This window comes from Streptococcus sp. W151, assembly GCF_053010205.1.
Map to the genome: position 1 here is coordinate 62193 of NZ_JBRKNT010000003.1, position 57671 is coordinate 119863.

Annotated in this window: 51 protein-coding genes and 1 riboswitch (2 of these 52 cut by a window edge); of the genes, 32 read left to right on the forward strand and 19 right to left on the reverse strand. The window is 43.0% G+C overall.

Going from position 1 to position 57671, the window contains the following annotated elements:
• Both gla and ACVC7Q_RS06500 read right to left on the reverse strand, forming a co-directional pair.
• Nucleotides 1–796: the 5' portion of an aquaglyceroporin Gla gene (gla, locus tag ACVC7Q_RS06495; protein WP_195227772.1), read on the reverse strand. Its footprint begins 77 nt before the window's first position; only the first 796 of its 873 coding nucleotides appear in the window; the start codon lies at nucleotides 794–796; its stop codon lies off the left edge, out of view.
• A gap of 121 nt (nucleotides 797–917) precedes the next feature.
• The gene (locus tag ACVC7Q_RS06500) at nucleotides 918–2090 is read right to left on the reverse strand and encodes an NAD(P)/FAD-dependent oxidoreductase (RefSeq protein ID WP_447265261.1); all 1173 of its coding nucleotides are present in this window, start codon (nucleotides 2088–2090) and stop codon (nucleotides 918–920) included.
• Nucleotides 2091–2328: 238 nt separating this feature from the next.
• On the opposite strand from ACVC7Q_RS06500, the gene ACVC7Q_RS06505 reads away from it, so the two are divergent.
• From ACVC7Q_RS06505 to ACVC7Q_RS06520, 4 genes are all read left to right on the forward strand, one after another.
• Entirely contained in the window at nucleotides 2329–2709 is a 381-nt protein-coding gene (locus ACVC7Q_RS06505) for a CidA/LrgA family protein (RefSeq protein ID WP_254727537.1), read from the forward strand.
• On the forward strand, nucleotides 2702–3397 hold the full coding sequence (locus tag ACVC7Q_RS06510; protein ID WP_447265262.1) for an LrgB family protein: 696 nt from the start codon (nucleotides 2702–2704) through the stop codon (nucleotides 3395–3397). The genes ACVC7Q_RS06505 and ACVC7Q_RS06510 overlap by 8 nt, the downstream gene beginning before the upstream one ends.
• A gap of 504 nt (nucleotides 3398–3901) precedes the next feature.
• Nucleotides 3902–4843 (forward strand): cell wall-binding protein, encoded by a 942-nt coding sequence (locus ACVC7Q_RS06515; RefSeq protein ID WP_447265263.1) that lies wholly within the window; start codon nucleotides 3902–3904, stop codon nucleotides 4841–4843.
• A gap of 398 nt (nucleotides 4844–5241) precedes the next feature.
• The gene (locus ACVC7Q_RS06520; protein WP_447265264.1) at nucleotides 5242–6186 is read left to right on the forward strand and encodes a cell wall-binding protein; all 945 of its coding nucleotides are present in this window, start codon (nucleotides 5242–5244) and stop codon (nucleotides 6184–6186) included.
• Between the two features lie 255 nt (nucleotides 6187–6441).
• Here the strand turns inward: ACVC7Q_RS06520 and ACVC7Q_RS06525 are convergent, their stop codons facing one another.
• A complete protein-coding gene (locus ACVC7Q_RS06525) occupies nucleotides 6442–7191 on the reverse strand; it encodes an FxLYD domain-containing protein (protein WP_447265265.1) in 750 nt (249 codons plus the stop codon).
• 216 nt (nucleotides 7192–7407) lie between these two features.
• On the opposite strand from ACVC7Q_RS06525, the gene ACVC7Q_RS06530 reads away from it, so the two are divergent.
• On the forward strand, nucleotides 7408–7707 hold the full coding sequence (locus tag ACVC7Q_RS06530; protein ID WP_447265266.1) for a YbaB/EbfC family nucleoid-associated protein: 300 nt from the start codon (nucleotides 7408–7410) through the stop codon (nucleotides 7705–7707).
• A 99-nt stretch (nucleotides 7708–7806) separates the two neighbouring features.
• Here ACVC7Q_RS06530 and ACVC7Q_RS06535 read toward each other — a convergent pair whose 3' ends face one another.
• The 4 genes from ACVC7Q_RS06535 to ACVC7Q_RS06550 form a co-directional block, all read right to left on the reverse strand.
• Complete coding sequence (locus ACVC7Q_RS06535; RefSeq protein WP_447265267.1) at nucleotides 7807–9381, reverse strand: ATP-binding cassette domain-containing protein; 1575 nt, start codon at nucleotides 9379–9381, stop codon at nucleotides 7807–7809.
• Between the two features lie 322 nt (nucleotides 9382–9703).
• Entirely contained in the window at nucleotides 9704–10297 is a 594-nt protein-coding gene (locus ACVC7Q_RS06540; protein WP_447265268.1) for a 3'-5' exonuclease, read from the reverse strand.
• Nucleotides 10298–10350: 53 nt separating this feature from the next.
• Complete coding sequence (locus ACVC7Q_RS06545; RefSeq protein ID WP_003008835.1) at nucleotides 10351–10845, reverse strand: DUF536 domain-containing protein; 495 nt, start codon at nucleotides 10843–10845, stop codon at nucleotides 10351–10353.
• A 104-nt stretch (nucleotides 10846–10949) separates the two neighbouring features.
• Complete coding sequence (locus tag ACVC7Q_RS06550) at nucleotides 10950–13238, reverse strand: Xaa-Pro dipeptidyl-peptidase (RefSeq protein WP_447265269.1); 2289 nt, start codon at nucleotides 13236–13238, stop codon at nucleotides 10950–10952.
• Between the two features lie 211 nt (nucleotides 13239–13449).
• On the opposite strand from ACVC7Q_RS06550, the gene ACVC7Q_RS06555 reads away from it, so the two are divergent.
• The 8 genes from ACVC7Q_RS06555 (at nucleotide 13450) to ACVC7Q_RS06590 (ending at nucleotide 22117) form a co-directional block, all read left to right on the forward strand.
• The gene (locus ACVC7Q_RS06555) at nucleotides 13450–14217 is read left to right on the forward strand and encodes a CppA N-terminal domain-containing protein (protein ID WP_447265270.1); all 768 of its coding nucleotides are present in this window, start codon (nucleotides 13450–13452) and stop codon (nucleotides 14215–14217) included.
• Nucleotides 14218–14227: 10 nt separating this feature from the next.
• Nucleotides 14228–15169: a serine hydrolase domain-containing protein gene (locus ACVC7Q_RS06560; RefSeq protein ID WP_447265271.1), complete on the forward strand. Its 942-nt coding sequence runs from the start codon at nucleotides 14228–14230 to the stop codon at nucleotides 15167–15169.
• Between the two features lie 172 nt (nucleotides 15170–15341).
• On the forward strand, nucleotides 15342–16220 hold the full coding sequence (gene mvk, locus ACVC7Q_RS06565) for a mevalonate kinase (RefSeq protein WP_447265356.1): 879 nt from the start codon (nucleotides 15342–15344) through the stop codon (nucleotides 16218–16220).
• Nucleotides 16202–17152: a diphosphomevalonate decarboxylase gene (gene mvaD / locus ACVC7Q_RS06570; RefSeq protein ID WP_447265272.1), complete on the forward strand. Its 951-nt coding sequence runs from the start codon at nucleotides 16202–16204 to the stop codon at nucleotides 17150–17152. The genes mvk and mvaD overlap by 19 nt, the downstream gene beginning before the upstream one ends.
• Nucleotides 17142–18149 (forward strand): phosphomevalonate kinase, encoded by a 1008-nt coding sequence (locus ACVC7Q_RS06575; protein WP_447265273.1) that lies wholly within the window; start codon nucleotides 17142–17144, stop codon nucleotides 18147–18149. Before mvaD ends, ACVC7Q_RS06575 begins: the two co-directional genes overlap by 11 nt.
• Nucleotides 18146–19150 (forward strand): type 2 isopentenyl-diphosphate Delta-isomerase, encoded by a 1005-nt coding sequence (gene fni, locus ACVC7Q_RS06580; RefSeq protein WP_447265274.1) that lies wholly within the window; start codon nucleotides 18146–18148, stop codon nucleotides 19148–19150. The genes ACVC7Q_RS06575 and fni overlap by 4 nt, the downstream gene beginning before the upstream one ends.
• 485 nt (nucleotides 19151–19635) lie before the next feature.
• Nucleotides 19636–21297: a C69 family dipeptidase gene (locus ACVC7Q_RS06585; protein WP_447265275.1), complete on the forward strand. Its 1662-nt coding sequence runs from the start codon at nucleotides 19636–19638 to the stop codon at nucleotides 21295–21297.
• The gene (locus ACVC7Q_RS06590) at nucleotides 21290–22117 is read left to right on the forward strand and encodes a PrsW family glutamic-type intramembrane protease (RefSeq protein WP_447265276.1); all 828 of its coding nucleotides are present in this window, start codon (nucleotides 21290–21292) and stop codon (nucleotides 22115–22117) included. The genes ACVC7Q_RS06585 and ACVC7Q_RS06590 overlap by 8 nt, the downstream gene beginning before the upstream one ends.
• 334 nt (nucleotides 22118–22451) lie before the next feature.
• On the opposite strand, the gene ACVC7Q_RS06595 is transcribed toward ACVC7Q_RS06590, so the two are convergent.
• The 6 genes from ACVC7Q_RS06595 to pflB form a co-directional block, all read right to left on the reverse strand.
• A complete protein-coding gene (locus tag ACVC7Q_RS06595) occupies nucleotides 22452–23714 on the reverse strand; it encodes a hydroxymethylglutaryl-CoA reductase, degradative (protein ID WP_447265277.1) in 1263 nt (420 codons plus the stop codon).
• Nucleotides 23714–24886: a hydroxymethylglutaryl-CoA synthase gene (locus tag ACVC7Q_RS06600; RefSeq protein WP_447265278.1), complete on the reverse strand. Its 1173-nt coding sequence runs from the start codon at nucleotides 24884–24886 to the stop codon at nucleotides 23714–23716. Before ACVC7Q_RS06600 ends, ACVC7Q_RS06595 begins: the two co-directional genes overlap by 1 nt.
• 180 nt (nucleotides 24887–25066) lie before the next feature.
• Nucleotides 25067–25303, reverse strand: a complete 237-nt coding sequence (locus tag ACVC7Q_RS06605) for a hypothetical protein (RefSeq protein ID WP_447265279.1) — start codon at nucleotides 25301–25303, stop codon at nucleotides 25067–25069.
• Nucleotides 25304–25630: 327 nt separating this feature from the next.
• Complete coding sequence (locus tag ACVC7Q_RS06610) at nucleotides 25631–26098, reverse strand: threonine/serine exporter family protein (RefSeq protein WP_447265280.1); 468 nt, start codon at nucleotides 26096–26098, stop codon at nucleotides 25631–25633.
• A gap of 4 nt (nucleotides 26099–26102) precedes the next feature.
• Nucleotides 26103–26861 carry a threonine/serine exporter family protein gene (locus ACVC7Q_RS06615; protein WP_023919150.1) on the reverse strand — a complete coding sequence of 253 codons (759 nt, stop codon included), beginning with the start codon at nucleotides 26859–26861 and terminating at the stop codon, nucleotides 26103–26105.
• 416 nt (nucleotides 26862–27277) lie between these two features.
• Nucleotides 27278–29593 carry a formate C-acetyltransferase gene (gene pflB / locus ACVC7Q_RS06620; RefSeq protein WP_447265281.1) on the reverse strand — a complete coding sequence of 772 codons (2316 nt, stop codon included), beginning with the start codon at nucleotides 29591–29593 and terminating at the stop codon, nucleotides 27278–27280.
• A 260-nt stretch (nucleotides 29594–29853) separates the two neighbouring features.
• On the opposite strand from pflB, the gene dinB reads away from it, so the two are divergent.
• Nucleotides 29854–30960 (forward strand): DNA polymerase IV, encoded by a 1107-nt coding sequence (gene dinB, locus ACVC7Q_RS06625; RefSeq protein WP_447265282.1) that lies wholly within the window; start codon nucleotides 29854–29856, stop codon nucleotides 30958–30960.
• An 8-nt stretch (nucleotides 30961–30968) separates the two neighbouring features.
• Here the strand turns inward: dinB and recD2 are convergent, their stop codons facing one another.
• The 3 genes from recD2 to rnhC all read right to left on the reverse strand — a co-directional run bounded on the left by recD2 (nucleotide 30969) and on the right by rnhC (nucleotide 35019).
• Nucleotides 30969–33401, reverse strand: a complete 2433-nt coding sequence (gene recD2 / locus ACVC7Q_RS06630) for an SF1B family DNA helicase RecD2 (protein ID WP_447265283.1) — start codon at nucleotides 33399–33401, stop codon at nucleotides 30969–30971.
• A 67-nt stretch (nucleotides 33402–33468) separates the two neighbouring features.
• Nucleotides 33469–34119, reverse strand: coding sequence for a signal peptidase I (lepB, locus tag ACVC7Q_RS06635; protein ID WP_447265284.1), 651 nt, complete (start codon nucleotides 34117–34119; stop codon nucleotides 33469–33471).
• Between the two features lie 3 nt (nucleotides 34120–34122).
• Entirely contained in the window at nucleotides 34123–35019 is an 897-nt protein-coding gene (rnhC, locus tag ACVC7Q_RS06640; protein ID WP_447265285.1) for a ribonuclease HIII, read from the reverse strand.
• A gap of 136 nt (nucleotides 35020–35155) precedes the next feature.
• Between rnhC and ACVC7Q_RS06645 the strand changes: the two genes are divergently transcribed.
• The 5 genes from ACVC7Q_RS06645 to ACVC7Q_RS06665 all read left to right on the forward strand — a co-directional run bounded on the left by ACVC7Q_RS06645 (nucleotide 35156) and on the right by ACVC7Q_RS06665 (nucleotide 42097).
• A complete protein-coding gene (locus ACVC7Q_RS06645; RefSeq protein ID WP_003005477.1) occupies nucleotides 35156–35446 on the forward strand; it encodes a hypothetical protein in 291 nt (96 codons plus the stop codon).
• A gap of 10 nt (nucleotides 35447–35456) precedes the next feature.
• Nucleotides 35457–36011 (forward strand): CvpA family protein, encoded by a 555-nt coding sequence (locus ACVC7Q_RS06650; protein WP_447265286.1) that lies wholly within the window; start codon nucleotides 35457–35459, stop codon nucleotides 36009–36011.
• 73 nt (nucleotides 36012–36084) lie between these two features.
• On the forward strand, nucleotides 36085–38424 hold the full coding sequence (locus ACVC7Q_RS06655) for an endonuclease MutS2 (RefSeq protein WP_447265287.1): 2340 nt from the start codon (nucleotides 36085–36087) through the stop codon (nucleotides 38422–38424).
• 597 nt (nucleotides 38425–39021) lie between these two features.
• Nucleotides 39022–40440 (forward strand): C69 family dipeptidase, encoded by a 1419-nt coding sequence (locus ACVC7Q_RS06660; protein WP_447265288.1) that lies wholly within the window; start codon nucleotides 39022–39024, stop codon nucleotides 40438–40440.
• Between the two features lie 129 nt (nucleotides 40441–40569).
• A riboswitch (glycine riboswitch) is annotated at nucleotides 40570–40664 on the forward strand.
• 101 nt (nucleotides 40665–40765) lie between these two features.
• On the forward strand, nucleotides 40766–42097 hold the full coding sequence (locus ACVC7Q_RS06665; RefSeq protein WP_447265289.1) for an alanine/glycine:cation symporter family protein: 1332 nt from the start codon (nucleotides 40766–40768) through the stop codon (nucleotides 42095–42097).
• A 53-nt stretch (nucleotides 42098–42150) separates the two neighbouring features.
• Here the strand turns inward: ACVC7Q_RS06665 and sstT are convergent, their stop codons facing one another.
• Complete coding sequence (gene sstT, locus ACVC7Q_RS06670) at nucleotides 42151–43368, reverse strand: serine/threonine transporter SstT (protein ID WP_447265290.1); 1218 nt, start codon at nucleotides 43366–43368, stop codon at nucleotides 42151–42153.
• A gap of 137 nt (nucleotides 43369–43505) precedes the next feature.
• Between sstT and ACVC7Q_RS06675 the strand changes: the two genes are divergently transcribed.
• Nucleotides 43506–44354 (forward strand): mechanosensitive ion channel family protein, encoded by an 849-nt coding sequence (locus ACVC7Q_RS06675; protein WP_447265291.1) that lies wholly within the window; start codon nucleotides 43506–43508, stop codon nucleotides 44352–44354.
• Between the two features lie 192 nt (nucleotides 44355–44546).
• Here the strand turns inward: ACVC7Q_RS06675 and ACVC7Q_RS06680 are convergent, their stop codons facing one another.
• Nucleotides 44547–44867, reverse strand: a complete 321-nt coding sequence (locus ACVC7Q_RS06680; protein WP_024056290.1) for a hypothetical protein — start codon at nucleotides 44865–44867, stop codon at nucleotides 44547–44549.
• A 281-nt stretch (nucleotides 44868–45148) separates the two neighbouring features.
• Entirely contained in the window at nucleotides 45149–46495 is a 1347-nt protein-coding gene (gene gdhA, locus ACVC7Q_RS06685) for an NADP-specific glutamate dehydrogenase (RefSeq protein WP_447265292.1), read from the reverse strand.
• Between the two features lie 299 nt (nucleotides 46496–46794).
• Here gdhA and ACVC7Q_RS06690 point away from each other — a divergent pair, with 299 nt between their 5' ends.
• The 12 genes from ACVC7Q_RS06690 to ACVC7Q_RS06745 all read left to right on the forward strand — a co-directional run.
• Entirely contained in the window at nucleotides 46795–47730 is a 936-nt protein-coding gene (locus ACVC7Q_RS06690; protein WP_447265293.1) for a dihydroorotate oxidase, read from the forward strand.
• Nucleotides 47731–48008: 278 nt separating this feature from the next.
• Nucleotides 48009–48365, forward strand: a complete 357-nt coding sequence (locus ACVC7Q_RS06695; RefSeq protein ID WP_447265294.1) for a helicase BlpT — start codon at nucleotides 48009–48011, stop codon at nucleotides 48363–48365.
• 275 nt (nucleotides 48366–48640) lie between these two features.
• A complete protein-coding gene (gene msrB, locus ACVC7Q_RS06700) occupies nucleotides 48641–49576 on the forward strand; it encodes a peptide-methionine (R)-S-oxide reductase MsrB (RefSeq protein WP_447265295.1) in 936 nt (311 codons plus the stop codon).
• Between the two features lie 34 nt (nucleotides 49577–49610).
• Nucleotides 49611–49814 (forward strand): hypothetical protein, encoded by a 204-nt coding sequence (locus tag ACVC7Q_RS06705; RefSeq protein WP_080982772.1) that lies wholly within the window; start codon nucleotides 49611–49613, stop codon nucleotides 49812–49814.
• A gap of 193 nt (nucleotides 49815–50007) precedes the next feature.
• Nucleotides 50008–51351, forward strand: a complete 1344-nt coding sequence (locus tag ACVC7Q_RS06710; protein ID WP_447265296.1) for a CapA family protein — start codon at nucleotides 50008–50010, stop codon at nucleotides 51349–51351.
• Nucleotides 51352–51354: 3 nt separating this feature from the next.
• Nucleotides 51355–53019 carry a MutS-related protein gene (locus ACVC7Q_RS06715; protein ID WP_447265297.1) on the forward strand — a complete coding sequence of 555 codons (1665 nt, stop codon included), beginning with the start codon at nucleotides 51355–51357 and terminating at the stop codon, nucleotides 53017–53019.
• Between the two features lie 23 nt (nucleotides 53020–53042).
• Nucleotides 53043–53765: a DUF554 domain-containing protein gene (locus tag ACVC7Q_RS06720; protein ID WP_447265298.1), complete on the forward strand. Its 723-nt coding sequence runs from the start codon at nucleotides 53043–53045 to the stop codon at nucleotides 53763–53765.
• Nucleotides 53766–53912: 147 nt separating this feature from the next.
• Nucleotides 53913–54755: an AraC family transcriptional regulator gene (locus ACVC7Q_RS06725; protein ID WP_447265299.1), complete on the forward strand. Its 843-nt coding sequence runs from the start codon at nucleotides 53913–53915 to the stop codon at nucleotides 54753–54755.
• A 40-nt stretch (nucleotides 54756–54795) separates the two neighbouring features.
• Nucleotides 54796–55338 carry a ClbS/DfsB family four-helix bundle protein gene (locus tag ACVC7Q_RS06730; protein ID WP_049502685.1) on the forward strand — a complete coding sequence of 181 codons (543 nt, stop codon included), beginning with the start codon at nucleotides 54796–54798 and terminating at the stop codon, nucleotides 55336–55338.
• Nucleotides 55339–55563: 225 nt separating this feature from the next.
• The gene (locus ACVC7Q_RS06735; RefSeq protein WP_447265357.1) at nucleotides 55564–56142 is read left to right on the forward strand and encodes an HD domain-containing protein; all 579 of its coding nucleotides are present in this window, start codon (nucleotides 55564–55566) and stop codon (nucleotides 56140–56142) included.
• A 136-nt stretch (nucleotides 56143–56278) separates the two neighbouring features.
• Nucleotides 56279–57127 (forward strand): Cof-type HAD-IIB family hydrolase, encoded by an 849-nt coding sequence (locus tag ACVC7Q_RS06740; protein ID WP_447265300.1) that lies wholly within the window; start codon nucleotides 56279–56281, stop codon nucleotides 57125–57127.
• A protein-coding gene (locus tag ACVC7Q_RS06745) for an SGNH/GDSL hydrolase family protein (RefSeq protein WP_447265301.1) crosses the window boundary here: on the forward strand, nucleotides 57128–57671 show its 5' portion. Its footprint extends 89 nt past the window's final position; the window shows 544 of its 633 coding nt (coding positions 1–544); its start codon is at nucleotides 57128–57130; the stop codon falls past the right edge of the window.

The following is a 57671-nucleotide window of genomic DNA, read 5'->3' on the forward strand; positions in this document are numbered from 1 at the left end:
CATACCACCATTTCGAATCACCTTTGTGTTCTCCTAATACAGATTTTGGAAGGAAGGCGTGGACCAAACGAGGACCAAAGTCACGTGCAGGGTTCAAACCAGGTCCAGTAGGACCTCCAAGTGATGTAACAAGAGCCATAACAAGGAATCCAAGAGCCAAGTGAGCAATTCCTAGGCCTGAAGCATGTGCTTGTGATAAAGCCAATTTTGCTGCTGATGAAGTGGCATCAAAGACGCCTCCTTGTTCAGTAGCAGCTTTTTGAGCAAGACCAGCAACTTCTGCACCAAAGAAATGTTTCGTCAAGCCAAGGGCGCCAAAGAAAAGGACGAATGATCCGGCAAACTCGTTGATGAAGCCGTTAATTGTAGCAGCTTTACGTGATTCTGGAGTTCCTTTATCTACACTAGAAATGGTTGAGAATGTTCCTAAGATGTTGTTTGGATTTTCAGTTTGGATGTAGTATGGACGATGAGCTGCAACGACAACCAATTGCCCAAACATAGCTCCAAGAAGTTGGGCAACGATGTATGGTAAAACATTTGCCCATGGGAAGAGTCCGCTAACTGCAAGTCCAAGGGTAAAAGCTGGGTTAATGTGATTTCCTGAAACATTACCAAACATTAAGGCTGGAATCATAACCCCCATACCATATCCGATCGCAATGACAAGCCAACCGCTTTGATGACCTTTTGTTCCTTTTAATTCGACGTTTGCAACTGCACCATTTCCGAGGATAAGTAGCAAAGCCGTTCCAATAAACTCTGAAAAGAGTTTAACACTAAAATCAAAATCCATGATTCTAATAATCTCCTTTATAAATTTTATACCAATCCATTCTATCAAGTAAATACTAACTTGTAAAGAATTTTTAAAAATTTTATTTCAATAGATGAAAAATAAAGTTAGTGAATTTCTATCAGTAATGAGGGCTTCCTGCTACCCAACCGGTACAGAGGGCGGATGTGATATTAAAACCGCCTGTATGGGCATTGATATCGAGGACTTCTCCTGCAAAGTGGAGCCCAGGAACTAGCTTACTTTCTAGGGTTTTAGGATTGATTTCTTTGAGGCTGACGCCGCCCTTGGTGACAAAGGACTTGGCTAGAGACATCTTCCCAGTGACAGGAATAGGCATCTCTTTGATGTTTTGAATGAGCTCTTCTATCTGAGTAGGAGTGAGTTGCTTGGCTTTTTCAGGGAATCCTTGCACCAAGAAATCAGCTAACCGTTCAGGAAGAAGGGTTTTGAGGCTATTTTTAATGGACTTTTCTCGATGCTCTTCTAGAAAGTCTTTTAACTCTTGAGAAGAGGTAGTCGGAAGGAGGTCCAGAGATAAGATTTCCCCACCTTTAACAAAGCTAGACATCCGGAGGGCTGCAGGGCCAGAAAGACCGAAATGCGTAAAGAGCAGGTCATGGGTGATGATGTGTTTGCCGTAGCTGAGGGTCACATCTGTCAGAGAGATCCCTTGGAGGGCCTTGTGTGGGAAGTCTGTCAAAAGAGGACTTTCTGCCGCTTCGAGATCGGTGATGGTGTGTTTGAAGTGGCGGGCAATTTCGTGTCCGTAGCCAGTAGAGCCAGTAGAAGGATAGGATTTGCCCCCAGTTGTGACAATCAGCTTGTCAGCCGTCCACGTATGCTCAGAAGACTTGACGATAAAGACGTCTTCTGGCTTGGTGACGGAGACCACTTCGCAGTTGGTGGCCATGCTAGCACCTAGCTCAAGGATCTTATTTTCTAAGGCTTGAATAATGGTGCGGGATTGATCACTAACAGGAAAGACCCGACCATGATCTTCGACCTTCAGTTTGACGCCATTATCGGTAAAAAATTGGATGATATCATGATTATCAAATTGGGAAAACACACTGTAAAGGAAACGGCCATTTCCAGGGATACCGGCCATCAAATCGTCTAAGGTCCCGTTATTCGTGACGTTACAGCGACCTCCTCCGGTACCAGCAAGTTTCTTACCGAGCCTTTTATTTTTTTCGATCAGTAGCGTAGGTTGGCCATAAGAGGCGCTAGCAATAGTAGCCATCATACCTGCTGGGCCACCACCAATGACAATGGTGTGATAGTGAGTCATGTAGATCCTTTCTTGGTAACTTAACCGTTTTTGGTTTCATTGTATCATAAAATGGATGTCATGAATCAAAATAGTAGCTTCAATTTTGGTAATTGTTTTTAAAATTTTTTAGAAAAAAACTTGCAAATTTTCCGAAAAGGAGTAAACTGATAGGGGATAAATGGATGTTTACTTCTAAGTAGACAGAAGCGAGGATATGAATCCTTGTTGGAAATGATCCATAAAAAGGGAGATGAAGATGAAATTATATGTACAACTGACGATTATTTTCACGATTTCATTAATTGGTGAAATCATTTCTGATGGGTTGCACTTACCAATTCCTGGAAGTATGATCGGACTGTTGATTTTATTTTTATTATTGCAGTTTAAGTTATTACGTATTCGCCATGTAAATATGGTAGGAAATTTTTTATTAGCTAATATGACGATTCTGTTTCTTCCCCCTGCTGTCGGTATTATGGATAAGTTTCATGTGATTGCACCTTATCTGTTTCCAATCATGTTGATTCTACTTGGAGCCTTGGTCATCAATGTGGCTTTAATTGCAATCGTGGTTAGTTTTATAAAAAATCGTTTTGAGGGTGATTATCCAGAAGGGGGACGCAAGCATGGCTAATTTTGCGAGTAATCCTTTATTTGGGATTGTCTTATCTATTTGGGCTTATTTGATTGGGATGTTAATTTTCCGCAGGTATCCCCATCCAATAACAACGCCACTTTTAGTGGCTACAGTAATCGTTATCTTATTCTTAATGATTACAGGAATTTCTTATAAAGATTACTATGTCGGTGGTTCCCTGTTAAATCAGTTGATTGGCCCATCAACAGTCGCCTTGGGGATTCCTCTCTATAAAAGTTTCCATTTGATGAAGCATCATGTACGGAGTATTCTAGTCGGCTCGACATTGGCAGTTGTTGTGAATACCATTTTTACAGCCTTGATCGCGAAAGCATTTGGAATGAAGTACTTTCTAGCCATTTCGCTCTTTCCAAAATCGGTTACGACTGCAATGGCAGTTGGGATTACTGAGAAAATGCAAGGGATTACGACCATCACTCTTGTTGTAGTTGTAGCAACTGGATTATTAACAAGTGTCTTGGGTCCAACGATATTGAAACTGTTAAAAATAAAAGATCCAGTAGCTATTGGTTTAGCCCTTGGTGGAACAGGGCATGCAGTAGGAACAGGGACGGCATTTAAGTATGGTCATGTGGCTGGTGCTATGGCAGGATTGGCAATAGGGATCACAGGAATTTTGTATGTATTCATTAGTCCAATCGTGGCTTCAATGATTTTATCCTAATACATTTTATTATTTTCTGAGAGAGGCTCAAGAAGGGTCTCTTTCATTTTGTAGTGAAAGCTCAAAAATCAATCTAGAGTGAAAGAAGCTTTTCATGATTACTATCCAAAGCTTTTCCAAGCGTTTAAAAAATGGTATAATGAACTGTAAATTTCAGAAGTTGGAAGGAATGTAATTGCTATGATGAATATGCAAGACTTAATTTAAGATTCTTTAAGTCTTGTTATACATAGAAATGTTTATTTTAAAGGATTTAGTCTGCAACATAATTAACAATTTTTAGATGTATTACACTATATTGGACAGTAAATGGACAGTGACAGAGTGTTTGAAGGAGAGAAAAAGAGGCCTAAGTGCCTCTTTTATTATAAGCAAATTGTGCAAATTTTTTTGTTTACCCTTGAATACATTGATAATAGCCTCCTTATATCCACACATCATTTGATTTAGAGTAATAAACATGTTACAATGAAAGCGTATACAAAACGTAAGGAGGAAATGGAAATGAAAAAAGCAACGAAGTGTTTGCTAGGTGGAGTATTAGGAATATTGCTTCTAACCCCAGTATCTCAAGTTAAGGCTGATTGGCAACGAAATAATGTTGGTTGGTGGTATTCACTAAATAATGGTTCTTATTATAAAAACACAGAAGCTAAAATAAACGGGAAGTGGTATAAATTTGATGACAGAGGTTATATGATGACCGGTTGGCAGCTAATATGGGAGCGTAATGATAGTAGGTGGGGGATAATAAAAAACTGGTCTTATTTTGATCCAGTAAATGGTGATCAAAAGATTGGCTGGCAAAATATAGATGGAAAGTGGTATTACCTGACTAGAGATGGGGCACTTATGGGTGAACAATATATGGATGGAAAACAATATTATTTTGACCCAGTTAATGCTGATATGAAAACTGGTTGGATTTCCAAACAAGAGAATTCAGATACAAATTGGTATTATTATGACCCCGTAAGTGGAGCATTAGTAAAGGGTTGGCAAAATATAGACGGTAAATGGTATTACTTTAAACATAGTGCGTTAAAAGGTTCCCAGAATTTAGATGGAAAAAATTATTATTTCGACCCGATTAATTGCGATATGCAAACAGGATGGGTATCTAAACAAATGGCTTCTGGGACAGAAAAGTATTATTTCGACCTAGAGAGCGGAGAACAACTATTAGGTTGGCAAGACGTAGATGGGAAACGGTATTACTTTGGTATGTATGGTGCACTTACGTTTCATCAATATATAGCTGGAAAACATTATTATTTTGATACAGATACTTGTGAATTGAAGATAGGTTGGTTTGAGTCATCTGGATCCAAATATTATGCAGATCCTAACGATGGTGGGGCACTTGCATCAAACAAAACTTTAATTATAGATGGTGTTTCATACACATTCGATGTTTATGGCTCTCTTATCAATAATGAGCCTTAATTGGTAAGCACCTCAAAAGTTAAATTTTTTCTAACTTTCGAGGTGTTTTTAACTATGAAATAAATGAATTGTATTATACAATCAGAGCGAGTTATTTGGCTTCTAAGAGGGCCCTTTTAAATAATTACTTATTGCTAGTCATTGATAAAACTAGTTGCTAAACTTTTGATAATTTCCATTTTCTTAGAGAGCGTTATTTTTTTATTGACTTTTTAGTTCTATTCCAATGACATCTTCTCTAATTTTATCTAAAAATGGATAGTGAAGGGACAGAAAAGAGACGGAATTTATATTTGAATTCGTTGATAATGACCCCGCTATATCCACACATTATTTGATTTAGAGTAATAAACATGCTACAATGAAAGCGTATACAAAAATATAAGGAGGAAATGAAGATGAAAAAAGCAACTAAATTTTTGCTAGGTGGGGCATTAGTAATATTGCTTTTAACTACAGCATCTCAAGTAAAGGCTGATTGGCATCGAGATAATGTTGGTTGGTGGTATCAAACAGATTATGGTTCCTATTATAAAGATACAGAAGCTCAGATTGACGGGAAGTCGTATAAATTTGATGAAAGAGGTTATATGATGACCGGCTGGTATCTAGAGGTGAGGAGGTATGCTAATGGGGATATATTCAAAAACTGGTCTTATTTTGATCCAGTGAGTGGTGAGAAAAAATATGGATGGCAACAGATAGATGGAAAATGGTATTACCTTACGACAAATGGGGCACGTATGGGTGAACAAAATTTAGATGGAAAACTTTATTATTTTGATCCAGTTAATGGTGATATGAAAACTGGTTGGATATCTAATCCAGGATATACTGGTACGGAATGGAATTATTACGACCCTGTAAGCGGAGAAAAAGCTACCGGTTGGAGAAATATAGATGGGAAATGGTATTACTTTCTCCATCACGCGTTAAAAGGTTTCCAAAAGATAGGTGATAAAAGTTATTATTTCGATCCAGTTAATTCCGATATGAAAACGGGCTGGATATCTAAACAGGGGCTTCATGGTATCGTATGGTGTTATTTCGCCCCTGAAAGTGGAGAACAATTATTAGGTTGGCAAACGATAGATGGAAAAACGTATTATTTTAACGAATTTGGTGAGGCATTTGCTGGTCAGGTTACGTTTCAAGATGGAAAAATTTATTATTTTGACCCAGCTAATTGTGATTTAAAAACAGGCTGGCTAGAATTAAATGGAAGAAAATATTATGCGGATCCTAACGATGGTGGTGCTTTTGCATCGAATAAAACTTTAGTTATAGATGGTGTTTCTTATACATTCGGTATTGATGGTTCTATTATCAATAACGAACCTTAATTAATTAACACTCCAAAAGTAAGATGTTTCTAACTTTTGGAGTGTTTTTAACTATGAAAATAATGTTATGATCTATGATTTTAGGAAGCAAGTATATGGATTAAAAAAACTTTTAAAGGTAATTGACGAATTAAGGTTAAATAAAAAAAGGGTTAATCTTTTTGTAATACAGAACATAACCCTTTAGTGTTGCTTTATATCAACAAATAGAAACAAGTTGAATAAAAGAAGGAAATTTATATTGGTTAAAAACAATTATTTGACCTCATAATACTTCAATGACAATTCATATGTTCCTTCTTTGTCATCAGTATCAATAAAATGCAATTTAGCCTCTGTACCTTTTTTCCAATTGTTTACATTTATATAAGTTGTATTGTATAAGACATAATTTTCATCAAACAAACTTACTTCCACAGTCAATGCCTCTATATCATATTCGGTTGTGTTTTCAACAACTGCTGAATATCCTGCTAAATAAGAATTACTATCATCTGGTTTAAAATCTGCTGAATTGATGATGTTTTCTAAATCTTTACGAACTTTATTATCACGTTTTACTTCTTTTCCTCCCGCCAAAACTTCATTTAATCCATCTTTATCTTGTACAGGGATTTCAGAAATATTATTGATCTCAACCAATAATTCATAACGTTTATTTTGATGTTCACTCCACTGATCTTCAAAAGAATCTGCTCCAAAATTAGAAGCTATTTCCTTTCCCTCTTTAAGAACATTGATATATCTGATAGCTAATTCTTTCAGTTTATCATTCTTGAATTTTTTATCACCATAATCTTTAACTTCGTCTAATTCATCGTTAATATATAATTTATAATTTTTGGCTGATTCATCTGGAAATTTATCATTATCCTTCCGTCTTTTATCTAACCCTTTTGACAACGAGGTAAGGAATTCACTATCATAATTTTTGTTTTCATAATTCGAGGTACAACCTACCAAAAGAATTGTCGAAAGAACTATACATATTACCTTTTTTAACATAATTTCACCTTGATTTCACTATTTAGGATTATTATGCCAGTTAGTAAGTATTTTAGGCAAGAATTATTTCACCTTAAATAGATGGGTTGAAAAAATTATTTCATTTCATAATATTTCAGAGAGAATTCATATGTTCCCTCACCAAAGCTTTTCCAAGCGTTTAAAAAATGGTATAATGAACTGTAAATTTCAGAAGTTGGAAGGAATGTAATTACTATGATGAATATGCAAAGTATGATGAAGCAAGCTCAAAAATTGCAAAAGCAAATGGAGCAAAGCCAAGCAGAATTAGCTGCAACTCAATTTGTAGGGAAATCTGCTCAGGACTTGGTTGTTGCAACCCTGACAGGCGATAAGAAGGTCGTTTCCATCGATTTCAACGCCGCAGTGGTTGACCCAGAAGATACAGAAACGCTTTCTGATATGACGGTGCAAGCCATCAATGCCGCCATTGAAGAAATTGATGCTGCAACTAAGAAAAAACTCGGTGCGTTCGCAGGGAAATTGCCATTTTAAGCAAAGAAAGTTTTCATCAACTAAAAAGAGGCTCAGTTTTGAGCCTTTTTTCTTTCTTTGATATACTAACGATTTGTTTTCAGGTTAGTGTCAGTAATTTTATTCTTTTCTTAGTTCAATGACTTGATCGTATCGACTTTCATTATCAATATGGTGAGCGATTTCTAACACCATCATCGGTAGTGAGAAAATCAAATCTCTAACCATCTGGCTATTTTCTACGTCAAGAGCTGCAGTCACCTCATCTGCTAATAAAATATCCTTTTTACGAAGAAGGAAGCGGGCTAGTTCAATCCGGACTCGTTGTCCGCCTGAGATATTTTCTCCGTTATTAGTGATTACAAAATCAAGTCCATCAGTTAATTCATGGTCGAGTTTGACCTGTCTCAAAACGGTCTCCAATTCTTGATCTGAAAACTCTTGTCCCAAACTAAGATTGTAGCGAACAGTATCATTAAAGAGGAAAGGATGCTGACTGATGATACCTACCTGACGAATAAAATAACTTGTTTTTGCTCCATCCCTTGTCCGACAAGTAATCGTCCCATCATCCGCCTTTTCTTCCCCTGTGATCATTCGAAAGAGGGTTGATTTCCCACAACCACTTGGCCCTTTGATGAGGACTTTTTCGCCTTGTTGAATGGCTAGATTAAGATCGCGTATAATCTCTCTACCGTTATAAGATTTACTTAAATGAGAAATTTCTAGTTCTTCTACTTGTGAGATCGAATGATTGTCCGATTCACTATCATCTGCTCGATTTAAAATTCCGAAAATCTTTTCTGCTGTTGTTTTGGCTCCTTGTACTTCAACCACATCATACATGATATTTTGTATAGGACCTACCAGTTGACCAGCAGCAATATACATTGCAACCAGGCTAGCCACTGAAACATGATGACCATGCATGGCAAGGAAGAACCCCAATACCAAGGGGAGTACTTGGCTAAGAAAGACCATGAAACCATTACAAAAGAAAACAATGTTATGGGTAAAAACAAACTTTTGAATGGCTCGTTGATAACGAAGATTGATATTCCAGACGCGCTGAGAATTTTCAGGCAAGGCTTGATTCATCCGCAAGGTTTGAGCCCCTCGAATACTATCAGAGATTTGGTTATGAACGGCTGTTCTTCCCTGAGACATTTCATCCCCTGAATTCTTTAGTTTATTATTCATTAAGAATTGTGGAATGGGACGTAAGATCGTGAAGAAAACAAAGATAGAACCCAATAAAACATTTTGGGCAATGATATAGATCGCCGTAATCAGCGCCCCAAATCCCCAACATGAAATAGACATATAGCGTTCAAAAAAGTTATCTCCTAAAAATTCCATATCCTGTGTCAGCATGGTAATCTTTTCATCTTCACTATATTCTCTGTCTTCCATTAACTTATGAAACAATGCCGTTCGTATATTCATGTGAATTTCACGTCGAAAGACATTATTTGCATGATTACAAAATAACATTAGACTATACAAAGCAAAATAGACAGAAAAACCAAAGAGGGCAAATTTCCAAATAGAAGAATAGGTAAGGTTATTTTGATCTATTGATAGTGCTTTGGCAACAACCAAGGGTTGCCCCAAAGCGAGACCCCCGTTTGCCAGTGCACCAATAATGGTTAGGTATTTTGTTTTTTTATCAAGATATTTAAAGATATGAATCATAAATCTCTCCTAGAAAATAGAACCCTATGATTGAGAAATATCAGATGTAATCATTAAATCTTATTACATATTATTCTTTGTGATATATTTTACATGCTCATTATACATCTAAAAAATAGTCTGGTCAATGAATATTCAAAAAATTAGAAATGATTAAATCTTTAATAACTAATACTTTAAGTTAAGCCTTTGAAAATGCTCTACTTGTCTGTCTGATGAAAATTTGCTTTAGTCAATCTTTACAGAAATGAAATAAAAAGCACCCCCAAAGAAAGATATGAAAACATCTAACTCTAGGAGTACTGCTCAGTTTTGAGCCTTTTTATTCATCAAAAAATCCGGATAAGTCCAAGCCTCCAAAGGGGTTGGTGGAGAAGTCCTCTTGTTCTTCAAGGAGGGTGCGGCCTTGATCGAATTCGAGGAATTGTTGGTAGACAAGAGCTGTCATGCGGGCGTCTTCTAAGCTATCGTGTGATCTTCCTGCGACTCCCAAAAATTCTGCAACGGTGTGGAGTTGGAGATTTTTAATGCCATGAAGGTCAGATGGACGACGTTCGAAGGCTTCGTCAAAGACATCGACAGCGTACTGCTCTTCTAAATCTAAGCCATTTTCAAGTAGGATGGGAAGGTCGCTCTTTTTGGAATTGTATCCAATCAAGGGGCGGTCTCCAACGAAGGCCTTGAATTCACCGAGGACCTGCTCTAGTTGTGGAGCAGGTTGGATCTTGTCCTGGGTTATGCCAGTGAGGCCGTTAATAAAGCTTTTTAGAGGCTTATCGGTGTAGACGTAGGAGTCGTAGTGGTCGACTTCTTTACCGTCCGTAAAACGCACGGCAGATACCTGGATGATCTGATAGGCATCTTCGTATTGGTTAAATTCGAGATCGAAGGCGATATAATCTTCTAATATTTTCATGGGAAATCTCCTGTGCTAGATAAGAAAAGGGACTGGTAGGATCCAGCCCCAGATTATCGACGGAAAACGCGTGCCCAGAAACCTTTGCTTTCTTGCTCTTGAACTTTTTCATTGGCTTGTTCGAGTTCAAGTTTCAAGGTATCGCGGTCGTTCATTGCTTGTAAAGTCAATTGTTGTTGTTGGTCCAATTGCTTGTCTTTTTCAGCAATTTGAACGTCTTTCACGCGCAACTGTTCATCTTTCTTAGCGAGTTGCTCGTCTTTGGCCTTGAGTTGCTCGTAGAGACGGACGATTTCAGCATTTTTTTCATCCACCAAAATTTCCATCAATTCGCGTTGCTTCACATCATCGCTGACTGGCTCATCTTCAAAAATAGTTTTTTTGTAGATTTCTTCGAGCTTGATCAAGCCACTACGGGTTACAACGGTAACCCCTTTTTCGTTTTTCTGGGTATCTTCTGGAGCCAGCGCCTTGACACGGTTATTGACCGCTTGGCGGCTGACTCCTAAAATTTCAGCAATTTCGCTGACAGTTTTTTCAATCGCCATAACTTCCTCTAATATCTTTTTCTATGAAATACTCTATTAGATAGTAACATAAGTGGGCTAAGCTGTCAAATGAAGCCAAGTAAGGGCAAGCTTTGATACCACGATTAGCGGGTCTCTATCATTTCAGGAAGATGGAGGCTGGATTGTGCTAAATCAATGGTCAGTTGGTAATCGGTTTGATCGCGCACAGTGATTTCAAAGTCCGTTGTGTAAAGGACCAGGCGAAGGGTCGCTCCTTTTTCGAGCTTGTAGATGGTTGGTTGAAGATCAAAGTCAAATTCCATCCACTCGCCTGGCGTCACGGCCTCAACCTCTAAGAGATCATGACGATTTTGGAGGTTGAGATAACCTTTCGAAATGACTCGTTGGCCAGCTTCTTTGAAAGGCAACTCAGTCAAATTGTCGAGCATATAGTAGCGACCGTTATCCAGCGTACGGACCGACAAGACAGCAGGATAGGGTTGGAGGTATTTCTTGCTTCCAAGCTCTAAGAGTTGTGCTGAAAGCAGGCCTTTATTAGTGCTGGAGTGAAGTCGCAGATGAAGGCGAGCTTTCCCATTGAGGTGTAGGTCTTCTTCGATTGGCAGGTCAATGGTCACTTGTTGCGCCTTATCCTGGTAGAGGTCCGTTAAGAAGGTCGGATAAGCCTTGCCATAGCGCTCGTAATCTTTTGTTTCGTAGCGGTTTTGGATGACTTTTTCGTCGTCTCCCAGAGAGAAGGTCCGCTGATTGGTTTGGTTGCCAAAATCATCCAAGGAAGTCCAACTTTGTTTTCTTGTATTGTCCTGCCAGATGACAGTAGGCAATTCATAGCTTGAATCGTAGCCCAGCAATTTTTTAGAGAGGAGGGCGTTCATGCTTTCACGGAAGTCAATGGACTGCCAGTTGTTGAGGTAGACATGGGCCCCATTGTGGAAGAAGAGGTGCTTCTTGATGCTTGCTGGAAGGGCCTGGAACATATTAAAGACATGAAGAGGTTTGACGTTCCAGTCTTGCGAACCATGAGTGAAGACCACCTCTGCCTTGACCCGATTTGCGTTTAAGAGATAATTGCGGTCGTGCCAGAATTGATTGTAGTCTCCAGAAGCGCGGCCCAGCTCTTTTTTCACGATATCTAGATCGGCTTGGTGGGCCGCATTGTGATGCAAATAGTCTCCACCCAGAAGGTTGCGCGAGTAGGTCAATTCGGCAAGGGAATCAAAGTCTTCACCTGGATAGCCTCCAGGACTTGTGACGAGGCCGTTTTCGCGGTAGTAGTTGTACCAAGAAGAGATTCCAGCCTCCGCAATGATGACTTCTAGGCCGTCCACACCTGTGGTCGCAAGGCCGTTAGACATGGTTCCAAGGTAAGAGATCCCTGTGGTTGCGACCTTGCCATTAGACCAATCAGCTTTAACTTGGCGTTTGCGTGTATGGTCTGTAAAGGCGCGGCAACGACCATTGAGCCAGTCGATGACATTCTTATAGGCTTCGATTTGTTGGTAATTTCCGTTGGTCATCAGGCCTTGCGAATCTTTTGTTCCAACTCCAGACACATAGAGATTGGCGTATCCGCGTGGAAGCAGGTAGTCGTTGAGGGTATAGCTAGAGTTGATATGGGTTAGGAGCTCTTCAGCCTCGTCGACTAGTTGGGCTGAACCGACAGGTTCCACCAATTCTAATTGAGGTTCTTCTAGTTGAACGGTATGAGGTTCTTTGACCTCGAGGTCGACATTCATATTGTAGAGGGCCTTGTCGCTGGCCTTGTCGTTGGTCCCTTGGTGATAGGGACTTGCGGTCATAACAGCTGGGATCTTGCCTTCATAGCGAGGACGGATGATGCTGACCTTGACCAAGTCTGGCAGACCATCCTTGTCGGTATCGACCCGACTTTCGACATAAACGACTTCACGGATGGCATCCTGGCTCGTAAAGGTTGCGAGGCTCTTGCCATTAAAATAGTGATACTGATTGGTCTCAGGGATTAAGCCATCACTGACCAACTGATCGATCAAGGTATTGCCCCGTTTAGTGCGGGTGTTCAGGAGTTGGTAGAGATTTTCTAGGAGGGGACCATACGTGATGGGGAAATCGGTCTCCTTTCGAAAGACCTCGCTATCTTCAAAATCCACAAAAAAGCTAAAGCCTAGTAATTGAAAGGCAATGGTATAAAAGACATCTGCTCTTAAGGGTTTTTCAGAGTTGAAAAAGTCTAGCAAATCGGTTTCTTTATCTGCCACAAGAGTGGATAAGGCGTAGTCTGTGTCCTTGTATTGGAAAGACACTTGGCGTACAAAGGCCTCCAGCATTCTTTTGGGATCGCTCTCTTCTTGGAAACGAAAGCCCAGAAGAGCCAATTCTTCCTTCATCTTGTCGTCAGCCGTAGGAATATAGCTAAATTGATTAAATTTCATCGTAGATTCTCCGATCTTGTTCACATCTCAATTTGGGTCAGCCATCATATAAGCGCTCCCATCGTTACAATTTCTATTATACTGAATCAAAAAGGGATTGTCTAAAGAAAATAGGGAAAGAGCTTGTCGATAGAGTTTTTCATAAATCTGCGCAAAATTTCTTGTAAAAAGCCAGAAAATCTTTTACAATAAAAAGTGCTTGGAGGAAAGTATGACAGCAAATCAGATCGTAAGAGTGATCCCAGTCTTGAAAGTGAATAACCGAAATGTCAATCAACGCTTTTATGAAGAGACATTGGGAATGAAAGTATTAGTAGAAGAAGGAGCTCTCCTATCTTTAGGAGATGCCTCAAAAGTAGAAAAAATCATTTTAGAAGAATCACCGAGTATGCGTTCGCGTAAGGTCGAAGGTCCAAAGAAATTGGGTCGCATCGTGGTGAAAGTGGCACAAGCTCAAGAAATTGATTACTTATTGGCCCGCCAGCCAGAAACAACTGCCCTTTACCAAGGTGCCAAGGGACGCGCCTTTGAAGCAGTGTCTCCTCAAGGAGATACCATTTTCGTACACGCAGAAGAAGATCTTAAAAGCCTAGCACTCATAGACAGTGCTCCTCTTGTAGACGTTCCCGAAGATTTCAAAGGTTTGACGAACTTTGATGTGGACTTCCTTGAGGTCAATGTGGCCGATCTTGCTAAGGCTGAGAAGTTCTATAGCGGCTTGCCAACTTTGGCACATCTTATCCATTTGCAAGAGGCTCAAGGAGAAGATCTCCAAGTGGGAAACCATGTGACTTGGGATTTGAGTATGATCAAGGTCGAATTAGCTCCTTTTGATGTAGAAATTCTGAAAGAAAGCTTAGGAGAAGCTGTCGATTTTGTGCACCGTAAGGGAACTTTTTTGATTGCTAAGGATCCGAGCCAGATCGAACTCTGGTTTGAAGCCAATCAAGATCAGGTCCATATTTCTTATGAAGAATAAGAATGGAGTGATGAGCGTGAAGGCAATCATCGAAAAAATCACCGAACAAATCCAAGAGGGCATCTATCCAGGTGCCTCTCTTGCGCTTTACCGAAATGGTCAGTGGAGTGAGCACTATCTGGGACTAGCAGATCCTGAAAAAGGAGAGCCAGTAGAGGCTGATCTGGTCTATGATTTGGCGAGTGTCAGCAAGGTTGTTGGAGTCGCTACCATTTGTGCCTTTTTGTATGCAAAAGGGGAGCTTGCGCTCGATCGCCCTTTTAAAGAGGTCTACCCACGTTTTGCTCATTCAGGGACGACCATCCGGGAACTTTTGACCCATACTTCTGGGCTCGATCCCTACATTCCCAATCGGGACCAGTTGGATGCGGGACAGTTGAAAGAAGCCCTTGAAAATTTGCAGTTAAAAGAGGACAAGAGTTTTCATTACACCGATGTCAATTTTCTTTTGCTAGGTTTTTGGTTAGAAGAAGCATTTGGTCAGTCCTTGGATGACTTGTTTGAAGAGTTGATTTTTGCACCCTGGAAGATGGCGGAAACCCGGTTTGGACCGGTCGAAAAGGCGGTACCAACGGTCCGTGGGGTTGCTTCTGGAAATGTCCATGATCCAAAAGCGAGAGTATTGGGCTGTCATGCGGGTAGTGCTGGACTTTTTTCGACTGTTTCAGATCTAGAGAGCTTCTTAGAGCATTATCTGAAGGATGATTTTGCGCGTGACTTGTCTCAGAATTTTGCGCCTGAAGAGGGTAAGACCCGCGCTCTCGGATGGAATCTAGAGGGGGACTGGTTGGATCATACAGGCTATACAGGAACCTTTATCATGTACAATCGAAAGAAGCAGGAAGCTGTGATCTTTTTGTCCAACCGGACCTATGAGAAGGACGAACGGGCCCAATGGATCCTGGACCGCAACTCTTTGATGGACTTGATCAAACAAGAATGTGAGAAATAGAAATGGATGGCTGGGATGACGGATCCCGGCCTTTTCTTGTCTGTCAATAAAAAGGGGCTCTTCTGGGTGATTCATTATTGGACTCCGTCTTAGGTTGGATTTCCTTCAAAAGCATCGCTTTTTTGGCTGATTTATATTAAAATAGTAATGACCTTAATAGAGCGAGATGAATATGCATAAAGAGATAGGCGTCGGAAAGGCGCATAGTAAAATTATCTTAATTGGGGAGCATGCGGTGGTCTATGGCTATCCAGCTATTGCCCTGCCTCTCCATCATATCGAAGTGACCTGCCAGATTATTCCAGCAGACAGTCCATGGATTTTGTTTGAAGACGACACCTTGTCCATGGCGGTTTTTGCGTCTCTTGAGCACCTCGGGATTCGTGAGGCCCGGATTCGCTGCCGGATTCAGTCTATGGTACCGGAAAAACGGGGGATGGGATCGTCTGCGGCGGTCAGTATCGCAGCTATTCGTGCAGTTTTTGACTATTATCAAGAGGAGCTGGATGATGAGACTTTAGAAATCCTGGTCAATCGAGCAGAAACCATTGCCCATATGAATCCAAGTGGGCTCGATGCCAAGACCTGTTTGAGCGATCAAGCCATTAAATTCATCCGGAATGTCGGGTTTTACCCGCTGGAGCTGGGTATAAAAGCAAGTTTGGTGATTGCGGATACGGGGATTCACGGCAATACCCGTGAGGCGATTCAAAAGGTTGAAGCTAAAGGGCAGGAAGTTTTGTCCCATTTCCATGAGATTGGTCAGTTGACCCAGCAGGTAGAAGAGGCTCTGAAAGAAAAGGATCTCATTTGCCTTGGGCAGGCTCTTACGGCTTGTCATGACCACTTGAGAGCCGTTGGTGTCAGCTGTAAAGAAGCAGATCACCTGGTCGCTGTTGCCCTTGAAAATGGGGCCTTAGGGGCTAAAATGAGTGGGGGGGGTCTTGGAGGCTGTGTGATTGCCCTCGTTAAGGATTCTCGTGAAGCAGAAACCATTGCCCATGCATTAGAAAAAGAAGGAGCGCACCATACATGGATCGAAAACCTGTAAAGGCTAAGTCCTATGCCAATATCGCGATTATCAAATACTGGGGAAAAGAAGATGCCAAACAGATGGTTCCTTCGACCAGTTCGATTTCGTTGACCTTAGAGAATATGTATACAGAGACGAGTCTCTCTCCCTTGCCAGCAGATGCGACAGCGCATGAATTTTACATCGATGGGGAATTCCAACATCCAGCTGAGCAGGCCAAAATTGGGGCTGTTATTGATGGTTTGAAGCCAGCAGATGAAGCAGGATTTGTTCGGGTGGATACCAGCAACAATATGCCAACCGCAGCAGGCTTGTCCTCTAGCTCAAGCGGCCTCTCTGCTCTTGTCAAGGCCTGCAATCGGTATTATGATTTGGGCTTAACTCAGGAGGAATTAGCTCAAAAAGCCAAGTTTGCTTCAGGTTCCTCTTCACGGTCTTTCTTTGGTCCCTTAGCAGCCTGGGACAAAGAAAGTGGAGCAATTTATAAGGTCAAAACAGACCTGAAACTGGCTATGATTATGCTGGTTCTCAATGATAAGCAAAAGCCCGTTTCTAGCCGCGAAGGGATGAAACGCTGCATGGAAACCTCGACCAATTTCAAAGAATGGGTGGAGGAGTCTTGTCAAGATTACAAGGACATGCTGGGCTATCTAGCTGCCAATGATTTTGAACGGGTCGGCCACTTGACAGAGCGCAATGCCCTTGCCATGCATGGAACGACCAGGACAGCCACTCCAGCCTTTAGCTACTTGACAGAAGAAAGCTACAAAGCCATGGATTTTGTCCGTGATCTTCGCGCAACGGGCCATGCTTGTTACTTTACCATGGATGCAGGGCCAAATGTTAAAGTCCTCTGTCTAGAAGAAGACTTGGATCAGCTGGTGCCTTTATTTGACGCCCGCTATCGGACCATCGTATCTAAGACAAAGGACCCTCAAGATGAAGACTAAGTATCAGGTACAGACTGGAGGCAAGCTCTATCTAGCCGGAGAATACGCGGTGTTAACGCCTGGGTGTGGAGCCGTGATTCAGTTTATTCCCATTTATCTGTCAGCTACCATTCAAGAAGCTAACACTTACCAGTTGGTCTCAGATCTCTTTGGTTACAAGGTGGATTTGACCCCAAATAAGGACTACGCCTTGATTCAAGAGACTATCCAGCTCATGGAAGAATGGTTGAAAGATCAGGGAATAGCCCCGAAACCCCTTGATCTTTACCTTAGGGGGACACTGGGGGAAGAGGGGAAGAAGTATGGGATTGGTTCCAGCGGAAGTGTTGTCTTGCTCGTGATCAAGGCCATGGCTGCTTTGTATGAACTAGACCTAAGCTCCGATCTGCTTTTTCGACTAGCAGCAGTCGTCTTAGTGCAAAGAGGGGACAATGGTTCCATGGGCGATTTGGCTTGTATTGCCTATGAGGACTTGATTTATTACCAATCCTTTGATCGGGCTTGGTTGCATGAAGTCTTGACTTCCCAGCCCCTCTCACAAGTTTTAGACCTGGATTGGAACTACCAGATCCGAGTGATCCAGCCAGCCGTCTCTTATGATTTTTTGGTTGGTTGGACCAAGGAACCAGCGATTTCAAGTGATTTGATCCGCCAGATCAAGGGTGCGATCAAGGAAGACTTTCTCAAGGAAAGTCAGACTGCAGTGAAGAATCTTGAAAAAGGTCTCCGTGAAGGAAACCAAAGGGAGATCGAGGCCAGTATCCAACGTGCAGATCAGAACCTAAAATCCTTAAACCATCTGATCTATACCCCGGCTCTAAAAGTCCTGCAACAAGCGACAGATGGCCTAACGGCTTGTGCCAAATCTAGTGGCGCTGGAGGAGGCGACTGTGGGATTGCCCTTAGTTTTGACACAGTTGAGACTCAGACCTTGATAGATCGCTGGAAGGAACAGGATATTGAGGTCATTTACCAAGAAAGGATAGGAGATTCGTGAGCGAAAATCGAAAAGACCAGCATATTCGCTATGCTTTGGAGCAAAGCTCCTCCTATAATAGCTTTGATGAGATCGAGCTAATTCACCGTTCCCTCCCACTTGTGGATCTAGCGGAGATTGATCTAACGACCCATTTCGCAGGGCGTGATTGGGAGGTTCCTTTTTATATCAATGCCATGACAGGCGGGAGTAAACGGGCCAAAGAGATCAATCAAAAGTTGGCAGCAGTAGCCCAAGCCTGTGGGATTCTCTTTGTGACTGGTTCTTACAGTGCAGGGCTGAAGGATCCGAGCGATCAATCGTACGCTGTCAAAACAGATCACCCTCGTCTTCTGTTAGCGACCAATATTGGCCTCGATAAAGATCCGGACTTGGGCTTAAGAACAGTGGAAGAACTACAACCTCTCTTTCTTCAAGTTCATGTGAATCTGATGCAAGAGTTACTCATGCCAGAAGGGGAGCGGATTTTCCACACTTGGAAAGACCATCTCCAGAGCTATGGGCAGGCCTTTCCTGTGCCGGTAGTCCTGAAAGAAGTCGGCTTTGGTATGGATCCTAAAACAGTTCAGCTGGCACTAGAGGGTGGGATTAAAACAGTTGACATTTCTGGCCGTGGTGGCACTAGTTTTGCCTATATTGAGAATCGTCGTGGTGGCAATCGCGCTTATCTGGATGATTGGGGACAATCAACTGTACAGTGTCTCTTACAGTTACAAGATCAGATAGATCAGGTTGAGATCCTCGCGAGTGGTGGCATCCGTCATCCCCTTGATATGGTCAAGGCCTTGGTCCTTGGAGCGCGTGGCGTAGGACTTTCCCGCGTTTTTCTTGAGATGGTAGAGACCAAGAGCATCGAAGAAGTGATTGCTATTGTCCAAGGATGGAAAGAAGACCTTAAATTACTCCTTTGTGCGCTCGGTTGTCAGAACCTGAAAGAGCTCAGAGAAGTCGACTATCTCCTCTATGGAAAATTGTGGCAAGCGAAGCAACAGAGAAAATGAAAAGAGGCTGGGACAAAAGTCCTAGCCTCTTAATTGTTTTTGGATTGTCGAGCAAGACGCAGTGATTGAGTGGGCTCTACTACGCTGCTTTCATCAGCTTTTACAGCCCTACTCAACTGTGCGGAGGTGGGACGACGAAATCGAATTCTAACGAATTACCGATTTCTGTCCCACTCTCTAAACGTATAGAAACTAATTTTTAAAATGATTCATGATATACGAAAACTTTACTCCGTGAGAAAAGTGCTTGAAACATGATAAATTCAAGTACACGGGAGTTTTGAACCTAAGGAAAGTTTTTAAGTTGACTTTATCTATATTCTAAGGATTGGCAAAAAATAACGATCCTTTCTTTTTTTAAAAGTGTTTACCCTCAAAAATTCTGATAGTTTACGAATCGTTTACGGTTGCTGGAATCGCTTGCAAAACAGGATCGTAAAAGAGTATACTAAATAAGGAATAACATTTTTAAAAAGGAGTTTAGGATGAAGAAGCACTATTTTCGCTCAGCTGTAGCAGCCTTGCTTCCGCTTTTGTTGATTGCTCAACCTGTTGAGGCCTGTACGGGGTTCATCATCGGAAAGAAACTGACGGCCGACGGCTCGACCTTGGTAGGGCGTACCGAAGATTTAGAGCCCAACCATAATAAAAATTTTGTGGTCAGAGAGCGCGTCTACAATAAAAAAGGTGCCATCTTTGAGGATGCCGCCAACGGTTTTCAATATCCCTTGCCAGAGATTAGCTATAAGTATACAGCAGTCCCAGATGTCACCCCAGATCAGGGAATTTTTGACGAAGCAGGATTCAATGAATATGGGGTTTCCATTTCTGCGACTGTATCTGCTTCAGCAAATGACAAGATCCAAAAAGTGGATCCCTATGTCAAGGATGGTTTGGCAGAATCCGGCTTAACCAGCATTGTTCTCCCTAGTGTGAAAACCGCAAGAGAAGGGGTTGAACTCATTGCTAAAATCGTTGAAGAAAAAGGCGCTGCAGAAGGAAATATTGTGACCATTGCCGATAAAGAAGGCGTCTGGTATATGGAAATCCTATCCGGTCACCAATATGCGGCCATTCTCTTCCCAGAAGACCGCTTTGCAGTCTTTCCAAATACTTTCTTCTTAGGCCATGTTGATTTATCGGATACAAAGCGTACGATTGCCTCAAAAGATCTTGAAAAAGTCGCCAAGGACGCAAATAGCTATAAGGAAGTGGATGGAAAATTCCATGTTTCTCAATCCTATAATCCGCCTTTGCAAGAAGCGGATCGCTCGCGGGTTTGGTCGGGGATTAAATCTCTAGACCCAAACTCTCCTGTTAAATATGACGATGCGTCCTTTGACCTTCTTCATACAACTGATCGGAAATTAACTCTCCGAGATGCCATGAATCTCCAACGCAATCGTTTGGAAGGAACCAAATACAAACCACAGGATCAAATGGAGCTGGATGGAAAAGGCATCCCGAAAAAAGGAGAGTTTGATGCCGTTTATAAATACCCTATCTCCAATCCAAATGTCATGGAGGCGCATATTTTCCAACTGAAAGACGAGGTCCCAGCAAGTGCGGGTGGAGGTACCATGTGGCTGTCGATGGGCAGTCCGCGGAATGCTCCTTACCTACCGTACTATGGCAATATTCTCAACACCTATCAAGCCTACCAAGAATTAGGGGATCATTACAATGACCGCTCCTGGTATTGGACCATTTCAAGAATCAATGACCTTGTAGCCAAGTATCCTGATTTATTCGAAGATGGGGCGATTCGTACTGAAATGGAACGATTGGAATCTCAGTGGATGGTTGAACAAGATCTGAGTGATCAGGAACAAATTGCCCTTGCTTCTCAGCCTGAAGAAGCGAGTAAGAAGGCAACAGAGGAAGGAATAGCGAGAGCTGAGAAAACCTTTGAACGCTTGCAAGAAATTAGAAAAGAAGCAGAACAAAAGGTAGCAGATGAACACGGAAAAAGTGCTCTGCAAGATTTAGATGAGGAAGAAGATGCTGCTTATGAAGAAAAAATTGATTTGGTTGATTTTGACTATGATTACATTTTAGCAGCAGGCTTGTTCGGAGCAACCCTTCTAGCGATTGTGATCTACCTAATTCGCTCAAAGAAACAAAAGGGAGGAAAACAAGATGACTAAAATTCAAAGAGCCTTGATCTATCTCTTTCTACTATTTGCAGGAATTGGCTTGGAGTTTGAACTCGGTCATCTTTCTCAACAAGAATTTAGCCAGTCTGCAGGCAGAGACTTGGTCTTGAACTTGTCTGTTTTAGCTGCTATTGTTATCCCACTCTATCTCTTTTCAAAACGATTGGCCAAGCAGTTGTCTGTCCCAACCTATCTCTTATGGATTGCTATGTTTGGGGGTGCCTTCGTAGCAGGCTGGTTGAGCTTTTCAGGTAATAGCTTGATTGATATTATGAATAGCCATGTGATCAAGGATGCCACTGTCTTTAACAAGTGGACCGATGCCTTGACAGCCCCATTCTCAGAGGAATTCTTTAAGGCTCTAGTTGCCTTTTGGGTAGTTTTGATGGTTGGCAAAAAAGATCTAAAATCGATTCTAATTGCTGGCTTGGGCTCTGGCTTTGGTTTTCAAATCATTGAGGATTTAGGGTACGTTGCCCGCCAAACAAAAACGAGCCAATTAGCCGCCGTTACTGAGGCTATTAACCGTATTTCTGGTGGGTTAGCTTCACACGCCCTCTATACAGCTGTTGTATCCGTTGGTGTCTTCCTCTTGTTATCTCAAGTGACCCAGCAAAAGGAAAAACTCTTTGGACTCTGGTGTGTTGTCTCGACAGTAGCCAATCACTTCTTATGGAATTCTCCGTTTTATGAAACAGACCATCGGATTAATCTTCTCGTCGGACTGCTCTTTGCCGTCCAAGTAGGGACTTTTATCGAAGTGGTGCTCTATACCAAGAAAGAGCCCGATCTGCCATTCTTAAAACAATAAGGAACATTTTTTAAAAACACAAAAGAACTAAGACGTCGGTCTTAGTTCTTTTAGAATGTAAACAAACTGTTTTTTACATAAAACAATCTAAGTGATGAAGAATAATTAAAACTGATAATACCAGTAGGCTCGTTCAAACATACATTGAAACTTTCCGCAGTGAGAAAAGTGCTAGAAATTGGATTGTTTCTAGCGCTCGGGAGTTTTGGAACCTTGGGTCCAAAACTAAGTCATGGAACTTCGAAGAAGTTCCATGACGTCCGTACTCACCTAAGGAAAGTTTCAAAAATGACATTGTCTTCAATCTGAAAACGAAAAACATGTCTTGGTTCTTTTATTTTCTCAATTCTTGTAAGAGTGTTTGTGCTTTTTCAAAATTAAAGGGTTTGTTTTCAAGGAGTTGGCTGACCAGACGGGGAACTTCCTCTTCCTTAGCTCCTGCTAGAAGAGCGAGGGAGCGTGCTTGGAGTTTCATATGTCCTGCTTGGATCCCTGTGGTGACAAGGGCTTTGAGGGCAGCGAAATTCTGCGCCAAACCGAGTGACGCGATGATACCGGCTAATTCGATAGCAGAAGGTTCTCCTAGTAAACGGTGGCTGACTTGAACCGTAGGGTTGAGGCCAATGGAGCCTCCTTTTGTTGCAACTGGCATTGGCAGGGTGATCTCTCCATAGAGTTTTTTCTCTTCTGGCTGGCTTGTCCAGCGACTCAAGCCTTTGTATGAGCCGCTTTGTGCGGCATAGGCATGGGCTCCTGCTTCGATGGCCCGCCAGTCATTACCTGTCGCAAGGACCAGGGCATCAATCCCGTTAAAAATTCCCTTGTTATGAGTGGATGCACGGTAAGGATCCACTTGAGCCAGTTGGCTAGCTAGCTCCATCCGGTGGGCAATCTCAATGGCTTCCTCAGGATTTCGACTCAGTGCTTTAAAATCAATGGCACACCTTGCACTCACCAAAGAGCGCGTGGCCAAGTTGGATAAAATCGCCATTAAGGCCTGACCACCAGAGAGTTCTTGGATGCGATCGGTCAGAGCTTCCAGCATCGTGTTGAGCATATTGGCCCCCATGGCTTCTTTAGGATCGACAGCCAAGTAGACAATGAGAAAGTTCCCCTTGTTTTCGACCCAAAGATCCCTCGCTCCACCTCCACGCTTGACGATAGAGGGATAGGCTTCATTAGCTAGCTGAAGAAGAGTTTCCTTGTCTTCTAGGATGCGCTTACTAGCCATTTCCACATCCCTAACATCTGTCAGAGCAATCTCACCGATCATTTGGCGTTGGTGCACTTGGGTGGTGAAACCGCCCGAACGTTGGATGAGTTTGGCTGCAAAGCTGGCTGCAGCAACGACGGAAGGCTCTTCTGTGACCATAGGAAGGACATAGTCATGACCGTTGATCAGAAAATAAGGAGCGAGGCTAAAAGGCAGATCAAAGGTCGACAAGACATTTTCCGTCAGTTGATCTGCAATAGAAAGGGGGAGTCCCTTTTGTTCTTTTAAGATCTGTGCTTCATCCCAAGTTAAGAGGCCTTCCCTCAGTAAGGCCTCTATGCGTTCTGTGGGAGAAAGTTTTGCAAAACCTGGTAATCGTGCCATTATTTTTCTACTTTCTGGTAAGTGCGTTGGTGTTCTTTGATCTCTGTCAAAGCATAAGTTTGATGCGTAGCAGGCTCAAACACTTGATTGCCACTAGAGTCTAGATCTACTTCTTCATAAAAGAGTCGTTCGTAGTCAGCAACACTAAGAACCGTCCGTTGGTCTAGTTTTTCCATGCGTTTGTGATCTAAGAGTTGCTCAAAACCAGGAACGAGATTGGCACTAAAGATCTCAGAAACAGCTCCACTACCATAGCTAAAGAGGGCAATCCGATCTCCAGCTTTGAGTTGGGGTTGATTTTCCAGTAGTGACAGCAAGCCTAAGAAAAGAGATCCAGTGTAGATATTTCCTACGCGTTGGCTGTATAGAATCGATTGATCAAAGTTGTATTGTAATTGATCTTTTTTTTCTTCTGATACTGACTTATCCAAGATTTTTTTCAAGCCCTTGAGAGCTAATTTAGGATAAGGCAAGTGGAAGCAGACAGCTGCAAAGTCTGTCAAGGCAAGGCCAGTCCGTTTCTGGTATTCCGCCCAGGTTGTTTTCAGAGAATCTAGATATTGCTGCGTTGAATAAATCCCATTCACGAAGGGAGTTGTCGCATAATTTGGACGCCAAAAATCCATCACATCGCGTGTTTGGGCAACATTATCATCGTTAAAAGATAGAATACGAGGATTTTGGCTGATTAGCATGGCAACCGCTCCAGCTCCCTGTGTTGGTTCTCCAGGAGTTCCAATTCCGTATTTAGCAATGTCACTGGCAATGACCAAAACCTTACTCTGAGGGAATTTTTCAACATGGAGTTTAGCATAATCCAAGGCGGCAGTTGCAGCATAGCAGGCTTCTTTCATCTCAAAAGAACGAGCGAAGGGCTGGATGTCTAGTAAGCCATGGACAAAAACAGCAGCGGCCTTACTCTGATCAATTCCAGATTCTGTCGCAAGAATCACCATATCGATCGCTTCTTTGTCTTCATCTGTCAAAATATCGTCTGCCGCAGTTGCAGCCAATGTGACGATGTCTTCTGTGATCGGTGCAACACTTTGTTCTTTTAAGAGAAGACCCTTGCTCAGTTTTTCGGGATCAGTATCACGAGCAGCCGCCAAATCTTCTAAACGCAAGACATAAGGGCTCGTCGCAAAACCAATCTTATCAATCCCAATTGTCATTCTTAACCTCTTTTTTATTTGATATCTACTAGTATATTTCGTTACTATTTTACCATATTTAAGGGTAAAACTCCCTTGAAAAAACTAGATCAGCAAGGAAATCATTCTTGGGACCGATTTTGCAATGTTTCAAAGAAAAAATAAAGAATCTATCAGAAAAAGCCATCCTCAGATGACTTTTCAACTCTTATGCTTAGCTATCTTTTTAGGGTTGCTCATGACCCGTATGAAGAGTTCTTTGCATTTATCTTTTAGAACTTTTTCGTAGAAGACGAGTATAGCGATGTTCACAATCATAAAGTTCAAGGTCAGATAGAACAAGTCAAATGAATTGCGGGCATAATCAGTCGCTAATAGATAGGAGGAGAAGGCTCCTAGAATCAAATAAGGAAGATACTTGATATACTTGTTTATCATCATACAGCACCTCGCATACTTTAAAGGATTTGCTTTCTTACTATCATTGTATCCCTTTTAAGGAAAAATGCAAGCGATGACACTTTATAGAAATTAAAAAACCAATATTATTTTGCATTAGTTTGAATGGAGAAAAACTATTTTTAGATAAGTGAAGCGATTCTTCAAAAAAAAATAAAAATGAGTTCCAATTTTTAAAATGAATCAAGAAAATACAAAAACTTTCTGCCGTGAGAAAAGTGCTAGAAACACTATTGTTTCTAGCACTCGGGAGTTTTGGACCTAAGGAAAGTTTTTAAGAAGATTTTGTCACCAACATGACATATGCTAGTTGGCATTGGTCGTTTTTCGTTTTTGATAGCGTTGGTAGGAATGGTAGAGTTTCAAGACGACAGATCCGCTAGCCATCCCGATGGAGATGACCAAGGCCAGGATAACAACCAGTGTCACGCTGGTTACTGCCTGTCGATATTGGCCACTGACAAAGAAGGAAGTGGTCCGATAGGAAATATATCCAGGAACCAAAGGGGCAAGAATGGACAGCATAAAGACCACGACAGGCGTCTTGAGAACGATGCTTAAAACCTGACTAATGCAGGATCCCACAATAGCGGCGATAAAGGTTGCTACGATAACATTGGTAGGACCTTTTAGAATATAGTATAGTAGCCAGATGCCCATCCCTAAGATTCCTCCAGGAATCAGCATGGAGCGCTGCACATTTAGGACGATTAAAAAGGTGATGATGGCAATCAAACTGGCCACCGCTTGGATTAAAAATTCAGTTAGGTTCATGATTTTATTTCATAAGGACAAGGGCAACGGTTGTACCGGCACCAAGGGCAAGAGTAATGAGGAGAGTCTCAAAGAGCTTACTCATCCCAGAGTTGAGGTGGTAATTCATGAGATCGCGGACAGCATTGGTCATAGCGATCCCAGGAACGAAGGGCATGACACAGCCTGCGATAATGAGATCGGTATTGGATGGAAAACCACTATAGCGCGTCCAGATATGGGCCAAAAAACCAAAGACAAAGGCGGCCGCAAAGGCAGTGGCAAAAGGAATGCGAACGTATTTCTCAACGACAAGAGAAAAAGCAAAGGCAAAGACAGTCGCAATACCCGCTCCAATGGCATCGTAGAAATTTCCTCCAAACATGATGGAGAAGAAAGGCGCACTGAGGGTTGCCGCAATGGTCAACTGGAGATTGGTATAAGGAACACGCTTCATTTTCAACTCGCTCAGGGCCTGGTAGGCTTGCTCGAGATCTATCTCTCCAGAGACTAGTTGACGAGAGATCTGATTGACATCACAGACTTTTTCGATATTGTAATTGGTCCGCAAGATCCGTTTCATGCGCGTGACATTGGCATTCTCAATTGAAAAGAAAATAGCGACTGGCATCGCTAAAACATTGCAATCGACGATTCCCTGTGAATGGGCGATCCGGATCATGGTATCTTCGACCCGGTGAATCTCAGAACCGCTCTCTATCAGGAGGGTTCCAGCTAACATCAGGACGTCGATCACTTGGTTGATCTGTTTTGACTCTTCCATAATTTCCTTCTTACTAAATAATCTGTTTCTATTATAGCAAAAAAGGACGAGAGACAGAACTAAAATCTGACAATTCTAGTTTGTTTCTTGTCCTTATGAATTCGTTTAGAATAGCTATTGTCTAGCCTTATCATTCGTTAACTCGGGTGGTGGTGCTGCACGGTCATATCCTGGACGAGAAGGGTTGCTAAAAAGATCAGTGCAATCAGGATAAAGAGCCAAATAATAGCGAAAATAAATGTTAAAAACATAGGATCACCCCTTCTACCTTATTCACAGCTCTACTATAACACTTGGAGAAAGCGCTGTCAAACTCTATATAGCGGGCTCTTAAACTCTTTCAAAATTCAGAATAATCTTGCGATGAGGATGAAAAAACCAGCCGTTTCCGACTGGTTTTTTCATCTATTTGAATCTTAGCTCAATGCATCATCCATTGAAAGAACTTCGTGGAAGACACGTTGTGTCAATTCAGTTTTTTGTTCTGGAGTGAGGTATTTAGTGTTTACACAGTATCCAGAGATACGAACGATAACGTCTTCACCTGACATGATCTTTTCGTAAACATCGTTCAAGTCCATAACGTTCAAGTTAACGTGTTGTCCACCGTTTTCGAAGTAACCATCAAGGATAGTTACCAAGTTATCAACTTGTTCGTCACGAGTCTTACCAAGAGCACGTGGTGAAACTTGAGTAGTGAGTGAGATACCATCAGCTGCATAACCAAAGTCAAGGCTAGAAAGAGAGTTCAAGTTTTGCAACCATCCACCTTTCGCTTTGTTAGATGGGTTAGCACCTGGTGAGAAGAATTCCAATTTAGATAAGTTCACAGAACCATCTTCGTTGAGGTATACCCCTTTGTGGACTGGAGAGTTACCAGTTTGTTTAGAGTAGGCAACGTTAGAAGTGATGGTAAGAAGTGAAACAGTTGCTTCTGCGTTCTTGTAAAGTTTGTGGCTACGAAGACGAGTAGTGTAAGCTTCGATCAACCATTCTGCCAATTCGTTAGAACGTGGGTCATCTTCACCCCAACGTGGGTATTCACCGATTGTTTCGTAATCGTAGATGTAGCCATCTTCGTCACGGATTGGTTTAACAGTAGCGTATTTAATAGCTGACAAAGTATCAACAGTGTTAGCGAATCCACAGATACCGAATCCCATGTTAGCGCGTTGGTGAGTTGGCAAGAAGGCCATTTGAACTGCTTCGTAGTTGTACTTATCAGTCATATAGTGGATGATGTTCAAAGCATCTACATAAGTGTCAGTCAACCAGTCAAGAGATTTTTCGAAGTTTGCTTTAACAGATTCGAATTCAAGAACTTCGTCACGGATAGGATCGATGTCAAATACTTTGTAGTCTTTATGAACATCGTCGTAACCACCGTTCAAACCAGTAAGAAGAGCTTTAAGCACGTTAACACGAGCACCGAAGTATTGGATGTTGTGGCGTTGTTCTTCGTTTTCTGGGTCAAGTGGAGATACACAACATGAGATACAGCTCATTTCACCGTATCCGTCTTTAGCCATTGTTGTAACACCTTCGTATTGGATAGAAGAGTGTTTGTGGCTCATGTGCATACAGTAGCGACGGAAGCTATATGGCAATTTGTCAGTCCAAAGAACTGTCAAGTTTGGTTCTGGAGAGTTACCGATGTTGTCCAAAGTGTTCAAGAAACGGTAGTCCATCTTAGTAACACGGTGACGTCCGTCGTTACCCATACCAGCCATAGAAGTTGTGATGAAGGTTGGGTCACCTGAGTACAATTGGTCGTAAGCTTTTGTACGAGCAAATTTAACAGTACGCAATTTCATAACGAAATCGTCAACGAATTCTTGGATTTCTGATTCAGTGTAAGTACCGCGAGCCAAGTCACGTTCTGCGTAGATATCCAAAACGATTGGAACACGTCCAAGAGAAGTAGCAGCACCGTTGATGACACGGCAGACAGCCATGAAGGCAATGTTTGTCCATTGGATTGCTTCTTTTGTATCGAAGGCAGGACGACGAACGTCTACACCATAAAGGTCACCCAATTTAACAACTTCTTTCAAAGCTTGGTATTGAAGGTTTACTTCTTCACGAAGGCGGATTGATTCTTCATCGATTTCAGTGATAGAGTTCCAGTCGCTTGCTTTTTCAGCCATCAAGTAGTCAGCACCGTAAAGAGCCAAACGAGCGTAAACCCCAATGATACGTCCACGAGAGTATGCATCTGGAAGACCAGTTACAGTGTGAGCGTGGCGGGCACGACGAATGTTTGTAGTGTAAGCACGGAAGATACCATCGTTTACAGTTGTAACATATTTAGTGAAGATTTCATGAACAGCTGGATCTGGTTCATAGCCATTTTCTTTCAAAGTAGTTTCCGCCATACGGATACCACCACGAGGCATGAAGTTCAATTTGAACAATTCATCATTTTGGATACCGAAGATCACTTCGTTTTCTTTATCGATATATCCAGCTGCGATATCAGCGATAGAAGTTGGACGTGTATCGTATGGGAAACGAGTTTCTTCATAGTGAGCTTTGGTTTCTTCAACAATTTTCTTGATATGAAGAGAACGTTCAGTTGGACCAGCTAGGAAGCTTTCATCTCCATCATATGGTGTGTAGTTAGCTTGAACGAAGCGAGAAACGCTTGCTTTTTCTTTCCAATCTTCACCTTTGAAGCCTTCCCAGGCTTTGTCAAAAATATCTTGTGCTTCAACGACTGTTTTAACAACCATTTTTATTTTCCTCTATTGTCTTTCTAGCAACTATATCTGTTGCACTTACAATAGTAGTATACCATACAGAAATCGGTTACACAAAGGCGAATTGCGAAAAACAACAGATTCTTTTGTAATACAGTTTCAACCTCTCTGCGATACTGTACTATATTTTTGAAAACAAACACAGTTTTTCATCAATTTTCATGTTTTCTGGAGAGTCGATTTTTGCAATTCTGAAATTTTCTTCCTATAATAGAAAGAAAGGAGGGTGAAAAATGCTGATATTTCCATTAGTGAATGATACCAGTCGCAAGATTATTCATATTGATATGGATGCATTTTTTGCTGCCGTCGAAGAAAGAGACAACCCTAGTTTGAAGGGCAAGCCTGTCGTGATTGGCCAGGACCCTCGTCAGTCAGGAGGGAGAGGTGTTGTCTCGACTTGTAACTATGAAGCAAGGAAATATGGCATTCATTCAGCTATGAGCTCTAAAGAAGCACTAGAGCTTTGTCCTCAAGCCATTTTTATCTCTGGAAATTATGAGAAATACCGAGAAGTAGGTGAGCAGGTCCGTGAGATTTTCAAGCGTTATACAGATCTCATCGAGCCCATGAGTATTGATGAAGCTTATCTAGATGTGACGGAAAATAAAATCCAGAGCAAATCAGCTGTTAAAATCGCCCGCTTGATTCAGCATGCTATCTGGGAAGAGTTGCATCTCACAGCTTCAGCGGGTGTTTCTTATAATAAATTTTTGGCCAAGATGGCAAGTGACTTCCAAAAACCCCGTGGCCTAACGGTGGTCTTACCGGAGGACGCTGAGGATTTCCTGAGACAAATGGACATTGCCAAATTCCATGGAGTAGGAAAGAAGACAGTAGAGCGACTGCATGAGATGGGGGTCTATACTGGCGCAGATCTTTTAGCCATCCCGGAGATGACTTTGATTGATCGGTTTGGGCGATTTGGCTATGATCTCTTTCGAAAGGCGCGAGGGATTCATAATAGCCCTGTCAAAAGTCATCGCATCCGCAAGTCGATCGGAAAAGAGCGGACCTACCGCAAGCTCCTTTATGCAGAAGATGATATTTTAGAAGAAATTGCCAATCTGTCCAGTAAGGTGGCTCAATCGCTGGAAAAACATGGCAAGCAAGGAAAGACCTTGGTCTTAAAAGTGCGCTATGGAGACTTTACCACCTTGACTAAGCGCATCACCTTGACGGAGCCAACGCGAGATGCTGAGCGCATCAATCGTTCAGCGCGTCACATTTTTCAAGAGATCGAATCGATAAATACAGGAATCCGCCTCTTGGGTGTCACCATGACCAACTTTGTTGATCATACTGAACTGTCTCTGGTAGAGGAAGAAAAAGACAACTAGTCTATTCACTAGTCGTCTTTTTTGATATCAAAGAAGGCTGCAATCTCTTCTTCTGTTAGTCCAATCATAGGCGAGATGGCGTGGAGATTGTCTTCTGTTAGTCGATAGACAGTAGGCTTAGACGTCTCTGCTTTCGTTTCAACAGTTTCTTCCTTGCTTCGTACAGATTCGACTGTAGCAGAAGCCGTTGCAAGGGATGAAGAATAGTCTGTGGTTGCTTCGCCTCCGTCCAGGTCCTTGAAGCGTTCAACCAAATAGGTCTTGCGCGCTGTACCTGTATTTTTAGTAGCGAAATCAAAGGCGCTGTATTCTCCTAAGAGAATCAGCTTGCTCTTTGCGCGCGTGATGGCGGTATAGATCAAATTACGCTGCAACATCCGGTGGCTTTGATTAGTAATGGGTAAAATCACCACAGGAAATTCGCTTCCTTGCGATTTGTGAATACTCATCGCATAGGCTAAGCGAATCTTGTACCATTCATTGCGCGGGTAGACGATTTCATTGCCATCAAATTGGATAGTCAATTCATCTTGCTTCGATTCTGTATATTTTCCGGGGAGAAGATCGGTAATGTAGCCAATATCTCCATTAAAGACATTGCTTTCTGCATCATTGACCAGATGGATAACCTTGTCTCCATCGCGGTATTGGCAGTCTGGCGTGTCAAAGACGACCTGATCTTTGACAGCTGGATTGAGAAGGTCTTGCATGAGTGTATTGATGTTGTCAATGCCGGCCTGGCCCTTGTACATAGGTGCTAAGACTTGGATATCTCGAGCCGGGATCTGACTGCGAAGGGCAGCTGAGGTGATCTGTTCGATCATCTTAGGGATGTGTTCGCTTCCGGCTTCGAAATAAGAGCGGTCGGCTTTTCGTTCTGTGAAATCTTGAGGAAGCTTGCCCTGGCGAATGTCTCCTGCAAGTGAGACAATGGTCGAATCTTCACTCTGACGGAAAATATGTTCGAGTTTGGTCTGAGGGATACTTGGGATCTGCAAGAGATCCGCTAAGACCTGTCCAGGACTGACGGATGGTAATTGGTCAGCATCTCCCACAATCAAGAGTTTGGTATCGGTTGCGATGTTGCTGACTAATTGATTAGCCAGCCAGGTATCGACCATGGAAAACTCGTCCACAATGATAAAATCTGCATCTAGATAGTCCTCTACGTGGCTGGTATCATCATCTCCTGTCATTCCCAAATGGCGGTGGATGGTGGCACTCGGAAGTCCTGTCAGCTCATTCATGCGCCGGGCTGCCCGTCCCGTTGGGGCAGCCAGCAGGATCGGCAGGTCTTTTTTCTTACGCAGATCCAGCTGGTGGAGTTGGGCATAGACACTGATCATCCCATTGATAACGGTGGTTTTTCCTGTTCCCGGTCCCCCAGTGAGGATAAAGACCTTGTTTTGAATCGCCTGGTGAATCGCCTCTTTTTGAATAACATCGTAATGAATCCTCAGATCTTTTTCAACCTCTTTAATTGCCTGGTTGATTTTCTCAGGGTCAAATGAAGTCTGCTTTCCTTTCTCCAGCAATCGACCAATATGATTACGAATTCCTTCTTCCGCAAAGAAAAGGCTGTTGTCAAAGATCTTTGTATCCACGTTTTGGACCTTGTCTTCCTCAATAAGGTGGCCTAATTCTTGGGCGACAGTGGAGGGATCCAATTCTACTGGACGCGCTGATTCCAAAAGGTCAATGCTATAGCGCAGGAGGTCCTTGGCTTCAATATAGGTATTTCCAGTCTCGATAGAGTAGCTGAAGAGACTGTGAATCAGACCCGCGCGGAAACGCTCGGGGGCGTCACTTGCGATGCCCAATTCTTCTGCCAGTTGGTCCGCAATTTTAAAGCCCATTCCTTGGATGTCTTCCACCAATTGGTAGGGCTGTTGCTCCACGATCTGGAGCGTTTCTTCCTTGTAGAAATCCTGAATTTGAAAGGCTAGTTTATTGGGAATGCCATAATTGGCTAGTTGGGCGAGAATACGCTCCGTTCCGTAATTCTGACGGAGTTTATCCACAAAAGCCAGGCGGTTTTTCTTGGAGAGGCCTGTGATTTCTTCTAATTTTTCAGGGGCTTCTAAGATTTTATCAATGGTGTCTTCTCCATAGAGATCGACGATTTTTTGGGCTGTTTTGAGACCAATTCCTTTGAAATGATCGCTGGAAAAATATTTCACTAAGCCCTTGCTAGAGGGTTTAGCCCGTTCATAGCGACTGATTTTGAGCTGTTCTCCGTATTTAGGATGATGGACCAACTCCCCCCAGAAGGTGTAGTCTTCGCCTTCCATGATATCTGCCATGGTGCCCGTCACAATAATCTCAAAATCATTAAAGTCTTCGGCATCGGTATCGCTAATGTCGAGCAGGAGGATTCGAAAAAAACTACTGGGATTTTCAAAAATAATGCGCTCAATAGTACCAGAAAAATAATATTCCATCATTTCTTTCCTTTTTATAAAGCAAGGCTGGGACATACTTGTCTCAGCCTCAGTCTGTTGATCTATACTAATAAGTTTTGAAAGGATAGATAGGCCATAGTCTAAAGACGGCTTGCCCTTTGATTTGTTCTTTCTTGAAAGCTCCGACCTGACGGCTATCTTTTGAAACGATCCGGTCATCTCCAAGTAAGAGATATTCATCGTCAAGCAACTTCAAAGTAAATTTAGGAGTGCCATCTTTGTCCACTGTAAAGGCTTGAGCTGTATTGGCCAATTGGCGGAAGAGTTCTCCGTTTTCTTCAAAGCCTTTTCCAGTGTAGGTCGATTGCAATTTATCTTTTTTGAAACGAGCGATATAGTTTTTCAAATAAGGCTCATTGGTCTTTTTCCCATTGATGTAGAGGGTATCGTTATCATATTGGATGGTATCTCCAGGAAGACCGATGACCCGCTTGACGATGTCCTTGGTTTTGCCGTCGTCGTCTTTTTCACTGGCAACAACAATGTCGAAACGATCAATCGAGAGGTGGTTGACCACAAGGAGGTACTCGCTATCGGCCAGGGTCGGATCCATCGAATGGCCATCTACCTTGACCGGAGCCCAGAGGTAAATGCGAGAGGCGATGATGAGACCAACAATGATACTGAAGAGGCCCCATTCTTTAAGGAATCTCACCACAGGTGAGCTCGATGTATGTTTTGAACTTCTTTTTGACATGACTTATCTTTCTAGTAATTTCTTTGCTTTTTCTGTGTTTTTAAAATGGAGTTTGGCACAATAATCCAGAGCTTTCATCCCGTAGGTCTGGAGCAATTTAGCGGCCACTTGGTCTGATTTAGCTCCTGCTCCACTAGGAAGATTAAAACCCAGTTCCTTGCCCAGATCTTCCAGATTTTGAAGGAAGAGATTGCGGGCGATGATGGAGCTAACTGCCACAGCTAGATACTTGCTTTCGGCTTTTTCTTCCAACTCAATGGCTTGCGTGACCTGATTTTTTTCAGCTTTTACGTATTTTTGGTAATTTTTAGCAGTTGTAAAGGCATCAATCACAATTCGCTCTGCTTGGACTCCTTTATTTAACAGAAGGTAGATGGCCTGATTGTGCAGGGCTACTTTGACCGAAACAGCATTGTAGCCAGAAGCGATCACTTCATTGTACTTCTTTGGAGACAATAAGAGTGCTTGGTGCTGGATATTTTCCTCAAGGAGAGGTGCCAATTGCTGAATTTTTCGATCATCCAAGGTCTTCGAATCCCCAACACCAAGCTTTTTGAGCCAGTCGTGCTGGTCAGGTGTGACAAAGGATGCGACAACGGTGAGTCCACCAAAATAAGAGCCGTTTCCGACCTCATCGGTTCCGATCATGGCTAGATCTTGTCGTGCAGATGAAGTAGAACGCTTAAGGTTCCCAGCATCTTGCCCGAAAAAGGTCAGGTAAGGAGTGAGGTCATTGCCCTGGAGCAGGACCTTTCCAGACTTGTAGATCGAAACGGTCGCTCCCTCTAGTCGAAAGAAATAATCCATATGAGGGTTCTTGCTTTGAGTGAGAGAACTGCGATAGGTATGGATAAAATCAAGGATTTGCTCCTGTGTTGGAGTGAGTGTCATACTTTCCATAACCACTATTGTACCACAAATTCAGGGAGAGAGGGAGCAAAAAGAAAGAAAGAATCCACTGGAAAATCCCTGGGAAGAGGGGCTTTGCTACTGACAAAGCTAGCCTTTTTTGGTATAATACCGTGAGGTGATTTTTATGGCGAGCTTAAATAGATATAAATTTACATTTGGAAACAAAGCGCTCACTTTAACAACCAACCATGATAATTTGTTTATGGAAGAAGTCGAACGTGTTGCGAAAGAAAAATACCAAGCAATTAAGGAACAAATGCCAGAGGCCGATGATGAAACCATCGCTATTTTATTGGCAGTAAATAGTTTGTCCATGCAGCTGAATCGCGAGATTGAGTTTGACGACAAAGAAAAAGAATTAGATGATTTTCGTCGCAAAGCTTTAGACGACTTAAAGGATAAATCATCTAAATAAGAGGAGATACATGTTAACTTTCTTAATCTTATTGATTTTGGCATGGAGCTTTTATATTGGCTATGCAAGAGGCATCATCCTCCAGTCCTATTACTTTCTAGTGACCTTGGTGGCCCTCTTGATTGCAGGTGGTAGCTACAAGGGACTGGCTAAGATTTTGTCTCTATGGGTTCCTTTTTCGAGTCCCACCCAGCAATCGGTAAATTATTTTTATGCCAATCGCTACCTGTTTCAATTAGATGACATCTTTTATGCAGGGTTAGCTTATGTGTTGATTTTTGCGCTGGTTTATTTGATCGGCCGCGTGATTGGAATCTTTATGCACTTGGTTCCCCAGCCAGAAAAATTGGAGGATCGCAAGTATCAAATTGGAGCAGGTGTGATCGCCGTCGTGATAACCCTCTTGGTGATCCAGATGGGCTTGACTATTCTCTCAACAGTTCCCATGGCTTCCATCCAAAATAGACTAAATGCAAGTGGATTGATCCGCTTTATCATCCTTCATACCCCGATCAGTTCCAGTCTGTTCCACAACTTGTGGGTGACTGCGATTATCGGAGCTTAAGGAGCAAAAATGAAGAAAGGAGTGAGACAAGTCCGATTCAAGGAAGGACGCTCACTTTTTTTGTAGGAGAAACATGAACAAAAAAATCTTAGATATTCTGGAGTTTGACAAGGTCAAGCAACTCTTTGAACCCTATCTACAGACAGAACAAGGGGAGATGGAGCTAGCAGTCCTTACTCCAACTGATAAAAAAGAAACCATCGAAACGGCCTTTATAGAGTTAGAAGATATGGAGCAGATCCTCTTGGAAGAGCCTCGCTTTGCCGTGTCGACCATTCAAGATGTCCGTCCAGTGGCCAAGCGTTTGGAGATGGAAGCGGCCCTTAATATCGATGAATTATTAGCGCTAAAAGCAGTCCTTCGGGTGACACATGAGCTCAAGGATTTCTACGACAACTTGGAAAATGTTCGTCTGGAAAGGCTCCATCGCCTCTTTGACAACTTGGTGGATCTGCCCCGCCTACAAGGTGGGCTTCAAGCCATCAACGAAGGAGGCTTTGTCGAGTCTTTTGCCAGTGAAAAATTGGCTAAAATCCGTCGCCGCATCCAAGAGAATGAACACCAGGTCAGAGAGATTCTGCAAGACCTGTTGAAAAGTAAGGCCGATATGTTAGCGGATGCTGTGATTGCTAGCCGGAATGGACGCAATGTTCTACCGGTAAAAAACACCTATCGCAACCGGATTGCAGGGGTGGTCCACGATATCTCAGCCAGTGGGAATACCGTTTATATTGAACCTCGTGCAGTGGTCAATCTCAATGAAGAAATCGCTAACCACCGGGCAGATGAACGGTATGAAATCATTCAGATTCTGGAAGAATTGTCTGACAGCCTACGCCCCCATGCGGCAGAGATTGCTAACAACGCCTGGATTATCGGTCACTTGGACTTGATCAAGGCCAAGTATCGGTTTATGCGTGATTTCAAGGCAGTGGTACCAGAGGTTAGCAGTAATCGCTCTATTCAGCTCTTGCAACTACGTCATCCCTTGATTGAAAATGCCGTCGCGAATGACCTACATTTTACCGAGGACTTGACTGAAATCGTGATTACCGGTCCCAATACAGGGGGGAAAACCATCATGCTAAAAACGCTGGGACTAGCGCAAATTATGGCCCAGTCTGGTCTTCCCATCCTAGCGGATCCAGGTAGTCGTGTGGGCATCTTCTCACAAATCTTTGCTGATATTGGCGATGAACAATCCATCGAGCAGAGCTTGTCGACCTTCTCCAGTCATATGACCAATATTGTGTCTATTTTAAATCAAGTGGATACTGCTTCCTTGATCCTTCTGGATGAGTTGGGAGCTGGGACAGATCCCCAAGAGGGGGCCGGTCTTGCCATTGCCATCTTAGAAGACCTACGGTTGCGCGGGATTAAGACTATGGCTACAACCCACTATCCAGAGCTCAAGGCTTATGGAATTGAGACCGCTGGGGTGCAAAATGCTAGTATGGAGTTTGATACAGCGAGTCTGCGTCCGACCTATCGTTTTATGCAAGGAGTTCCTGGTCGCTCGAATGCCTTTGAGATCGCCCGCCGTTTGGGCTTGTCTGAGACCATTATCCAGGATGCCATGAGCATGACCAATACCGATAATGATGTCAATCAGATTATTGAAAAATTGGAGGCCCAGACCTTGGAGAGTCGCAAGCGCTTGGATACCATTCAAGAAGTGGAGCAAGAAAATCTCAAATTCAATCGCGCTCTTCGAAAGCTCTATAACGAACTGACCAGAGAGAGAGAAATAGAGCTCAATAAGGCAAGAGAAGAAGCCAAGGAAATTGTGGACATGGCACTTTCAGAGAGTGACCGCATCCTTCAAGGTCTTCACGCCAAATCTCAGTTGAAACCACATGAGATCATTGAGGCCAAGGCTCAGTTGAAAAAACTAGCTCCTGAGACCGTCGATCTTTCTAAAAATAAGGTCTTGAAAAAAGCCAAGAAGGCGCGTGCTCCTAAGGTAGGAGATGAGATCCTGGTTATCAGCTATGGCCAACGTGGAACCCTAGTCAATCAACTCAAAGATGGGCGCTGGGAGGCGCAAGTCGGCTTGATCAAGATGACCTTGGAAGAAAAAGAATTCAACCTTATCAAGGTTGAAAAAGAAGCGGCTCAACCTAAGAAACGCCAGGTGAATGTCGTCAAGCGCTCAAACACGAGCGGGCCGAGAGCACGTCTTGACCTCCGTGGGAAACGCTATGAAGAGGCCATGCAAGAGCTAGATGGTTTTATCGATCAGGCTCTGCTCAACAACATGGCCCAAGTCGATATCATCCACGGGATCGGGACAGGGGTCATCCGTGAAGGGGTGACAAAATACCTCCGCCGCAACAAGCATGTCAAGAGTTTTGAATATGCCCCACAAAATGCAGGTGGAAGCGGCGCAACCATTGTCACGTTTAAAGGCTAAGTTAAGCCCTAGCTTTTCATTAGCTAGGGTTTAGAACGTAGACTAAATTTTTAAAAAGAAAAATAAGTTAAGAAATTCTGCAAAAAAATATAAATCTGTCCCATTTTTAAAATGAATAAAGAAAATACCGAAACTTTCCGCCGTGAGAAAAGTGAGAGTGGGACAGAAATCGGTAATTCGTTAGAATTCGATTTCGTCGTCCCACCTCCGCACAGTTGAGTAGGGCTGTAAAAGCTGATGAAATCAGCGTAGTAGAGCCCACTCAACCACTGCGTCTTGCTCGACAATCCAAAAACAATTAAGAGGCTAGGACTTTTGTCCCAGTCTCACTCGGAATTATTGAGACCTTAGGCTCAATAATTAGTCATGGAACTTCTTCGAAGTTCGCTGACGTCCGTGCTCACCTAAGGAAAGTTTCTAAGATAACTTTTTCTTCAATCTGAATCTAGCTGTTTATCAGCTAGGTTTTTTTAAATTCTACATAATGAACCGGATTAAAAGAAATTGAAAACGATCCGTTTTCAAATTGGATTTTCAGTAGGTCCTCCCTTTTAAAAGTGCTATAATAGAGGCAATGAATGATTTGGGAGGATACGCATGCGTAAACGTGAAAGTGCAGATTCGTGTACAACGATTCTAGTCGGAAAAAATGCTAGCTATGATGGTTCGACCATTGTAGCACGAACAGAGGATTCTCAAAATGGCGTTTTTACGCCCAAGAAATTGATCGTGGTCAAACCAGAAGATCAACCGCGTCATTACAAGTCTGTTTTATCAACTTTTGAAATCGACTTACCAGATAATCCAGTTCGCTATACAGCGGTTCCAGATGCGATTCCTAAAGACGGGATCTGGGGAGAAGCTGGGATCAATGTCTATAATGTCGCCATGAGTGAGACAGAGACCATTACGACCAATAGCCGTGTGCTAGGGGCAGATCCTCTTGTAGAGAGTGGCATCGGTGAGGAAGACATGCTGACCTTGGTCTTGCCTTATGTCAAGACAGCTCGTGAAGGGGTCTTGCGTCTTGGAAAGCTCTTGGAGGAGTATGGAACCTACGAATCCAACGGGATTGCCATTTCAGATGTGAATGAAATCTGGTGGTTGGAAACCATCGGAGGTCACCACTGGATGGCGCGCCGTGTCCCGGATGATGCCTATGTGACCAACCCCAACCAACTGGGCAGTGATTATTTTGAATTTGGAAATCCAGATGAATTCCTTTGTGACCCGGATCTTGAAAATTTTGTCTCAGAGCATCATTTGATTCTAGACCAAAAAGGAAAAGGCTTTAATCCGCGTTATGCCTTTGGTAGTCAAAAAGACAAGGATCGCCACTACAACACACCGCGGGCTTGGGCCATCCAAGCTTTCCTCAATCCTGAAATCGAGCAGGATCCACGGAGTTTTGAGATTCCTTGGTGTCAAAAACCTTATCGTAAGGTGACAATTGAGGATGTAAAATATGTCTTGAGCAACCACTACCAAGATACCGTCTACGATCCTTATGGACCGGAAGGAGACCACGTGAGTCAGCGGACTTTCCGAACGATCGGGATCAACCGGACCAGCCAAACAGCGATTCTGCAATTGCGTCCCAACAAACCGCAAGAAACGACAGGCATCCAATGGATTTCTTATGGTTCGATGCCTTACAATACAGCCGTTCCTTTCTTTACCCAAGTGAATACAACGCCAGATTACTTTGCCAATACTACGGCTAAGGTGACAACGGATTCCTTCTACTGGGCTAACCGGATTATTGCAGGACTAGCAGATCCTCACTATTCCCACCATGTTGGCGATCTAGATGATTACCAAGAATCGACAATGGCTTGGGGACATGCACGCATCAATAAAGTCGATCGTGCCCTTGCAGCAGGTGAAACCGTCGATTTTGAGGCGGAAAACCAAGCCATGAGTGATCAGATTCAAGAAGCGACGGATCAACTCTTGGACAAGATTTTGCTCGATGCTAGCAACCTCATGACCAATCACTTCTCTTTGAGTGATTAAAAACCGTACGTTTTCAGATGATTTACAATATTTTTTCGGAAATGATTGACAGATTTTTGAAAATCGATTAAAATAGAGAAAATTACATACGACCGAATGAAGTTTGCAGGAGCGTAAGTGACTGTGAATGGACGGAACTCTGGAGAGACCAGAAATGGCACCGAAGGGGCAAGGTAGAGGATGCATCTACTCAAACTCTCAGGTAAAAGGACAGAGCGAAAAATAGGGGAAGTCCCCTATTTTAAGCAGGACCAGAGTACATGTTTGACATGTACTCTTTCTTTTTCTCATTTCTGTCGAGCGGTCGATAAAAAGGAGACAGAGAATGGATCATGTATTGCAATTTTTTCAGCAACTCGATAATTTAGTATGGGGCGCCCCACTTTTGGTGCTCTTGGTAGGGACAGGGATCTACCTGACCCTTCGTTTGGGCTTGCTTCAGATACGCTATCTTCCAAAAGCCTTCCGCCTGATCTTTACAGAAGATGAGGGGCATGGGGATATCTCAAGCTTTGGAGCCCTTGCAACGGCCCTAGCGGCAACTGTAGGGACAGGGAATATCGTAGGGGTAGCGACAGCGATTCAGACAGCTGGCCCAGGGGCCCTCTTTTGGATGTGGATGGCGGCCTTCTTTGGAATGGCGACCAAGTATGCAGAAGGGCTCTTAGCCATTCGTTATCGGACCAAGGATGACAATGGCCATATTTCGGGTGGTCCGATGTACTACATTCTTCACGGGATGGGGGAGAAGTGGCGACCACTAGCTATTTTCTTTGCAGTTGCAGGTGTTCTGGTGGCCCTCTTTGGGATCGGAACCATGACCCAGGTCAATTCCATTACGGGATCTCTTCAAGCGAGTTTTGGTACGGCTCCAGAAGTGGCTAGCGTAGTGATTGCTCTGGTGGTTTCGACCATCATCTTTGGTGGGATTCACTGGATTTCGAAAGTCTCTGAAAAAGTGGTTCCTTTTATGGCTGCTGCCTATATCTTAGCGACTGTCACGATCATTGCCTTGCATCTGGACCAATTGCTTCCAGCCTTAAAATCGGTCTTTTCGGGTGCCTTCACAGGGACTGCAGCCATGGGAGGTTTCGCAGGAGCAACGGTCAAAATGGCCATCCAAAAAGGGGTGGCGCGTGGGGTTTTCTCCAATGAATCGGGCCTTGGATCGGCCCCCATTGCAGCAGCGGCGGCGAAGACCAATGAACCTGTCGAGCAGGGCTTGATCTCGATGACAGGAACCTTTATTGATACCATTATCATCTGTAGTTTGACGGGGTTGTCCCTTCTGGTGTCAGGTGAGTGGACGGCCAAGGGTAGCTCTAGCACCTTGACTCAGGATACGTTTACAGGTGTTTTTGGTCCTGTTGGAGACATTATTTTAACGCTGTGCTTGGTGCTGTTTGCGACAACGACCATTCTTGGATGGTCTTACTACGGAGAACGGTGTTTCGAATTCCTATTTGGTGTCAAACATATCAACCTCTATCGGACCTTCTTTGTCTTTATGGTTGGACTGGGAGGCTTCCTTAAGCTGGATCTGGTCTGGGTCATTGCGGATATCGTTAATGGGCTTATGGCTCTACCCAACTTGATTGCGCTCTTGGCCCTCTCCCCAGTCATTATCAAAGAAAGTAAATGCTACTTTAAGAAATAAGAAAACCCAGATCGCGAGGTCAGGGTTTTCTTGTCTATTTGAGATAGGATCTTTTAATAGCGTTTTTCTTTTGGCCAGCTGCTCATTTCGGCGATGGCAGTGAAGAGTACATCTGTCGAAGAGTTGAGGGCTGTTTCACAAGAGTCTTGAATGACCCCGATGATAAAGCCGACACTGACGACTTGCATGGCCAAATCATTGGTGATGCCAAAGAGGCTACAAGCAACAGGGATGAGAAGGAGAGATCCTCCCGCAACTCCAGATGCTCCACAAGCAGAGATAGCCGCTACGACACTCAGAATGAGCGCCGTTCCAAAGTCAACCTGAATGTGTAAGGTATTGGCAGCAGCTAGCGTCAAAATATTGATCGTCACGGCTGCGCCTGCCATGTTAATGGTTGAACCAAGCGGAATAGAGACAGAATAGGTATCTGGATTCAGCCCCAATTCTTCACAGAGATGCATGTTGACAGGGATGTTGGCTGCAGAACTTCTGGTGAAGAAGGCTGTTACCCCACTGACACGGAGGCATTTAAAAACAAGGGGATAGGGATTCTTGCGGATCATGAAAAAGACGATCAATGGATTGATGACCAGAGCGACAAAAGCCATCGTTCCCACCAATACTACCAAGAGAATCCCGTAGTTACTAAGGGCACTGAGTCCTTGGCCAGCGATGGTCGTGAAGACTAAGCCTAAGATCCCAAATGGAGCTAGGTTGATAATCCACTCGACAATTTTTGAAGTGATATCTGCTAGGGTTTGCAGGAGGTCTTTACTATGTTCGCTCGCCTCTCTCATGGCGATCCCAAAGACAGTGGCCCAAGAAAGGATCCCAATGTAGTTGGCTTGCTGCAAGGCGTTGACCGGGTTGTCGACGATCTTGAGCAAGAGGTTACTAATCACTTCGCCAATCCCGTTTGGAGAGGATCCTTCAGCGGCCTTCCCAGTCAGGGTAATGGTGATGGGGAAGATGTAATTGACCAAAACAGCGACGAAGGCAGCTGCAAAGGTTCCTAGGAGATAGAGGACGATGACCTTTTTCATATTGGTCTCTGTCCCTTTTTGGTGTTGGGAGAGGGCATTTGCGACGAGCGCAAAGACCAGAAGGGGTGCGATGGCACGGAACCCCCCAACAAAGAACTCTCCTAGGAGTCCAATACCAGTTGCTTTCGGGAAGATAAGTGCTAGGATGACTCCAAGTACAATCCCGATTGCGATCCGTTTCATAAGGTTGGTTTTATTCCAAGTGGTAATCAGTCGATGAATCATGTAAGGCCTCCTTAAAAAATAATTAAGGAATATTATACGATAGTTAGGGGGTAAAAGCAATGAAATTTTTAAAAATTAGCCTTATTTCCGAATATTTGATATAATCATACTATTCTTTGTTAGAAAGGCCCGAATAAATGAGTCAAGCTTTCCAACGTTATTTCAGTAAAATAGACTGGACAAAGATTTTTGATGACCTAATTTCAAAAAGCATCTCCCTGATTTTTGTCTTTCTCTTATTTTTTATCGCTAAAAAGGTCATCCATAGCCTGGTCAAGCGGATATTAACCCCTTCTTTTAAGTATACGGTGCAGGATGAAGCCCGTAAAAAAACCATTCTCCGTTTAGTAGAGAGTCTCTTGAACTACTGCTTGTATTTTATCTTGATTTACTGGATCTTGTCGATCCTGGGTCTTCCAGTCTCTAGTCTATTGGCTGGTGCTGGGATTGCTGGGGTGGCGATCGGGATGGGAGCCCAGGGCTTCCTTTCCGATTTGGTCAATGGTTTCTTTATCCTTTTAGAACGCCAGCTGGATGTGGGGGACAATGTCCGACTTACCAATGGTTCTATTAATATTGCCGGCATCGTTAGCAGTGTGGGAATTCGGACAACTCAAGTACGTGATTTTGACGGGAGTCTCCACTTTGTCCCAAACCGCAATATCACTGTCGTCAGCAACCTCTCGCGTGGAGATATGCGCGTGCTGGTGGATATTCCGATAGATGCGAATACCGATCTTGACAAGATCTACCAGGTCATCGCTCAGGTCAACCAGTCTCAACAAGACAAACACCCAGAAGTGTTGACAGGTCCTACTATTTTAGGCCCACAGATCGAAAAAAATGGTCGCTATTCCTTCCGTATTGCTATGACCGCTCAAAATGGAACCCAGACGACTGTCTATCATACCTACTATAAACTCTATCATGATGCCTTGATGGAAGCAGGAATCAACCTTCCAACAGGAAATAACAGAATCATGTAAAAAGAGAGTGGGACAGAAATCGGTAATTCGTTAGAATTCGATTTCGTCGTCCCACCTCCGCACAGTTGAGTAGGGCTGTAAAAGCTGATGAAATCAGCGTAGTAAAGCCCACTCAACCACTGCGTCTTGCTAGACAATCCAAAGACAATAAAGAGGCTAGGACTTTTGTCCCAGCCTCTTTATTAATCGATGTTACGATCTTAAGTGGCAGTATTTGTCATCCAAATATTTAATCTGATCCCAAATCTTTCGAGCCTCAGGTGGTAAGATCAATAATTGCTTGCGCAATAGGGCGGTGATTTCGAGATCCAATGATTCGATCGGAAGGGCTATGGCTACGGAACTTTTTGCCCTTTGGATCTTATTAATGCAGTGTTGGATGTGCTGGCAAGCAGTACAAGTCTGTGCTTGACGGCTTGCTGCAATCTCCTGACGCATATCAGAAAGCAGTTGCATCAATTCAGACTTAAGGAATTCAATGGTAGTTGACTTGTCTTGAGCAAAATGAAACATAAGCGCACCTCCTTTTGCTATAGTGTAATACTAATTTATTAAAAATGCAAGGGGGTAAAGTAAAAAAAATAAAATTTTTTTAGAAAAAGATACAGAAAAAGAGATGGCTCAAATCTCTCATCACTAATGATGGTTAAGATTCCTTTCTTTAAAAATGACTTTCCTCCCTTGGGATCAATTGTCCTTAAAGAGATCAGTAACTACAAAAAACTCCTGAAACACACTGGTTTCAGGAGTTGAGAGGCTTTGACCCGAAGGTCTCAAAGAAAAATATCGATTGATTATACAAGACCTTGTGCAATCATCGCGTTTGCGACATTTTCAAAGGCAGCGATGTTGGCACCTGCAAGGTAATCTTTACCAAGTCCGTAAGTTTCTGCAGTTGTTTTAGCAGTGTTGAAGATGTTGGTCATGATGTCTTTCAAACGTCCGTCTACTTCTTCGCGTGTCCATGAAAGACGTTGGCTGTTTTGGCTCATTTCAAGAGCAGATACAGCAACCCCACCAGCATTGGCTGCTTTAGCAGGTCCGTAAAGGATACCATTTTCTTTGTATATGTTGATGGCATCGATGTTACTTGGCATGTTTGCTCCTTCAGAGACAACTTTCACACCTTGAGCGACCAAACGTTTAGCAGCATCGCCATTGATTTCATTTTGAGTTGCACATGGAAGAGCGATGTCATAGTTACCAGCGTAAGTCCATACAGAACCTTCGTAGTATGTAGCAGTTGGTTTTTCAGCAGCATATTCAGTCAAACGAGCACGACGTTTTTCTTTAACATCTGTAAGAAGGTCGAAGTCAATACCGTTCTCGTCGATCACGTAACCGTTTGAATCAGATACAGAGATAACAGTTGCACCAAGTTCAGTAGCTTTTTGAAGAGCGTATTGGGCAACGTTACCAGAACCTGAGATCACGACTTTCTTACCAGCAAAGCTGTCGCCGTTTGCTTTGAGCATTTCTTCAGTATAGTAAACCAAACCATAACCAGTTGCTTCTGGACGGATCAAGCTACCACCGAAACCAAGAGGTTTACCAGTCAAGACACCAGCATCGAATTGGCGAAGGCGTTTGTATTGACCGTAAAGGTATCCGATTTCACGTCCACCAACCCCGATATCTCCAGCTGGGACATCAAGAGAAGGACCGATGTGCTTTTGCAATTCAGTCATGAAGCTTTGGCAGAAACGCATTACTTCAGCGTCAGTTTTTCCTTTAGGATCGAAGTCAGATCCACCTTTACCACCACCGATAGGAAGACCAGTCAAGACGTTTTTGAAGATTTGTTCGAATCCGAGGAATTTCAAGATCCCTTGATTAACAGTTGGATGGAAACGAAGACCACCTTTGTAAGGACCTACAGCAGAGTTGAATTGAACACGGTATCCACGGTTTACTTGGATGTTTCCTTCACGGTCAACCCAAGGAACACGGAAGGAAATCACGCGTTCAGGTTCTGTAATACGAGCTAAAATGTTTTCTTCGATGTATTCAGGGTGTTTTTCGAATACAGGTTCCAAAGTGCTGAGGAACTCTTCAACAGCTTGAAGGAATTCAGCTTCATGGCCGTTACGAGCTTTTACAGTTTCGAAGGTGCTTTGGATATATTCTTTAGCAGTTGTCATGTTAATTCTCCTTTGTGAATGAAACGAAAACCAGCAAACCCGCTAGGGGAGTGGCTTTGAGACAGTTGACAAACAATGTCACGTTTTATTACATGGATCATTATAGCAGACTTTTTTTGGCTTGTAAAGAAAAAAGTTGAATTTTCTGAAAATTTTATCGTGGCTAGGAAACTCCGAATGTTTGGAAGAATTTTTAGTTTTGATTGTCCGGAAGCTTCCAAGTGATGGTATAATGAAAGAAGAAAATAGAGAGCATCCCGAACGATTCTGTTGATGGGTGTTTCAAAAAGGAGTACAAGATGGTATCGACAAAAACACAAATTGCTGGTTTTGAATTTGACAACTGCTTGATGAATGCGGCAGGCGTCGCCTGTATGACCACTGAGGAATTAGAAGAAGTGAAGAACTCAGCTGCGGGGACCTTTGTAACCAAGACAGCGACCTTAGAATTCCGTGCAGGAAATCCCGAACCACGCTACCAAGATGTGCCGCTTGGTTCGATCAATTCGATGGGGTTACCTAACCAAGGGTTGGACTATTATTTGAATTACTTATTGGAGTTGCAAGAAACGGATCCTGACCGGACCTTCTTCTTATCTCTCGTCGGCATGTCTCCTGAAGAAACTCATACCATCTTGAAAAAAGTGCAAGACAGTGACTTTAAAGGCTTGACAGAATTGAACCTATCCTGCCCCAATGTCCCTGGAAAACCTCAGATCGCCTATGATTTTGATACGACAGATCGGATCTTGTCCGAGGTCTTTGCCTATTTCACAAAACCGCTTGGTATTAAATTGCCACCTTACTTTGATATTGTTCACTTCGATCAAGCAGCAGCGATCTTTAACAAATACCCACTCGAGTTTGTCAATTGTGTCAATTCGATCGGAAATGGTCTCTACATAGAGGATGAATCCGTGGTAATTCGTCCAAAGAACGGCTTTGGTGGGATTGGTGGAGAGTATGTCAAACCAACTGCCCTTGCTAATGTCCATGCCTTTTATCAACGTCTGAATCCAGAAATTCAAATTATAGGGACAGGTGGTGTCTTGACCGGTCGCGATGCCTTTGAACATATTCTATGTGGGGCTAGTATGGTGCAAATCGGAACCACGCTTCATAAAGAAGGAGTGGAAGCTTTTGAACGCATCACTGCTGAGCTCAAAGCCATCATGGAAGAAAAAGGCTACCAAGGCTTGGAAGATTTCCGTGGGAAATTACACTACATTGACTAATTTTTCGAAAAAAACTTCCTCAAGTGGAAACTTGGGGAAGTTTTTTATGATAGTGGGACAGTAATCGGTAATTCGTTAGAATTCGATTTCGTCGTCCCACCTCCGCACAGTTGAGTAGGGCTGTAAAAGCTGATGAAATCAGCGTAGTAGAGCCCACTCAACCACTGCGTCTTGCTCGACAATCCAAAAATAATTGAGAGGCTAGGACTTTTGTCCCAACCTCATTCTGTTCCTAGTTTTAGGAATTTTCCATTTTTATAGAGAGAAAAAGGTGTACAATGGAGGTGAAAAGGAAGGTGATTTATATGGAAGAAAGGGATGTGATTCAAGAGGCAAGGACGACGGTCACCCTTCTTCAAACAGCCTTTTTGAAAGGATGCACCCCCAGTCCAGATGCCTTTCGATTTCGAGAAAATCTAGATCAGATGTTGAAAGGTTTACGAAAGGCTAGGCGGGTAGACAATCGTCTGTTGATTGAGTTAGAAAAGTTTTATCAGACTGCCAGTCTATTGATTGGTCTGGGTGGGCTAGCTTTGAACGAAGAGGCCTTTCAAGCTTGGCGAGCTTATGATCACTGGTATTACGAGGTTGTGAAGCCCCAGTTACAGGTCTACGGACCGACGGTGGTTTTGTAGTTGAGACTAGCTTTGTGTTTGTCAACAGATATTCAGAGGAGGTGTTGGTCATGGTAGTCCTTCATGATTTTCTACATCAGTTAACCCTATCGTTTTTGAATTTCTACTATTCACTCTTTTTCTTATTTGAAAAATAAGAAGGATTGAATCCCTTTTACATATAGTAGAAGGGATTTTTGATGCAGAATCCTTGAAAATCTGAGGCTCTTGGATTATGATGGAGCTAATAGATAAGAAGTGTTCCTTTTAGGAAATGCGGAAAGCGAGGAAGAAAGATGGCAGAGATTTATCTAGCAGGTGGCTGTTTTTGGGGCTTGGAGGAGTATTTTTCACGGATCCCCGGTGTAGAAGAGACGACGGTGGGCTATGCCAATGGCCAGGTGGAAACGACCAATTACCAACTGATCAAGGAAACGGATCATGCAGAGACTGTACAAGTTATCTACGATCCAGACAAGATCACTCTACGAGCGATTCTGCTCTACTATTTCCGGGTGATCGATCCCTTATCCATTAACAAACAGGGAAATGATCGAGGCCGCCAATATCGGACAGGTGTTTATTATATAGACGAAGCAGACCGTGAAGTGATCGCCCAAGTGTTTGCGGAAGAAGAGGAACAACTGGGCCACAAAATCGCGGTTGAGTTAGAACCCTTGCGCCACTACATCCTAGCTGAGGACTACCACCAAAACTACCTCAAGAAGAATCCTGGGGGCTATTGCCATATTGATGTGACGGATGCTGATCAGCCCTTGATTGATCCAGCAGCTTATCAGAAGCCAGATCAAGAAACCCTAAAGACAAAACTGACAGCAGAACAGTACCAAGTCACTCAAGAAAGTGCGACGGAGCGTCCTTTCCACAATGCCTATGATCAGACCTTTGAAGAGGGGATTTATGTGGATATTACGACGGGGGAACCTCTCTTTTTTGCCAAGGATAAGTTTGCGTCTGGCTGTGGCTGGCCAAGTTTCTCCCGTCCCATTGCCAAAGACGTCGTCCACTATTACCAGGACCATAGCCACGGAATGGAGCGGATCGAAGTTCGTTCCCGCTCAGGCAATGCCCATCTCGGCCATGTCTTCACCGATGGACCCAAAGACCAGGGTGGGCTTCGCTACTGTATCAATTCGGCCTCTCTGCGCTTTATTCCAAAAGAAGAGATGGAGCAAGAAGATTATGGTTATTTGTTAAAAGCTTTGAAATAAGAGGGGCTTTCTAGCAGATCGAAAAACAGAGTTTATGATGAAAAATAGAAATTTATGGCGAACGATTTTTGCGCTTTCGGCTTTGGTGACTCTAATTGGATTAGGATTTATTGCCTATAATCATTTTGTATTTCATCAACCTTTTATGAATCGGACGACAAAAGGATTGCTTTCCGCCTTTTTCCTAAGTCTTGTCATGGTTGCGATTAGCTTGTCCAAATCAAACGATAAGAAGTGATTTGCGACCATTTATATGAATCAATCAACTGTGCAAGAGCAGGACGATGAAGCGTTTCTAAACAATGGCGCTTCTGTCCTACTCTCTTTTTTCTCTTCTTAAAAATTGTGATACAATGAAGAGAAAGTATTTCAATGACAGCTCCATCTGTTGGAGGATCATTGGAAAAATCAGATACGAAGAAGAGGTAGGAATGTTAGAGAAGTGGGAAAATGTGAAAGGGACCATCAAGACGATGGGAAAAGAGTTGTCAGTGGCCTTTGATTGGGCTTTTGATCGTCTCTTTTCAAGGATTGAGCTGACGAATGAACAGTTTGTCTATGTGCTCTTGTCCATCGTTTTTATCGTGGCCAATGCCATCTTGTGGGTACAAAAGTTCCAAGGTTTTCCGATCACCGCAACCGAACGGCCAGAGGTTGTGTACAAGGCCAAAACACCGGCTGATCAGATTCCTCATACAGCTCGAATCATGGCGAATGGAGACCAGCTCTATCATGATCTGGTCTATATGAGTGCACAAAAGGAAGACGGAAGCTATGATTTTCATGAAAATTATGAGTATGTCAAACCCTGGCTACAAAAAGCGGATCTAGCCTTGGGTGATTTTGAGGGAACCATTAACCCGAATTACTATTTGTCAGGTTATCCTCTCTTTAATGCACCGAGCGAAGTCGTACCAGCCATTAAGGATGCTGGTTATGATGTCATGGATTTGGGACACAACCATATCTTGGATTCAGGCCTAGATGGGGTCTATTCGACAGCCAAGGCTTTTGAAGATGCAGGCATCACACCTGTCGGTGTCTACACGCATGAAAAGAGAGGGCAAGCTCCCTTGGTGATCAAGGAAGTGAATGGCATCAAGATTGCTATTCTAGCCTATGCTTATGGCTTTAATGGGATGGAAACGACTCTCACTCCAGAGGAGCAGGAGAATGTCTTGTCTGACCTAGATGAAGAACGGATGAAGGCAGAGATCCAAAAGGCGGAGCAAGAGGCTGATATCACCATTGTCATGCCCCAGATGGGAATTGAGTACCAGTTAGAGCCGACAGAAGAGCAAAAAGAGCTCTATCATAAGATGATTTCTTGGGGCGCTGATATCGTTTTTGGCGGCCATCCCCATGTTGTAGAGCCCGCTGAAGTGGTCAATAAAGATGGTCAAAACAAGCTCATCATCTACTCGATGGGGAATTTTCTCTCCAATCAACGTCTGGAAACCATGGAGGGCGTGGAGACTGCCCAATGGACAGAGCGAGGAGTCTTGATGGATGTAACCATCGAAAAGGTCGGTCGCAAGACAAAGATTAAGACGGCTACTGCTCATCCAACCTGGGTTAGTCGAACCCCGAAGGGAACCTATCCTCCTGAAGGCTATGAGTTGTACAAGTACCAGACCTATATTTTGGAAGATTTTATCCAGGGTGGCAAATACCGCGACAAGCTGGATGAGGAGACCAAGGAGAGAGTGGACACGGCCTACCGAGAAATGAAGGAACATGTTCACTTGGACTGGCCTCAGAATGGAAAGGAATAGAGCATGGAAGGAAATGTGAACTGGATTCCGCTTGGGATTCTAGGATTGATGGTGGTAATTTGGGCAACCAAATTTCTGACGGCCATCCGCCTCGCGCAAAAGCTGAAAAAAGCTTGGGATGGAGCGCCTTTCTTTCGTAAGAAAGACACGGAAGAAAGTTTGATTGACAGTCTTGCTTATCCGGCTAAGGGAAAGACGATCGATAGCCAAGTGGATGATCAGACTTGGCATGATTTAGCTTTGGACGCTGTCTTTGATCAGCTCAACTACACCCAATCGAGCCTTGGGGCAGAAGCTCTCTATCAAAAAATGCGCCTGCTGGAATTCCAGCCTCAGGATCAACTTCATGACTTAGAGGCCTTCTTTGAAGAGCATCCTGATTTGCGGCTCAAGGTCCAGGTCATTTTCAACCAACTGGGCAAGAAGAACCACAACATGGCGCGTAGCATTGTCGCAAATCCTGGCAAGCATTATGCAGGTTTGCCCTTCTATATAGCCTTGGCCTGTCTTCCCATCCTCTGTTTCTTTGCCATTCCCTTTGAGCCGGTTGGGGCGATTACTCTCATGGTGATCAGTGTGGTCTTTAATATCGTCTTTTCAAGTTTGCGCAATTGGTCCAATAAAATCCGTCTGGACAATGTTAGCTATCTGGTCCGCATCTTTGCTTCGGCAGAACGCATAAGCCATCTAGCCTTGCCACAACAAGAAGAACTCAAGCAAGCGGTCAAACCCTTTAAGAAAGCTCGGATCCTTGCCAGTGTCTTGCAGAGTCCAACGGGGACTTCTGAGATGGAAATTATTCTTCTCTACCTCAATGTCCTCTTTTTACTCCCGCAGATCGCCCAGGTTTATATTTACAATCAGGTGAAGTCTCATCAAAAAGAGGCCCAGAAACTTCTGGATCTGCTAGGGGAGATGGAAGTCGCTATTAGTCTCTTGCGCCACAAGCGGGACCTAGAAGTGGTCTGCCAGCCAGTCTTTACAGAGACGGGTGGGATTGAAGGTGAGACGCTCTATCATCCCTTGCTGTCCAATCCGATTGCAAATGATGTGCATTTTCAAAAAAATATGGTCATCAGTGGGGACAATGCGTCTGGGAAATCGACCTATTTGAAGACCGTCGCTATCAATGCTATTCTGGCTCAAGGGCTCGGCTTTGCCTATGGAGAAACCTTGGCTCTGCCTTACGGTCATGTCCTAACGGCTATGGATGTAAGCGATGATATTGAAGTTGGAGATAGCTACTTTATCACTGAAAGTAAAGCTATTTTGCGTATGATTCAGCACCTCAAAGAGCCAGGTTTTCACTACTTCTTTATTGACGAGCTCTTTAAGGGGACCAATACCATCGAGCGGATCGGATCAGGCCTTGGAATTGTCCGCTGGTTGGCTGCCCAAAACTGTCTCTACATGATTTCCAGCCATGATATTGAGCTGGTCGCAGCCTCTGGTGAGGTCAATGATAATTACCATTTTGACAGTCGCTATGTGGATGGCAAGATCGTCTTTGACTACCAGATCAAGCCAGGATCAGCCGTAACCAAGAATGCGGTCAATACCTTAGAAAGCCTGCACTATCCAGAGGAGATTACGCAAACAGCCAAGGACTTAATTGACCAGTATGAAGAGACGGGACACTGGTCTTTGAAAGAAATTGAAAAAGAATGAAAAATGAACGAAGGAATTTGTAAATGATCGGTTTAGGGACCTTTTATAATGCCTTAGGAGTTGTATTTGGTGGGCTTTTAGGACTGCTCATCGGTCAACGTTTATCAGAGGATTTTCATGAGACCCTTCTGAAAGTGACAGGAGTTGCTGTTTTTGTCTTGGGCATCGCAGGGACCTTGGAAAAGATGCTGGTGGTGCATGGAAGTCATGTGGAAAGTCACGGCAGTATGATGTTGATTCTGAGTCTAGTAATCGGGACCGTTATCGGGGAACTCTTGAAGATTGAGGAGGGTTTTGAGCGCCTGGGAACCTGGCTGAAGGAAAAGACGGGCAACCAAGGCGATTCCAGCTTTGTCGATGCCTTTATGACCACGGCCTTGACCATTTGTATCGGGGCTATGGCGGTAGTCGGAGCAGTCCAGGATGGCTTGACAGGGGACACTTCGACCTTGTTGGCTAAGGCTATTCTGGATATGGTCATCGTTTTGGTTTTGACCGTTTCAAAAGGAAAGGGTGCCATCTTTGCGGTGGTCCCACTCGTGATCTTTCAGGGGGCGATTACGCTGTTGGCCCATTTGATCGCACCGATCATGACCCCACAAGCGCTGTCGAATCTCTCACTGGTTGGCTCCAGCCTCATTCTCTGTGTTGGGATCAACCTCATCTGGGGCAAACGAATCAAGGTAGCCAATCTCCTTCCAGCAGTGTTGATTGCCATTATTTGGGCCTTTCGATGGATTTATTGATAAAACAAAAGTGTTATTTGAATTTGTTGAATTTAGCAAGGTATAAATTTCTATGAAATGAAACCTACAAAACTTGTACGGATATTGTAGGGTAAGAAAAGAAATCTTCCTCTATACTAAAATAAACTGAAGGAAAGGGGGGACGAAATGAATATTATCAAGTCGTTTAACAATACGATTGATTACCTTGAAACAGTTCTTGATGATGAGATTGATGAAAAGAAAGTAACTCAGTTATCCGGATATTCGTATTCAATGTTCAGTCGCTTGTTTTCTATTCTGACCGAAACAACGCTCTCAGAATATTTAAGAAGTAGAAGATTAACGGAAGCAGCCGTTATATTAAGAGATACGGATGAAAAGATTATTGATGTTGCTTTCAAATTCGGATACGAGTCATCGGATTCATTTGGGACTGCTTTTAAGAATTTTCATGGATTTACTCCTTCGGAGGTGAGAAATGGGAAACCATTCAAATTAGTTTCACGTGTGCAATTAGCACTCAGTGTAAGAGGAGGAAGAAGCATGAATATTACAATTCAAAAGAAACAAGCCTTTGCAGTCGCAGGGGTAAATGAACACAGCATCAATTCATCATTATGTCCAAGTGTCTGGGATAAGCTGTATGAAAAATATAGCCACGATGAACTTGCAAGTTTGGGAAACGGTCAAAGTATTGGCGTTTGCCATGATGTGGAAAACCCAAGCACAATAAACTATATGGCAGGCTATATTGTTAATGATGTAGATAAAGCAAGAAGCATGGACTTAGATGTTTTAGAAGTTGATGAAGCAGAGTATGCCGTTGTAGAGTTAACAGGATGTGTTCCAGATTGCATTCATACCGGATGGAAATATGCGATGGAAGTATTCTTTCCTGAGCATGGCTATGTTCATTCAGGAAAGCCTGACTTTGAATACTACTATGAGGGTGATTTGCATAGCAAAGACTATAAAATGGAGCTGTGGATTCCGATAACTAAAGCTTAAAAACCATATTGAGATATAGCGTAAAGTAAGAGGAAATATTATGCCAAGACCAAGAACAAAAGAAGATTTAATGATTGCAGCGAAAGAAAACTATGATAAGTTGAACGTATTAATTGCTAAGCTATCTGACGAAGAATTAAACACACCTCTTGACTTTTCAAGTGATGAAAAAAAGAAAGAGGCTCATTGGAAAAGAGACAAAAATTTAAGAGATATTTTGATTCATTTATATGAATGGCACCAACTTCTTTTGAATTGGGTAGATACAAATTTAAAGGGAGTGGCAAAACCTTTTATTCCAGCTCCATATAATTGGAAAACTTATGGAGATATGAATGTCGAGTTTTGGAAAAAACATCAAAATACTTCTCTTGAAGATGCAAAAGAAATGTTTCATAAATCCCATAAAGATATTTTAGAATTAGCTGAGAGATTTACAAACGAAGAATTGTTTTCAAAAGATGTCTATAAGTGGGTAGGAGGAAGTGTACTTGGTTCGTATTTTGTAAGCACTACTTCAAGTCATTATGATTGGGCGATGAAGAAATTAAAAGCACATCAAAAAAATTGTAAGAAAAAATAAGCAGATATGGTATCTTTTTGGTAGCTAAACAGACAAAATATCTTGTTTTTTGCAAATAATACTTAAAAAGAATGTTGATTTATCAGCATTCTTTTTCATTTCAAATCAATTCTCGGAATTAGAAAAAGAGGGGCATTATCTTTTTGCAAATATGGGAAGTAATTTATGGAAACCCTGATTTTTGGTATGATAGTCGTAATTTCGAATAGGGAGGTTGGAGTCGCCATGAGTGATTTGAATCAGACAGTTGAATTTATTAAAGAAATCGAGAAATTAAAGTCAGTAACAAGGTTTAATAGAACCCTTGATGGACGGTTTGAAAATAGTGCCGAGCATTCCTGGCAGGGTGCGATAGCTGCGATGGTTTTTCAAGATTATTATCCTGAAAAATTGAATATGGAAAAGGTCATGTTTCTGTTATTGATTCATGATTTAGGTGAGATTTATGCTGGAGATACTTGGGTGTTTGATGATGAAAAAAAGCGTCACTCTCATGATAGAGAGCTAGCATCTATAGAAAAAACAATGAGCCTCCTTCCAGAAGCAACCTATTTGAATATGAAAAATTCGTGGTTGGAGTTTGAAAAAGGACAGAGTCCTGTGGCAAGATATGCAAGAGTGATTGATGCATTGGTACCACTGATCAATCACTTGGAAGTGTCAGAAGTAAATTATAATCCCGATCATATCCGTTCAGAGATGGTATTAGAAAAGAAAAAATTTATAAAAAGTGAGTCCAAAGTGTTATGGAAACTGACGGAAGAGTTGGTTCAGGAAAGTGTAGAAAAGGGATTATATTTATGATATCACTTGGTCTTTAGTAGCAACTTTCAGACTAAAAGGAAACCACCTGTTTTCACGGGTGGTTTTGACTGGCTTGATCTGTGGTATAATGGGAACAGATAGTTTGCACCCTATGAAAGGGAAAAGGTTAGATTGTATGATTAAGTTGATTGCAACAGATATGGATGGAACCTTATTAGATGAACGAGGAGAGGTGGACCTTCCGCGTCTGGAAAGGCTGTTGAACCACTTGGATCAAAAAGGGATTCGCTTTGTCATTGCTACGGGAAATGAAATCCATCGCATGCGCCAGCTCTTGGGTCCCTTGGTCAAGCGGGTGACCTTGGTCATCGCTAACGGAGCTCGGATTTTCGAAGACGACCAGATGATTTTAGGAAAATTCTGGGATCGGGAATTGGTGGAGGCGGTTCTTGCTTATTTTAAGGGCCGGGAAATTTCAGACCAGTTGGTTGTATCTGCTGTTAATGGTGGCTTTGTCAAGGAAGGAACGGTCTTTACAGAAGTTGAAAAATTCATGCGGCCGGAAGTGATTGAAGCCTTGTACAAGCGGATGAAGTTTGTTCCGGAATTAACAGCCGATTTGTTTGATCAGGTGCTTAAAATGAGCTTGGTGGTTGGCTTGGATCGTCTTGATCAAGTGCGTCGGGAAGTCCAACAGGCTTTTGGAGATCAGCTGATGGCGGTTTCGAGCGGTTTTGGCAGCATGGATCTCTTACAAGCAGGTATTCACAAGGCTTGGGGACTGGCTCAATTAATGGAGAAATGGCAGCTTGATGCTAGTCAGGTCATGGCCTTTGGGGATAGCGGAAACGACATCGAAATGCTTGAAATGGCTGCTCACTCCTATGCTGTGGCTAATGCAGAAAGAGATGTCAAGGCTGTTGCCAAACACCTAGCACCGGGCCATCAAGAAGGCGGTGTCTACCAGGTGATCGAAGAGTATCTAGGATTGACCCCCTGGGAACAAGTGAAAGGAAAGAAGTAGATGGCGGTACAACTGTTAGAAAACTGGCTCTTAAAGGAGCAGGAGAAAATTTTAACAACCTATCGGGAGCTCAATCAAGCTCCTCTGAAGGAGCCGGGGTTGATCTTTATCGGAGACTCAATCGTGGAGTATTTTCCCATTCATGAACTGCTCCAAAGTCCGAAACACATGGTCAATCGAGGAGTACGAGGCTATAAGACGGATCTCCTTCGTGAATATCTAGACGCCCATGTCTTTGGAACGGCGGTGGATCAGATCTTTCTCTTGATCGGGACCAATGATATCGGAAAAGAAATCCCTCAAAGGGAAACCTTAGACAATGTAGAAGCGGTCTTACAAGCGATCATGCGGGACTTTCCGCTAACGAAAATCAACCTGATCTCGGTTCTACCGGTCAGTCAAGAAGAGCGCTACAAACAAAAGGTCTATGTGCGGACCAATGAAAAAATTCAAGCCCTCAATCAAGCATACAGAGAATTAGCACAAGCCTACCACCAGGTCAGCTATGTCGATGTGTATTCGTCTTTATTGGATGAAGCGGGGC

Coding starts and splice junctions, on each gene's coding strand:
- ACVC7Q_RS06715 (WP_447265297.1), top strand. CDS start 51,355: ATGGAAGGAAATGTGAACTGGATTCCGCTTGGGATTCTAGGATTGATG.
- ACVC7Q_RS06505 (WP_254727537.1), top strand. CDS start 2,329: ATGAAATTATATGTACAACTGACGATTATTTTCACGATTTCATTAATT.
- ACVC7Q_RS06655 (WP_447265287.1), top strand. CDS start 36,085: ATGAACAAAAAAATCTTAGATATTCTGGAGTTTGACAAGGTCAAGCAA.
- ACVC7Q_RS06560 (WP_447265271.1), top strand. CDS start 14,228: ATGAGCGTGAAGGCAATCATCGAAAAAATCACCGAACAAATCCAAGAG.
- ACVC7Q_RS06520 (WP_447265264.1), top strand. CDS start 5,242: ATGAAAAAAGCAACTAAATTTTTGCTAGGTGGGGCATTAGTAATATTG.
- ACVC7Q_RS06690 (WP_447265293.1), top strand. CDS start 46,795: ATGGTATCGACAAAAACACAAATTGCTGGTTTTGAATTTGACAACTGC.
- ACVC7Q_RS06590 (WP_447265276.1), top strand. CDS start 21,290: ATGACTAAAATTCAAAGAGCCTTGATCTATCTCTTTCTACTATTTGCA.
- mvk (WP_447265356.1), top strand. CDS start 15,342: ATGCATAAAGAGATAGGCGTCGGAAAGGCGCATAGTAAAATTATCTTA.
- ACVC7Q_RS06695 (WP_447265294.1), top strand. CDS start 48,009: ATGGAGGTGAAAAGGAAGGTGATTTATATGGAAGAAAGGGATGTGATT.
- ACVC7Q_RS06605 (WP_447265279.1), bottom strand. CDS start 25,303: ATGATAAACAAGTATATCAAGTATCTTCCTTATTTGATTCTAGGAGCC.
- ACVC7Q_RS06735 (WP_447265357.1), top strand. CDS start 55,564: ATGAGTGATTTGAATCAGACAGTTGAATTTATTAAAGAAATCGAGAAA.
- msrB (WP_447265295.1), top strand. CDS start 48,641: ATGGCAGAGATTTATCTAGCAGGTGGCTGTTTTTGGGGCTTGGAGGAG.
- ACVC7Q_RS06720 (WP_447265298.1), top strand. CDS start 53,043: ATGATCGGTTTAGGGACCTTTTATAATGCCTTAGGAGTTGTATTTGGT.
- ACVC7Q_RS06705 (WP_080982772.1), top strand. CDS start 49,611: ATGATGAAAAATAGAAATTTATGGCGAACGATTTTTGCGCTTTCGGCT.
- mvaD (WP_447265272.1), top strand. CDS start 16,202: ATGGATCGAAAACCTGTAAAGGCTAAGTCCTATGCCAATATCGCGATT.
- ACVC7Q_RS06645 (WP_003005477.1), top strand. CDS start 35,156: ATGGCGAGCTTAAATAGATATAAATTTACATTTGGAAACAAAGCGCTC.
- ACVC7Q_RS06665 (WP_447265289.1), top strand. CDS start 40,766: ATGGATCATGTATTGCAATTTTTTCAGCAACTCGATAATTTAGTATGG.
- ACVC7Q_RS06530 (WP_447265266.1), top strand. CDS start 7,408: ATGATGAATATGCAAAGTATGATGAAGCAAGCTCAAAAATTGCAAAAG.
- ACVC7Q_RS06725 (WP_447265299.1), top strand. CDS start 53,913: ATGAATATTATCAAGTCGTTTAACAATACGATTGATTACCTTGAAACA.
- ACVC7Q_RS06500 (WP_447265261.1), bottom strand. CDS start 2,090: ATGACTCACTATCACACCATTGTCATTGGTGGTGGCCCAGCAGGTATG.
- ACVC7Q_RS06675 (WP_447265291.1), top strand. CDS start 43,506: ATGAGTCAAGCTTTCCAACGTTATTTCAGTAAAATAGACTGGACAAAG.
- ACVC7Q_RS06740 (WP_447265300.1), top strand. CDS start 56,279: ATGATTAAGTTGATTGCAACAGATATGGATGGAACCTTATTAGATGAA.
- ACVC7Q_RS06525 (WP_447265265.1), bottom strand. CDS start 7,191: ATGTTAAAAAAGGTAATATGTATAGTTCTTTCGACAATTCTTTTGGTA.
- ACVC7Q_RS06710 (WP_447265296.1), top strand. CDS start 50,008: ATGTTAGAGAAGTGGGAAAATGTGAAAGGGACCATCAAGACGATGGGA.
- ACVC7Q_RS06540 (WP_447265268.1), bottom strand. CDS start 10,297: ATGAAAATATTAGAAGATTATATCGCCTTCGATCTCGAATTTAACCAA.
- ACVC7Q_RS06650 (WP_447265286.1), top strand. CDS start 35,457: ATGTTAACTTTCTTAATCTTATTGATTTTGGCATGGAGCTTTTATATT.
- sstT (WP_447265290.1), bottom strand. CDS start 43,368: ATGATTCATCGACTGATTACCACTTGGAATAAAACCAACCTTATGAAA.
- ACVC7Q_RS06600 (WP_447265278.1), bottom strand. CDS start 24,886: ATGACAATTGGGATTGATAAGATTGGTTTTGCGACGAGCCCTTATGTC.
- ACVC7Q_RS06660 (WP_447265288.1), top strand. CDS start 39,022: ATGCGTAAACGTGAAAGTGCAGATTCGTGTACAACGATTCTAGTCGGA.
- gdhA (WP_447265292.1), bottom strand. CDS start 46,495: ATGACAACTGCTAAAGAATATATCCAAAGCACCTTCGAAACTGTAAAA.
- ACVC7Q_RS06610 (WP_447265280.1), bottom strand. CDS start 26,098: ATGAACCTAACTGAATTTTTAATCCAAGCGGTGGCCAGTTTGATTGCC.
- pflB (WP_447265281.1), bottom strand. CDS start 29,593: ATGGTTGTTAAAACAGTCGTTGAAGCACAAGATATTTTTGACAAAGCC.
- ACVC7Q_RS06545 (WP_003008835.1), bottom strand. CDS start 10,845: ATGGCGATTGAAAAAACTGTCAGCGAAATTGCTGAAATTTTAGGAGTC.
- ACVC7Q_RS06595 (WP_447265277.1), bottom strand. CDS start 23,714: ATGGCACGATTACCAGGTTTTGCAAAACTTTCTCCCACAGAACGCATA.
- recD2 (WP_447265283.1), bottom strand. CDS start 33,401: ATGGAATATTATTTTTCTGGTACTATTGAGCGCATTATTTTTGAAAAT.
- lepB (WP_447265284.1), bottom strand. CDS start 34,119: ATGTCAAAAAGAAGTTCAAAACATACATCGAGCTCACCTGTGGTGAGA.
- dinB (WP_447265282.1), top strand. CDS start 29,854: ATGCTGATATTTCCATTAGTGAATGATACCAGTCGCAAGATTATTCAT.
- ACVC7Q_RS06680 (WP_024056290.1), bottom strand. CDS start 44,867: ATGTTTCATTTTGCTCAAGACAAGTCAACTACCATTGAATTCCTTAAG.
- ACVC7Q_RS06585 (WP_447265275.1), top strand. CDS start 19,636: ATGAAGAAGCACTATTTTCGCTCAGCTGTAGCAGCCTTGCTTCCGCTT.
- ACVC7Q_RS06535 (WP_447265267.1), bottom strand. CDS start 9,381: ATGATTCATATCTTTAAATATCTTGATAAAAAAACAAAATACCTAACC.
- ACVC7Q_RS06510 (WP_447265262.1), top strand. CDS start 2,702: ATGGCTAATTTTGCGAGTAATCCTTTATTTGGGATTGTCTTATCTATT.
- ACVC7Q_RS06615 (WP_023919150.1), bottom strand. CDS start 26,861: ATGGAAGAGTCAAAACAGATCAACCAAGTGATCGACGTCCTGATGTTA.
- ACVC7Q_RS06550 (WP_447265269.1), bottom strand. CDS start 13,238: ATGAAATTTAATCAATTTAGCTATATTCCTACGGCTGACGACAAGATG.
- ACVC7Q_RS06730 (WP_049502685.1), top strand. CDS start 54,796: ATGCCAAGACCAAGAACAAAAGAAGATTTAATGATTGCAGCGAAAGAA.
- rnhC (WP_447265285.1), bottom strand. CDS start 35,019: ATGGAAAGTATGACACTCACTCCAACACAGGAGCAAATCCTTGATTTT.
- ACVC7Q_RS06515 (WP_447265263.1), top strand. CDS start 3,902: ATGAAAAAAGCAACGAAGTGTTTGCTAGGTGGAGTATTAGGAATATTG.
- ACVC7Q_RS06575 (WP_447265273.1), top strand. CDS start 17,142: ATGAAGACTAAGTATCAGGTACAGACTGGAGGCAAGCTCTATCTAGCC.
- ACVC7Q_RS06555 (WP_447265270.1), top strand. CDS start 13,450: ATGACAGCAAATCAGATCGTAAGAGTGATCCCAGTCTTGAAAGTGAAT.